The sequence below is a fragment of the Candidatus Clostridium eludens genome (assembly GCF_045310515.1).
In the GTDB taxonomy this organism is placed as follows: Bacteria; Bacillota; Clostridia; order Clostridiales; family Clostridiaceae; genus Clostridium_B; species Clostridium_B eludens.
This window is the reverse complement of the sequence record NZ_JBJHZX010000033.1, coordinates 1-49,284: the sequence shown is the minus strand read 5'-3', so window position 1 is coordinate 49,284 and position 49,284 is coordinate 1. Positions and strand designations below refer to the sequence as shown.

Sequence of the window (49,284 nt, the reverse complement as noted above, 5' to 3'; positions counted from 1 at the left end):
TATTATAAAAAAATAAGTGCAAATGTTAAATCACTAATGATGTGTTTAACAATTACACTTTTATGGTACTAAAAACAACCCATAAAAAAAATTATATATTTATTTAAATTACTATAGTCCTCTTTCAATTCAGGCAACAAATCTATGTTCAAATTATCCTTATAATCATAACTACTAAGTATTCCTCTTCCAAATTCAACATCTTTCTGGCTGCTGCCTTTTGTTATTATAGGTACTACTTCATCTTTTAGTTCAGGATGAATCCTTACTATTTTTCCTAATAAAGCAGCATTGCTATTTATATAATCTTTTTTTACCCTTTCATAACCCCTATTGAGAATAAAAAAGTTTATTACCATAAACAGTATGGCCAAAATCAATATAATACATGAACTCCTCTTAAGTTCTGGATTTTCATAATACGAAGTCATATTATTCACTCCCTTTCAACTTTTATATCCCATTCATACCCGAAACCTCTTTTAGTTTTTATATACTCAGGATTTGAGGAATCCTCTTCTATCTTTTCTCTTATTCTTTTTATATACACTGAAAGAGTATTGGTGTCAAAGTAATCTCCGCTTCCTTCAGTAAGCTCATCCAATATCTGTTCTCTATTCATAACTTTTCTGGCATTAGTCATAAAAAGTAAAAGCAATTTATATTCCTGCATGGAAAGTGCTATATCACGTCCTTTTTTATAAACTTCCAATGTTTCTGTATTTAAAACTATATCCTTGCATTTCAATATTTTGGAATTATAATTTTTAATTTCTGTTCTCCTTAAAATAGCTTTAATTCTAGATACAAACTCTTTTACCCTAAATGGTTTTGTTATATAATCATCCGCTCCTATATCCAGTCCCAAAACCACATTTACTTCTTCATCACAGGCAGTCAGAAATATAATGGGGATCTGACTTTTTTTACGTACATATTTACACACATCATATCCATTTCCATCTGGAAGCATTATGTCTAATATTAAAATATCAAAAATTTCACTATTAAAAACCTCTACTGCTTCCTTGACATATGAACATTTCACAACATCATATTCTTCGTCTAAAAGTGTAAATTCAATGCCAAGAGCCAGAGCTTTATCATCCTCCAGAAGCAATATTTTACTCAAATTAGTCTTCACCTCCACTAAAAATTATGTTTTAAAATATGTGTTGACAGATTTGATTTTACATTCAAAACTATCAACACATTTTCACTTACAGGCGCTATTTATTTGATTTTTTATCTTTTATAACCATAATAGCTATGGCCGCACAAACAATTCCGCCAACAAGTAAAAAATCAGAAATCATATACTATCTTCTCCATGATTAATTTATATATATTATAACTAATCTTCTTCTCTTATGACATCTATTATATTTTCTTTTTTAATTCTGGATAAAGGTCTGATTACGGATATGATTCCAATAAATATTGCAGCTGCTGCACTGGTAAATATGAGATTCCATGGAATGGCCCATTTAAAATCCATAATTTTTCTCATGGAAGAAGACAATCCATAAGATAGTAAGCTTCCAACAATTCCTCCGTAAAAAGCACCATACACTCCATATAAAATTCCTTCTGTTAAAATCATAAGCCTTATATTTTTATAAGTCATGCCAAGTGCACTTAAAGATGCTATTTCTTTTCTTCTCAAAATCAAATTTGTAGTTATAGTATTTATTATATTAACTGCCCCTATTAAAGATATTACAGCTATAAACCCATACATAAGAACTAAAAGCTGAAGAGAGCTTGCCCTGCTTGACTGATTCATTTTAACTATATCCATTAATTTTACCCCATTACTATCACATAAGGGTTGCAGAAATTCATTAAATTTATCCTCATCTTTCTCATTCTTTAATCTTATATCCGCTATTTTAATTGGGAGCTTATCTATATCTTTTCCTGTTATATTCTTCATAACATCTTTTGTCATTATTATATGGAAAGCCCTATTATCACCATTATAAAAATAATAAGGTGCATTTTCCACTACAGCCGCCACTTTAATTTTAACCATATTGTAATTTGTTAAATTGGAGTCATTACTCTCTTCTATATAATCTTCATCAGCCATACCCTTATAGATCATATTTTTATTTATATAAAAACTATCCCCAACTTTTAAATTGTTAATGGCACCATTATAATATTTTTTATTTAAAGTTATTACATTGTTTTTAACTATAATAACTCCATTTTCTTGTTTCATATAATCAGTATCTATTTTACCATTTTTCACATAGCTTTTAATGCTTGATATTTTATCCCCATCATATATATCAATAATTGTATCCATAGAATTCATAACCTGATTTCGAAAACTTACTTTTTTATACATCTCAGGTGCATTTTTAACTATATAGCTGTTTCTTTTGTCATTATGAATGAAGATATTTGATGAATAGGTTCCATAAGATACATATACTTTATTGACAAAATTATTTTTCTTTATTTTATCTATAATATCAGTTTTAAGAGAGCTATCACCACTTTTATCAATTATACCAATAACCTGAAAATGTATTTTGTCACTTTCTGATTGATTTCCTGTAAAATTTTGTGTCATAATAACAAAGGAGGAAAAGAATATAAATAATGCTATACTTATTACCATGGAAAAAACAGTAACCCGGAACTTTTTCCTATTCCTCTTTATATTTTTAAATGCCATAATACTTTCCACATTTAAGAACTTCTTGAGTACTCTTCCCCTGTTTCTATTTATCTTTTCCTTTGATATATAAGCCCTACTGCTTATAGCAGCTAAAGGTGTCACTTTCCCTGCAGAGCTTGCAGGAATAAATGCAGATATATATACAGCTGCTAATCCCACTAGAGCACTTATAATAAGTACATAGTATGGAATTACTATTTTTAAATTTCCAAATAATGTATTTGACATTATACTAAATACTTTACTTACCACAAACATTGCAAATATTCCCCCCAGAAGTCCAAGTGGAATTCCTACTGCACTTATTATAGAAGCTTCTCTTAAAACTATTTTTCTTATCTGCGGGGGTGTGGCTCCCACAGCCCTTAAAAGTCCAAACTGCTTCATTCTCTCCATTACACTTATTTGGAATGAATTATATATGACTGCTATAGTAGCCATTATAATTATAATTATTACTATTGCTGCCGTAGAATAAAGGCTTTTATTCAAATCATTACTGCCTTCACCTGAATAATCTAACAGATGTTTATTACTTATGTATTTTCCCTTAAATTTGTTACTTAGCTCGTCTACAGTATTACGTATCCCTCCACTTTTATATATAGTAATATATATTGTTGATTTTTCTATATTAAATTCATTTGAATAGGTCATGCCTAAAGCAACGCTGCTGTACTGAGTTTGAATTTGATTAGAAATAACTCCTGTAATCTTAAAATTTTTTATCTGTCCATAAACTGTTTTTAATTTTATAGTATCACCTATTTTAGGAGAACTGTCCATGTATTTAAATATCCAATTTTCAAGTGCTATTTCTCCCTCTTTCTGTGGAAGCCTTCCTTTAATAGCTTTATAATAGTCTGGTAAAAGTTCCAGAGAATTTTTATCAAACTTATCAATTTCTATCTTCTTGCCGCCATTTACATCACATTCCAGCCAGTTTTCCTGAATACCTATGCTGTGAATTTTAGTATTGTTTTTTAACTCATTATAATCTTTATTACTTATATTTGAAATTTTAACATGGAACCCGCCTTCCGATTTTATGGTACTTTCAATAAATGAATTTTGTAGACTCTTTATAAAAAGTCCTACGGAAGTTATTAGAGCCACGGATAGTATTATCCCCAAAATAGTAAGCATTGTTCTCTTTTTATTGTGTTTTAAATATTTATCTGTTATTTCTTTATAGCTTTTCATATATTTATCCCCCTGTTTACATTTACTCATCCCACCTTATTTCCCCGTCACCTATGGTAATTATCCTTTCAGCCTCACCAGCCACATTCATATCATGAGTTATGATAATTAAAGTTTGATTATACTTTTTAGATGACAGTTTTAAAAGTTCTATAACTTCTTTACCATTTTTGCTGTCCAAATTTCCAGTAGGTTCATCTGCCAGGATCAGGGCCGGTTTATTTATGAGAGCTCTGCCAATGGATACTCTCTGCTGCTGACCTCCCGAAAGTTCAGAAGGAAGGTGCTTTATTCTATCTTTTAATCCCAGCATATCTATTACTTCATTCAAATAATTTTTATCTACTTTTTCTTTATCTAAAAGTGAAGGAAGGGATATATTTTCTTCTACATCCAACACCGGTATGAGATTGAAGAATTGAAATACAAATCCTATATTTCGCCTTCTGAATATAGCTAATCTTTGTTCGTTTAACTTATATATATCCTCATTATCAACATACACTTTTCCAGATGTAGGCCTGTCAAGTCCTCCCATCATGTGGAGAAGCGTACTTTTTCCAGAACCAGAAGCCCCCATTATTGCTATAAATTCTCCTCTATTTACACTAAAAGATACATTTTTTAATGCCTCTACCTTATTCTCTCCTTCACCATAAATTTTTGATAAATTTTCAACTTTCAATATCTCACCCATATTTTTACCCCTTTACTTATAATTTGTGGTAGGTAATCATACTTATTACCTTTTTTAGTTCATTATATTTTTTCCACTGCATTATAACAATGACTGTACACTTACAACTTAAATATAAATCTTACATTTTTGTAAGCAAAAAATCTTTTTCAATATTATGGATCAATCCATTGTATGCTGCATATATATTTTGTAATATTTTCAACTTTACTGTTATATTTTATTAAAATGCACAAGTTTATCACATATAATGGTATAATTTTCATATGAGTTACTTTACATTGATTCAAATATTACGTAAATCATATTAATAATGGATATAATTTATAATCGGAGATGATATTTTATGAAAAAAAAGAAATATTCTAATATTACAAGGTATACTGCTATTACAGTAATTATGCTAATCCTTTTTTCAGCTATGGTTATAAAACTTTTTTTTCTTCAGGTAGTAAATAGTAAAGAATATAAGGAGCAGTCAAACAATAGATCTATAAAAGAAGTTCCTACCTTGGCTCCTAGAGGAGATATTTTAGACAGTAAGGGAAATAAATTAGCTACAAGTACCCTAAATTATGTATTAGTATATAACCAGACAGATGAAAGTAACAAGACATTTTTTTCTACTATGGATAAAGTATTTAAACTACTGGATGAAAATGGAGAAATCCAACAGGATGATTTTGAACTTAAAATAAATCCTTTTAGATTTGAATTTATGAGCGATGACGAAAACACCCGAAAAGCCCTTGAAATCAGATTCAAAAGAGATAGCCATTTAAATGACCCAATAGAGAAAGAAATTAAGAAAAAAAATAAAGACATTTCCGAAGCTTCTTTAAAAAGTCAAGTTAATAAAAAACTTTTAGAGATGTCTGCAGAAACTACTTTTAAAACACTTCTCAAGAAATATAAAATTCCTAGTGGATATTCACTGGAAGAGCAGAGAAAGTTTATGATTATTAAAAATACTTTAAACATGCAAAGTTTTTCAGGGTATAAGCCAGTGACAATTGCCAACATAGCTAACAGGAATACTGCCTTTAAATTTTTGCAAATTTTAAATCAACTTCCCGGAATAAATGTAGATACCCAACCTGAAAGATATTATCCTAATGGAGAACTAGGCTCTGCTTTCCTGGGTTACATATCAAAAATAGCTTCTAATTATGAAAAATATGAAGACGATGGCTATGATATAAATACTGATTATGTGGGCCAGGCAGGTATTGAAGCAGCATTTGAAGATAGATTAAGAGGCACAAAGGGAGGAAAAGTAGCAAGACTGGATAAAAACGGCAGAATACTTGAAGAATTAGGGAACAGGGATTCATATCCGGGACAAACTCTTCAGCTCACAATAGACAAAGATGTTCAGGCAGCAGCAGAAAAATCTCTGGATGAGAGAATGACAGAACTGAGGCAGAATCCTTACGGACAATCAGGATCTGATACCACAAATGCAACTAGAGGTGCAGCAGTTGTAATTGATGTACATACAGGAGGTATAATAGCTTTAGCCAGCAGACCTGGATACAATCCCAATGATTTTGCACAACCGGGCAAGCTTTCATCGGATTTGTACAATCAATATTTTAATCCTGATTTAGAGGAATGGGGAAGAGCGTATGTTAGGAAAAGAAACATTACCGGCAACTTTCCAGGAAGAACTGAAGATGACGTATTAAACATACTTTTTCCCATTGATAAAAGTATACAAAATAATACTACCATAAGACAGGATGCTTATGACATATGCGCAAAACCATTTTATAATTATGCAACCCAGTCTCTAATACCACCAGGATCTACTTTTAAACCTATGACTGCCATTGCAGGACTGGAAAGTGGAGTTATAACACCAGGATATACTTTTGATGATGAAGCAATGTTTGACCAAGGAGGTAGAATAGCAAAATTTGATTCCGATGGTCCAAATGGAATAGTAAACCTAACAAGCGCCATAGAAAAATCTAGTAACCCTTATTTTATGAATGTGGGAAAAATGCTTAGAAATGCTTTTGGAGATAACATGCTTGCTAAATATGCATGGAAGTTTGGATTAGGAATACCTTCAAATAGTGATGTAAAACCGGCTACAGGTATAGAGATTCCAGAAAACTTCGGTCAGGTATATAATACTGTATATAATGAAACTACTTTTGCCAATACTTATCTTTGGAAGTCTATGTCGGTACTTAAACGTGGAATAGATGACAATGGGCATAGTGTTGTTAAAATAGACTTATATGATAATTTTAATGATTCTAGCAAAGTTAAAACACTGAAAAAACATATTAAGGATTTAATACAAAATTCTATAAAAGGTGGAAGTAAAGCTTTTGATAAAGCAAAATATAAAGAGCTATTTTCTGAATTGACACAAGAAGATCCTAATAATAAAAAAAATATTAGTGATAAAGAAATGAACGGTTTAATTGATACTATATATTCCATAACTGTTTCAGATGCCAATGCCCAATTAGATATACCTGCAAATATAGAAAATGCTTCTATAGGACAAGGATTAAATCAGTTTACCCCACTTCAAGTAGCAAATTATGTTGCTACCATCGCCAATGGAGGAACCAGGTACAAAGTTCATCTGGTAGATAAATTTTTAGATTCTGACGGAAATGTTATTGAACAGGTTAAACCGGAAGTTCTTGAGAATACAGGAGTTAAAGCTGAAAATATAGAAGCAGTTAAAGCAGGAATGGAGGCAGTTAATGAAAAAGGTACTGCAGCACAAGCTTTTGCAAATTTCCCTATAAAAACTGCAGGAAAAACAGGTACTGCAAGTTTAGGTAACCAGGATCAAATTGGAAGAACGGACTATGCAGAATATGTAGGATATGCACCACTAGATAATCCTCAAATAGCTGTATGTGTTGTTGTATTTGATGGAGGCAAGGGAGCAGGTTCTGCAAATATAGCCAGAGATATTTATTCTGCATACTTCAGCAATGAATTAAATGGAAGTACTCCTCAACAGACTGGCTCAAATACCCATGGCAATACCCATTAAATTTGTAAAAATATTATTTTAATGTACATGAATTTACACGGCCCTAAATTCATGTACATTGTACTTTCACCGCATTAATTTGGCTATTGGTCCAGCAGGATTTATAATATTAGCTATTTTGTTATATGGAATTTGTATTTTGAATAACCCGTAATAATAAGGTGTATACTCATAAATTTGATAATAAACCACCAAACTATCAGGCGTCAAATAAAATTTCTGATTCTCAGTAATTCCATTATACTCATTAATTAAATCGATATTATTTTCTTTAATATACTGCTTTATTATAGGATCTAAAAATCCTTTATAATATACCTTGCTATTGAAAAGATCACTAAAACTATAAATTTCACCAGTTGCTACATTGGCCGTCATGGAAGAATACAAAGTAAAACCGTGAGCTGCCCTATTTACATAAATATACATGCTAAACAATATGCTTAAAATCCCATTCTTATTTAACATTATTTCATAATTTCCAAGCACTTCACTAAAGTCTACAACTCCAATTTGGAGCACCTGCTTTTTAAAAAGTTCACTTACCTGATTTACAATTTCATTATTAACCTTATCCACACCACTTCCTTTATACGTTAAAGGATCTATAAATGGATACTGTATACTAAAATTAGCAGGGGCAAGCTTTTGTTCTTGCAATTTCACAGGCTCTCTGAATTCTTCTTTATAAGTACTATTACGATAATAAGGACATTTAACTACAAAGGGATATTTATACTTATGAGGATACCTAAAGTAAATCATTCCAGATTCCTTTCATATACACACTTTCATCCTTTATTATATTCTTCTACTTTAAATAATATGTCACATAGCATTATCTTCCAGGGTCTTTGATTTTTTAGTTTTAAGTTTAATTTTATCTTTTTTGTTACCATAAAACCTTAACGCTGTAATTGCAACTCCTACTAAACATAGAATTCCAGCAGACATATATACCCATCTCATTCCATAGATAAATATATCATCCCTGCCCTTAACATAGTCTATTACTCTATAACCAATTTTGTAACTCATTCTGTTATACAACAGCAAAGTAGCAACAGAAGTACCTAAGACTAATCCCAGATTTCTGATAAGCGCATTTACACTTCCAGCTATACCAAGCTTGTTCTTTCCCACAGTGGACATAACCAGTGAATTATTAGGGGATTGAAACATTCCATTTCCTATAGTCATAACCACTATATATACTACTAAAATAATCAGGGAAGACTTTTCATTTAAACTAGATATTAAAAACAGTCCCGCACTTGTAAGCAAAAGACCAATTAATGTGAGTATTTCCGAACCAATTTTATCTGACACATATCCGCTAATAGGTGCTACTATGGATAAAACCACAGGAGATACCATCATAAATAATCCCGTTGCAGCAGGTGAAAGTTTTAATACATCCTGAAAATAAAAGGGTAATATTATATTAGAGGCACTAATTGCAATAAATGAAATAAATCCACATATTATACTTATTGAGAATAAACTATTTTTAAAAATTTCCAACTGGAGTAATGGTACTTTTATCTTATTTTCTACAATAATAAATGCTATAAAAGATATAACTGAAATAATGAAAGCAGAAATCATGATTGGATTGTTATATCCGCTGCTCTGTCCTTGAACCAATGCTCCAAATAATAGTACAATAGATACTGTAAATAATAAAGCTCCTTTTCCATCAAGCTTTTCTTTAACTACATCATGAGACTTTGGAAATACTTTAATTGACATTATAAATACAATTATTCCTATTGGTACATTAATTAAAAATATGTATTCCCAGCTCACTGCGGAAACAATTATACCGCCCAGCGGAGGACCAGTCATAGAGCCTAGTGCAACAAAAGTTCCCACTAGTCCAAGTGCTCTTCCCCTTTCATGTGCTGGGAAAACCTGAGTTATAATTCCCTGACTATTAGCCATTGTAGCGGCTGCTCCTATAGCCTGTATAACTCTTGCTGCTACAAGTACTGGTAATGAACTTGTCATTCCACATAAAAACGAACCTAATGTAAAAATAACAATTCCAAATCTAAATATTCTTGTCTTTCCTTTTATATCTCCAAGCCTTCCAAATATTAAAATGGTAGCTGCAACAGTTATAAAAAAACTGGTAACAACCCATTCAATACCTGCCATACTGACATTAAGTTTATCAGACATATTAGGCAGGGCTACATTTACAATACTTCCATCTAATGTTGCCATAAAAGTAGCTGAAATAACAGTGAATAAAATTATCCACCTCTTCGCATATACTTCATTTCCAGTCTTATTCAACTCTTTTTCACCCTTTCACAGTATTTAAGCATCTTCAAATAAAGTGATTCTTAGGTTCAGGTGGAGTTTGCTTATGATAAATACTTTTCTCCATCTGAACCTTAGAAGAACTTATCCAGGCGCGTAGCAGTGCTTATCCCCCCACTTTGAAGAAGATGGGGGTGTTAGCAATGGTAGCGTTCGGATAAATATACCGATTATTTATCTTCAGATACCTTATCTCTATATTTTTTTCCATTTTGTAAAACTTTTTCTAAAAATTCTATAGACTTTTTAATTTCTTTTTCATTATTTCCTTCTATTAAAATGTCAATCCAATTATGGATAGTTTGTATAATCTCAGGAATTATACTCTTTGCTTTATCCGTTATATAAAGCCTGTATGCCCTTATATCTTCTTTATTTTCTTCTTTTCTTACATAGCCAAGTGCTATTAATTTTTTAATGGTCCTTGCAGACATAGCTTTATCTACATTAAGCTCTCTGCTTATCTCACTTTGGTTTATACCCTCCTTTTTATTTAATACAAGTAAATATGGATATGTACCTGTAGTAAGATTATATCTTTTAAGCTCTTTATCAATATAAGCTTGAGTACATCTATATATACTGGTAGTTAATTTTATTAAAGTTGGTGCTTTATCATTCAATATTACTTTGCCCCTTTCATTAAACAAAATAACATAATATAGTTGATTAGTCAACCATATTATAAACTATAGAATTGCCTTGTGTATACTGCAACTTTAATCTATACTATAAATAAAATATACCATGAAATCATGTGTGTTTAGGAGAAGATTATATTATGGACTTAAAAGAAAAAATTAAAAAACTTCCTTCTTCTCCTGGCGTATATCTCATGAAGGATTCCCTTAATAGTGTTATATATGTAGGAAAATCAAAGAATCTAAAAAGCAGAGTTGCATCATATTTTCAAAATTCAAAATCACATACTCCAAAAGTTCTAAAGTTAGTTAAAAACCTAAGAGATTTTGACTATATACTTACAGATACAGAATTCGAAGCATTTATGCTGGAATGTAAATTAATAAAGCAAATGAAGCCTATATATAACAGACAAATGAAAAATCCAAAATCTTATTGCTATATAAGAATTAATGAGAAACATCCTGATATTCAGATTTCCAGTGAATATATAAAAAGTGATGGAAATCTTTATTTTGGACCATATACAAGTAAAAACACAGTAGAACGAGGTATTCAGGGTATAAAGGAATGTTGTAAAATATTTTGCAGTAATAATTTCCAAAAGCCTTCCTGCTGTTTAAATTATTCTTTAGGCTTATGTTTAGGTATGTGCTTAGGTAGTACTGAAAAAAAACAGTACTCCGCTATTTTTCATAAAATAATAAATCTGCTTAACGGCATCGATAAAAGTATCATTAAAGAAATGGAATACAACATGAATAAAGCATCAGAAAAATTTAACTTTGAAAGTGCCGCTAAATATAGAGATTATATAAGTGCAGTAAATTATCTGCTAAATAAAGCCCAAGTCTCTAAGTTCACAAAAAAGAATAAGAATATTGCTTTGCTTGAACATTTAGAATGTAATAGTGTGAAATTTTTTCTCATTAAAGGAAATGAAATTATTTTTAGTAAAAAATATCATCTAAAAAACTTTGGTTTTGAAAAATTAAAATCTTCCTTAAAAAGTAATATTTTATTTCACTTTGATAATAAAATCCCAAAAAAGTCCATAGAACTCCATAAGGAAAAAATGGACGAATATCAAATAATTTACTCCTATTTAAAAAGTAAATCCGTCAACCGTACATATGTTGTGATTTCTGCCAAATGGCTTAATACTCCAAATGATACAGATATAGATAATGCCATTAATAAATTATTATTTCCTATATACCATTAGATTTTTCATTAAGTCATTATCCTAGTATTTATTAACAATACAATTTTTGTATTTATTGACAATACAATTTTTATTAAGTATTATATATACATGCAAACTATTTGCAATAACATATTTTCGGAGGAAATAAAAGTGTTTAAAAAATACAATCTATTTAAAATATTACTAGGAGCCTTTCTCATCAGTTCCACCATACTTATGTTCACTGGTTGTAATGATGCTAAAACAAAAACTACTAGTTCAAAATCCTCATCTAAAATAAAAGTGGTAGTGTCATTTAATGCCATGGCTGAACTTGCTTCAGCTATTGGAAAGGATAAAATTGATATTACAGAAATAGTTCCTCAGGGTACAGAACCTCATGATTTTGAACCAACTATAGAAAGCATGAAGAACTTAAGTACTGCCAGGGTGTTTATATACAACGGACTGGGCATGGAATCCTGGACGGATAAAATTTTAAAATCCATTGACAATAAAAATCTAATTGTAGTAAATGCCTCTAATGGTTCATCTCCAATTAAAAATACTAATAGTGGTGACATAAAAGAACATGGAGAGTATGATCCCCACCTTTGGATTAGTTTAAAAGGTGCTGAAATCCAGTGCAAAAATATTAAAGATGCCTTAATTAAGGCAGATCCCTCAAATAAAAAATTCTATGAAGAAAATTATAATGAATTTTCAAAACAACTTAACTCTCTTCATAATGAATATGTAGAAAAATTTAACACAGTAAAAAATAAAAATTTTGTAACAGGTCACGCTGCCTTTGCATATCTTTGCAGGGACTACGGACTAAAGCAAAATAGCGTAGAAGATGTATTTGCAGAGGGCGAACCTTCCGCAAAGAAACTAAAAGAATTGGTAGACTACTGCAGACAAAATAAAATAACTACCATATTTATGGAAGATACAGTAAGTGCCAAAGTATCTACTACCCTAGCCAATGAAATAGGTGCTAAGGTGGAAAAAATATATACAATTGAAAGTAAAGAGGATAACAAAAATTATATTGAAAGCATGGAAAATAATCTAAAAATAATTTATAATAGCCTAAAATAAAAAAGGTCTGCCCACAACCAAACTATTCAGTTAGTTGTGCAGCAGATCTTTTAAGTTAATTTCATGTCACTTGATATCCTAAGCTCAATACCACTTTTCTTTTCCTGCATCATCAAATCTACCAAATATACAATTTGTGCCCCTGCTTCTACTGGAGGAGTACCACTTCTATGTATATTTGAAATCACAGTTCTTTGAGATTCAGGCTTTTTAGTACTTGATTCATAAGCCATATAGCTGCTCATACTTTCACCTGTTGCAAGTCCCGGTCTTTCGCCTATAAGGATAATGGTAACTTTCGCATTTAATGCCTCGCTTATTTTATCCATGGTAGCTACCCTGGCATATTTTACAAATATGGGAATTCCTATTTTATATCCTTTTGCTTTAAGTCCGTCAATTATTATACCGTATATATCTTCTAAATTGACTGTAATAGCCGGAGAACTTAATCCATCTCCAGCTATTATTTGAACATCTGGATTTTTTATACAGTTATCCTTTATATACTCTATAGTTTCTTTGGAGAATTTTCTTCCAAGGTCAGGTCTTTGTATATACTGTTCCTTATCTTTTACCATAGTTTGAACCTTTAAAAAATTAAGCTTATCTATAATGCTTTCATCTACATGTGACCAAACTGCATCCATTGCCACTGCATGATCTGCTCTCAATTTTAGAAGAGTTTCAGTTTTATACCTGGTTCCTGACCTGCCCACACAAATTCTTGCATTTGTTGATTTTTTCATACGCTTATATATTTCATAATTGCTATCCACAATCTCACCTCACTAGACCATTGATTTTTTTAAAAACAATGACGCATCTCCAGCTATATCTGTAAGCTTTCCATTTTGTAAAATACCTAGCTGTTCCAGTCTTCTTTCAAATTCTTTAATGGGAGTTTTACCTGTAATTTCTCTAAGAGTTGCAATATCATGATAGCTTGTGGATTGGTACATAAGCATTACATCATCAGCACAGGGAATTCCCATAAAGTAAGCACAATTAGCATTTGTCAAAAGCATTGCTAGATTATCCATGTCATTTTGTTCTGCCTTCATATGGTTTGTGTAGCATACATCAACTCCCATAGGCAATCCCGTAAGTTTACCCATAAAGTGATCTTCAAGTCCCGCCCTTATAACCTGGCTTCCATCATACAAATATTCAGGACCTATAAATCCTACCACTGTATTTACTAAAAATGGATTGTACCTTTTTGCAAAACCATAGCACCTGGCTTCCATGGTAAGTTGATCTGCACCATTATTTCCATCCGAGGAAAGTTCTGAACCCTGTCCCGTTTCAAAATACATATAATTTGCTCCCTTTGAATATTTGTTTTCTCCCATAAGGAAGTAGGCCTCATCCATAAGGTCAGTATTTATGCCAAAACTCCTGTTAGATATTTCTGAGCCCGCTATGCTTTGAAACATCAAGTCCATAGGTGCTCCCCTCTTTAAAACTTCCATCTGGGTGGTTACATGGGAAAGTACACAATTTTGAGTTGGAATATGCCATTCAGAAGTAAACTCCTTAAATTTACACAAAATTCTGTATACACTATCTATGCTGTCATTTACAGGATTCAATCCAATTACGGCATCACCTATACCATAACTTAGTCCTTCCATAACCGATGCCATTATTCCCTCTATATCATCCGTTGGATGGTTTGGCTGAAGTCTTGAGGAAAGAGTTCCTCTTTCCCCAATTTTAGTATTACAGCATGCGATATTACAAATTTTCTGCGCAGCATATATAAGATCCATATTGTTCATAAGTTTTGTCACTGCGGAAATCATTTCAGCAGTCAATCCATCTCTTATTAATTTTATATCCCTTTCTTTGGCACTTAATATAAACTCTCTAAGTTCTCCCACTGTCATATGCTTTATTTTATTATAGGCAAACTTATCTATGGAATCTTGTATAATTCTTGTTACTTCATCTTTTTCATAGGGAACAACGGGATTATTTCTAAGATCTTCTAAAGTTATATCTGCCAATACAATTTTTGCCGCAATTCTCTCTGCAGTACTGCAGGCTGCAATTCCTGCAAGGGCATCTCCAGATTTTTTTTCATTGGCCTTAGCCAGTAAATCTTTTATATCCTTAAATTTGTATACTTTATTAAATAAAATAGTCTTTAAATTCATAGAAATCACCTGTCTTAAACATATTTAAATTGCCCTATCCTGTTCTGTAATTTTTTGTGATGCCTCCTTTTCTGATGATACTTCAGTAAATCTTGAATATACAAAATAATATATGATGGCAAGTATATAAGCACCTATTACAAAAGATACAGTTGATATATTTGAATAACCAACAGTCACAAGTAAAATTACATCAAGTACAAGGGATATTATAGGAAGTGTAATTGAAACTTTATATGGTCTTTCTAAATCAGGTTCTTTTTTTCTTAAAATTAACAGTGCTGCCATACTTACTGCATGAAGCGCAATAGCTCCAAAACTTGAAATTACTATAATTACTGAAGTACTATTTAAAAGTACAAATAGCATTCCTATAAGACTTGGTATAATTGTTGCCGCTACAGGTGAGGCTTTCGAATTCACTTTTGATAAAAATTTAGGTAGATATCTTGACCTGGACATTGCAAATATCTGCCTTGAATATCCAATTATTATTCCATGAAGACTAGCTATAAGCCCAAAAAGTCCTATAAAACTCATCAATTTAGAAAATGCATTCCCTTTTCCATATATTACATCAAGTGCATCAGGAAGAGGTGAATCAGTTGAGCCAAGTGCCTTAGCATCCATTACTCCTGCAGTACATACAAAAGTAACAAGTGCCAGCACTACAAGAGTAAGTATGGCAAGTATAAAGCCCTTAGGTACATCTTTCTTTGGATTTTTACATTCTTCTGCAGACATTGCCCCGCCTTCTGCAGCTAAATAGAACCATATGGCAAATGGTATAGCATTAAATACGCCTCCAACCCCTCCACGGAAAGCGCCCTGTCCCACTATCCTTGTAATATCAATATGAGTAAAACTAGCACCTACAAATATTACAAGTCCTACAATGGCAACAATAGTAATTATAGTTTCAATTATAGCTGCAGTTTTAACTCCCCCACAATTTATAATTACAAAAATTCCATAGAATACAAGAGCAGCCGCAGTTATTGGTATAGCCGGTATTATAAAATGAACATAGGCACCAATAGATATGGCTATAGCTGGCGTAGCAAATAAAAATTCAACTACAGAAGAAAAGCCTGCCAAAAAACCTCCAAATCTTCCCATAGCTCTAGTTGCATATTCTGCTGATCCTCCTGCATCAGGTATGGCAGTGGAAAGTTCTGCATAACTGAACATAAAAGCAGTATAAAAAATAGTTACAATTACTATTGCTATTATAAACCCCACCGGTCCTGCAAATGCCAATGCATTATTCCATCCAAAATACATACCTGATATAACCATACCAACTATAATAGCCCAAAGTTGAAATGGTGATAATGTCTTCTTTAATTCACTTTGCATTAAAAACCCTCCCAAAACTATTTATAATTTCCATCAATGAATTAATTGTTAAATATTAAAGTTTTCACAGCAACAGGTATAATTCCCCCAACAGCTTTTCCAATATCTATATAATCTCCATTATCAGTGGAAATTCCGTCTATACATATTACTTTTCTAGAAAAATTACACCCAGCTTTTATTGTCTGTCCAAGTGCCTTTGCAAAATCATTTTCTACCACAACTATAATTGGGTAATACTTTATAATTTTAAAACATTTTATTATTCCTCCGGATATTAGCTGTATTTGCCTATAAGAAGGACTTAATGGTCCCTTAAAAGAAATGGCCACCATAGAATCACCATACATCTTGATTTTTTCTGATACATATTCATACATCACATCTTGGTCTTCTAACAAATCATCCTTTATCTTTATAATAGGTATATTTTTTATTGGCAGTATGTCTTCATCAAAAATTATGGTACTTCCGCTTATTCTTATAGAATGACTTCCTGCCCCTATTACTGTGGCCCTTATTTTTTCCTCTGGCTCCAAAAATTTATATTTGCCTTCTTTTAAAATGCCTCTTATATACACTCCTAGAAGTGGTCCTATATCTTGGTACTTTAAAGTATCCTTCAGTGTATTTACCTCATAATCACTATATACAAATTCCGCAACCCCTCCTGAAAACATAAATAGTGGTGCCGTCAATTCTTTATTTTTATGCTGGATAAAAAGCTCCATTTCTTCTGAAGATAAATTTATGTTACTTCCAATTTTGAAAATAATATCTGCAAATTTACTTACAAGCGTATTTAAATCACAAAATTTAGGCTTGCTGCCAATATTGATATTTAAATTTAAGCTTTCTAGCAGCCTTTCTATCTTTTCAGATATGTAAATTACATTACCGCTATCATCAAATCCTATTAACTTTCCTCCTATATGTAGGGCAAAGGAATCCACTATTTTTCCTTCACTAAACACACATGCATTAGTTGTACCACCTCCTATATCGAAATTTACAACTTTTCCGGAAATATTTTTAGAAACCTTATAAGCTCCAGCCCCATATGCTGCAAGTATTGATTCCAAATCAGCCCCGGCAGTTGCCACTACAAAATCCCCTGCAAAGTCTGAAAGAATATTTAAAACCTGCTGTGCATTTTCTTTCCTTGCAGTTTCTCCGGTTATTATTATTGCCCCAGTAGAAATGTGTTCTTTTTTCACATTGGCTCTATTATATTCCTGCTGTATTATGGATTTTAGTTTTTCTAAATTTATGCTTTTTCTGGATACCAGTGGGGTAAAGTATATTTTACCTTTATAAATTATTCTTTTATCTACAATTTTAACTTTTGGTACAAAAAAAGAACCTGCTGTATTTTGTATTGTGATTTCACTAAATATAACTTGTGTAGTGGTGGTACCAATGTCAATTCCTACACTCAATATTTTGTCATTTACTATTTTGGTACACCTCCCTTTAAAGGTCACTAAATGAAAAAAGAGCCTAAAATACCTAAAATATTTTAAGCTCCGTTGCTCTCTAACTATTTATAAATTTTTAAACAAAAATTATAAATTTTGAATGAAATGCTCCATTGCATTTCATTTATAATTTATACACAGTTTATCATATTAATTTATCAATGTAAAGAGTGTTTTTATAAAAAATTAATAAAACAACCCACAATAATTTAATTTATTTTCAATGCACTTTATTATACTAATTCTTAAAGCAAAAAACTGCTTTTGTCCCGCTTTTACTTGACTCGATATTTATATCTCCATTTAATTTGTCCTTTACTATACTTTTTACGATGTCTAGTCCCAAACTTTCATTTTTAACTAGATTTATATCAAACCCTTTTCCACTGTCAATAACTGATATATTGGAATACATAATACCTTTTTTTATAATTATCCCTATGAACCCCTCCTCTTTATCTACAAAAGCGTGTTGAAGGGAATTTTGAAGTAATTCATTTAACACTATAGCTATAGATGTAGCCTTGTCCGAGTCCACATAAAAACTATCTCCAATAAATTTTATATCTATTTGTTTATTGCATTGAATAAAGTTTCTAATGGCATTATCTTTAATTTTGGATAGTATATTTTTTATATCCACATCATCAATTCCATTTTGTGCCAGCACCTCATGGGTTGCAGCTATACTAAGTATTCTACCTATGCTCTCTTTAAAGGCCTTTTTAGCTTCTTCGTTATTTATCCTCCTTGATTGCAGCCTTAAAATACTTGCTATAGTTTGAAGATTATTCTTAACTCTATGATGTATTTCTCTTATTGCCACAGCTTTTAAAATAAGCTGCTTTTCTTTTTCTTTTATATCTGTTATGTCCTTAATTAGCATAACAACACCACATAATATACTATTATTTTTTTTAAGAACAGCATACTTTATCTGCAGTGAAAAAGTTCCTATTGAAACTTCAGATAATATAGAATTATTCTCCTTTAATATTTTGGAAAAGCTAGTTTTACTTAAAACAAGGTTATCAAATTTCATTCCCACAATCTTATCTTTATAACCAAGTTTTATGTAAATATCCTCTGCAATATGGTTAGCATAAATAGAAATTCCACACTGGTTAAATATAATAATAGCATCATTAATCAGATTAAAATCTACAGTATCAGATAGTTCTGGACTCTTTAAATTCATAAGTGTCTGACTTAACTGCTCTGTGGTTTCAGACAATATTTCCATATTTCTATTTTTACTTAAATCCTCAGTTATGTCTTTTTCCATTATAAGCACACCTATTACTTTATCCTCACTATTTTTAATAGGTACTGTATTTTGTTTTACTACCTTATTTTCTTGGGTAATTGCCTTTAAATCTGAAGTTCCCATGCCTATCTGAAGCGTTCTAAGTGCAGCTGGTTCATTTTCCATTAAAGCAAGTTCACCCACTACTGTTCCCCTATATAAAGATATGGAATTTGAAGGCTTAGCTTCCGAAACTACAATGGCAGTTCCTGATTCTCTGGTTAGGCAGTCAATAAAAATATCCGCTTTAACTAGATTGGATACACTTTGAAGATACTTTTCCATATTTTCTAAAATTTTTATATCTTCCTGGGATAAGTTTGTGTATGTCCTGCACAATTTTCTAAGCATGTTAATCTACCTTTCATATCCTCTTATTAAACTTCTTGAAGTCTGTAAAATAGAGCACTGCCTATCCATGCTGAGCTTTCTTATTCTCTTATAGGCATCTTCTTCTTTTATAGAATACCTGTCCATTAACATCTCTTTAGCTCTATATATTACCTTCATATCTTCAATTTTTTGCTTGACGCAAGCTGCCTCATTTTTAATGTTTTTTATTTCCTTACTTTTTGATATGGCAATTTCAATTTGTGGAATTAAATTTCTTTCATCTATAGGTTTTACAACATACCCTATAGCCCCCACTTCTTTTACCTTATCCATAAATTCTTTTCCGCTATAAGCTGTAAGCATAACTATAGCATCTGCCAAATTTTCCTTTGCTATAATTTTAGCAGCCTGTATGCCGTCCAGGTTTGGCATCTTTATATCCATAATGACTAGATTTGGCCTATTTATCCTGCACAATTCAACAGCTTCAAGTCCATCAGAGGCTTTTCCAACCACATTATATCCACAACATGTAAGTATTTCAAAAATATCCATTCTAGTAATGGGTTCATCTTCCGCAAGCACTATCTTGTCTTGCATATACTCCGCCTCCCCTGCAATGAAATTATGAATTAATCAACATATTAATTATCATTTTATCATAAAATACTTATAAATTACTATGATTTAATAAAATTTCGCAAAAAAATAAAAATAGACGCAGTTAGATCTGTGTAAATCAATTCCAACTGCGTCTATTACAATCTTTTTATATTAAAACAACTCTTCTACAGCTACAGTAAATCCACTAAAAATACTAGATCTTATACTACCATTATTTTTAACAACATCAAGTTGATCATATAATCCAGCATCATTAAGACTATATATTTGCACCATATTAATTATCTGATACACAATCATTTCCACTGACAATCTGCACAATTCCATGTCCACCATCAACTATGACTCTATCTCCCGTATTAAGTCTTGCAGTGGCATTACCACATCCAACTACCGCTGGAATACCAAGTTCTCTGGCAACTATGGCAGCATGAGATAATGGTGCACCAATATCTGTAATTATAGCTGCGGCCCGGGGAAAAAGAGGCGTCCAACCTACATTAGTAGTAGCTGCTACTAAAATCTCACCTGTCTTAAGATTTTCTCCATCTTCAGGATTTATAATAACTCTCACAATTCCTTCTACTTTCCCTGCTGCTCCTGCAAATCCCTTTAGTGTGTCAGAATCAGATTCAGCTGCAGCTGCATTAGAGTCATAATAGTCACTTCTTCTATTTGGGTTTTGCAACCAATTAAAGGCATTGAAAGCCCCACGGATAATGGATGGCAGGGGAGGCAATTTTTTATACTTATTATAATTATCTTTTCTTGCAGCAATATGTCCTACCGCAGAATCATCTCCTAAAAGCAGCCTTAAAACTTCATCAATGTATAAAAAAAATATATTATCTTCTATGCCTGTAAGTTCTCCTGCCTTAAGGGCAAAAGCACGATTCACTCTAAATGCCCTGGTCCACTCTGAACGCACTGATTCCCTGAGACGTGCTGCTTTATTTGCCTTTATTATTTTTTTCTCAATGCTTCGTACTTTCCTAGGAAAGCGCTTTTTCAATTCCTTTAAAGCATTTTCATATTCTGTCTTCTGCCTATCTAGCAAACTTTCTACATTTGTATTTGATTTTTTAAATTCTTCTATTTGGTTATTAAGCCAGGTTTCATCCTCCAGAGAATCTGGTATGGATAGTTCAAATTCATGGGGTCCCCTATGGCCGTACTGCATTTTGTATTCATCCCTGTTCATTTCTCCCCTTATAATCTTTGATATTCCTACAATGGGACCAAGACTTTCAAGAGATGAATTGCCCCTGAAATTTGACATTAGTATCCTCAATTTCCACCAGGTTTACAAGTTCATTTTTCAGTTTATTGGCAAGTACCATTTTACGGCCGCCTGCAAGCGCAATCCATAAAGCTTTAAAATTATAAGGCAAAAGTTCTTTTTTCCATAAGTTATAAAGCTCTTCTCTGCTTTTTATTTGGCCAATCCTTTTTCTCATATTTATACACCATGTAGGTGAATCTTTTAAATGGTCTGGTATTTTACTGGAACTTTCAATAATTTTCTTTAAACGATGCCCCACTGTGGGAATCATTTGTTTCATTAAACCTAACTTGGAAAATGGATAAATAGGTATTTCTGCCCCCTCTGGCATTTGTCCAAACACTTCACTCATTATTCCCATAAGAGATTTTATACTCTTACCAAAAGCAGGATATATGGACAATGCATAACTTATATTTGTGTATGCTCTTCCATATACATTACCAGAAAACAGATAATATCCGGGGATTGGAGTTTGTTCTTCATCTAAATCTCTTATAATAGACCAACTCAGCGGGGTAAATACATCAGACATTGCCTCTCCCACATTGTTATTGGTCCAAATATAATCTCCATTAAGAGAATCATTCCATTCATAGGTATCTGGATTACCTGTCCTCAAAGTTGTAATAGGCCTGGCCTGAAGTATATATAATTTTCCATCCTCTACAGCCCACTCAATATCCTGGGGAGCATTGTATTTTATATGAAGGCTGGATGAATACTTATATAATTTTGAGGCATATTTTTTTAAGTCTGCAGGTCCCTCATACTTTCCTTTAGGCCTCTTAAGTGTAAAGGTATGTGCATTTGACTCTCCTGATACAAGTTTTTCTCCTAATCCATATACAAAATTCCCCACCATATTTACATGACTTCCCGTAATTGGATCAGCAGTAAACAGTACTCCGGAAATCTCAGACTGTACCATAAGCTGCACCACCACGGCAATCTGATGAGATCTGTCTATACCCTGAGCAGAACTGTAGGCCCTTACCCTTTCTGTTTGTGTGGATTTAAAAACTATATCTATAGCATTTTTAATCTCTTCATATGTTTTGGCATTAAGGACTGTTTCAAACTCTCCTGCAAAAGAAGCCTTTGCAGAATCTTCACTTAAAGCAGAGGATCTGACTGCAAAAGAAGCCTTTTCCCTTTTATCTTTAATTAAATTTACGTGGTACTGTATTTTATTCCAGGCTTCACTTTTAAGCTCTCCTTCTTGAAAAGCTGCAGGTAAAATTACAAATCCCTCCGGTACAGGATAGCCATCCCGAAACATCCTAGAAAGTATATATCCCTTACCTCCTGCAAATTTTTCAAGTTCGGGAGTAAGCTCTTCAAAACTTTTAACCATATCCAGCATATCAAACACCTTCTTCCTTTATGGATTAACTATTTTAAAAAATATTATTTATAAAAACAATTTTCAAGCATCTTTTTATATATATCCATTTCAGCAATGGCTTTTTCATAATCAATTTGCTTTGAAGGTGATAACCTGGCCTCCTCCAGCACTCTGGCATTAAATCCCTGAAAAGTCCATATAACTATATTTATTGCTTTTTTTACATCTACATTTTCTCTAAATTTAGAAACATCCATATTTTCAAATACTTTATGAGAAGCACTGTCCATGGCTTCTTTGTTTCTAACCTCCAAGTCATTTTTCACATCACTTGATTCTTCCACATTTGCAACTTCTATAAACTTAAGTATTTCTGGATATTTATTTAATAATTCTAACTTAATCAGCTGAATTTGTCTCAATTTAACAAAAAAATCCTTTTCATCTAAATTGATTTTTTTATAAAATTCCTCCATACTAAGTTCTATACAGTAATCATATAAAAATAAAAATAACTGCTTTTTGTTTTTAAAATAGTGAAATAACAGTCCTTTTGATATATCAGCATCTTGAACAATCTGGTTTGTAGATGCATTTTTATAGCCCTTTTGTGCAAATTCCTTTAATGCCGCATTTAAAATACGCTGCTGTTTTTCCTCACTTAAGCTCAAAAATTTTGAAAAAATAATATCACCTTCTTCTAAATGAATTAAAATAAATTGACCACGCTAGTCGATAATAAGATTATATCATCATTGACTAGCGTGGTCAATATCTGTTATTCCCAATTTTTCCATACTTCAGAATCATATCCAACAGTAGCCTGCTTGCCGTTGCGAACTATAGGAGTTTCATATAATCTAGGATTATTTAAGAGCATTTCTTCTCTTACACTGCTGCTTCTTATCTTGTCCATATTTAGTGTCTTGTATTCTTTCGTCTTCACATTGATTAAGTTATTTAAACCTACAGAAGCTTTAACACTTTCAAGTTCCCCCTTGCTAAGTCCTTTTTGGTTTAAATCTATAAATTGATACTTTATTTTTCTCTCTTTAAAATACCTTTCTGCCTTCTTAGTATCAAAGCATTTTTTAGTACCAAATATTTGAATATTCATAGTTTTTCCCCCTATTATTCATTTCTCAGTGAATCCACAGGATTTAGTTTAGAAGCTCTCCTAGCTGGAACCATACCTGCAGCTACAGATACCAGTATAGTAAATAGCAAGGTAAATACAAAAACTGAAATATTTACATCTATTATTTTCATACCGGACTGTATGCCTCCTATATTATACATTACCACAATTTTATTTATAACAATACCTAATACAAGAGCTGTTATACCTCCAAAAAGACCCCCTATAAATCCCAGGCTTCCAGCTTGAACTGTAAACATTCTGCTTATATTCTTTCTTGATGCGCCCTGTGCCTTCATTATACCTATGGATTTGGTCTTTTCATATACTGCCATGGTCATGGTATTTATTACTCCTATGGATGCCACCAGAAGCACTACTATACCTGCGGCAGTTAAAAGTACCTTTATTATAGTCATCATGGTTTTTAAAGTTTTAGTACTTTCAATTTGTGAATTTGTAACATATCCCATTTTCTTAATACTGCTGTCCACACCTTCTACACCCTCTGTGGTATTTACCTCCACACTTATGTTGTTATATCCCTTTTCCTCCATGTAATTTTGTTCCTCGGTATAATATTGTTGAATTTTTGCCGCTATTTTACTGGAAGCTGTTATTACATTTTTTCCATTATCATAATTTTTATTTACCACCCCTGAAACTTTTGCATTTATTATAAGGGGATCTTTTAGGGGAAGTCCTGGAATAGAAGGTAGATAAACTCTCATTTCTATATTCTTTCCGATAATACTTTTATAGTCCTTTATACCTGCTTTATTTACAAGGCTTTGACCCAAGAGTACAGAATCCTCATCTCCCTGTTTTATAATCTTCCCTGCAATAATGGGATTATATCCATATTTTTTGGTCTTCTTTTTATCTGTCTTTATTTCATTTTGCTGTGAGTTCAAAAATATGGGGAGTTCCAGATTGCTTCCTTTAACATTCACCTTAGAAATTTCCTTTCCATTTATAAAAGCCTCTTGTATCTGGGTGTCAATAGAAGCACTGACTTCCTCTACATTCTTTATACTCTTAAATTTATCAAGCACCGTATTGTCTATCTTTTTAAATTCACTTTTATTTTCCTGTGAATTTTTACTGCTGTTTTGTTCAGGTTTTACTTCAATTATTCTCATGGTATCCATCTGTTTTATTTGATCCATGGCTATTTTTTGAATTCCCTGTCCAAAACCTGCCATTAAAACCACCAACATTGCCCCTATAGCTATGCCAAAGGATGTAAGTACAGTACGAATTTTTCTCCTGCCAAGATCTGAAAATGCCATTTTTAAACAATCTGAAAATTTCATGTAAATCTCCTCCTTATGAATTTAAAGCATCTACAGGATTCATCTTTGAAGCCTTTCTGGATGGATAAATCCCTGATATTATGGAAATGGCAATTGAAAAGGCCAAAGTAGCTAGTGGAAGCCAAAGAGGCATATTCAAATTAACAGGTTGTGTTATATTCCTGCTTTTCATATACATGTTCAGGGCAAACTGGATTATGCTTAAATTTATACTACTAAATACAATTCCCATTATACCCCCTATAAATCCTATTACCCCTGACTGGGTGATAAATATGTTGTGGATATTATTTCTATTTGCACCTAATGCCTTCATTATACCTATAGATCTAGTTCTTTCATATATAACCATAGTCATGGTATTTACAATACCCACGCTGGCAACAAACAAAACTATTAATCCAAGGAGGGCAAGTATTACTTTTATTACCTTAAATGAATTCTGTATTTTTTCTATCATATCCTGATAGCTGACGTATAAATACCCCATTTTTTTTATTGAATTTGTTATATCAGAAACATTTTTTGAATCCTTTGTATATACAATTACACTGTCATATCCCAAATTTTTTATGTAATCCTGCTGAAGCGAAGTATAACTGCTGATTTCTGAAGCAATATCCAGCGATGATATTATTTTTTCATCCTCATGGAACTTATCCCCTATTATTCCAACTATTTTTCCCTTAATTTGAAAAGGCTGCAGAGTAATATTGGAATTATTGGTTCTAGACTGTGTAATCAGTACATCCTTTCCCAGAACTTCATTGTAATTTTTTATACCCATGGAGTCCAGATATTTTTTGCTTACAAGTAATGCTTCCTTATCTGATTTTACTAAATTTCTCCCTGCAATTATAGGTTTTAAGCTGCTGTCTTTATTTTTATCTCTAACAGATGCAATTTTTTCATCTGTAAAGTAATTATCGTTATTGTAAAGTGCCGTTATTTTAGTTCCTTGATTATCTTCCTTATTTTCTATTTTTATATTTTCTGCAGATGTATTCACAAATGCCTGTACATTTTCTACATTCTTTATATTTTTAAACTTCTCAACGGTATCTCCATCAATCTTTTTAAACATATCATCCATGTCAATATCACCAGAGTCTGTTTCATACATATCATAATATTTAAAGTTCATTACCTGAATTTGCTTTAACTGTAAAACATCCACCTCTTTTAAAATTAACTTCTCACCTGAGGTTCCAATGCTCACAAGAGTCACTATCAGCATAGTTCCAATGGCAACTGCCAGAGAAGTAAGAAAGGTTCTTCCTTTTCTGCTCCCAAGGCCATTTAAAGCCACTTTTAATATGTCTTTAAATTTCATCCTGTTTTACCTCCTGAACTTTACCATCTTTTATACTTATAATTCTCCTTGCCCTTTTTGCCTCTTCCATATTATGGGTAACCATAATAACTGTATACCCTCTCTCATTCAAATCACTTAAAAGATTCATTATAAGTTGTCCATTTTTTGAATCCAAATTTCCCGTGGGCTCATCTGCAAAAATTATTCTAGGTTCATTTACAAGGGCTCTCGCTATACTCACCCTCTGACGCTGTCCTCCCGAAAGCTCTGTGGGCTTATTTTTTATTTTATCTTTAAGTCCCACCATTTCAAGAGCCTTTTCTGCCTTTACTTTCCTCTTTCTTTTATCAATACCAGAAAATATTAAGGGCATCATCACATTTTCAAGGGCAGTTTGTGTATTTTCAAGATTAAAGGATTGAAATACAAAGCCTACAGATTTATTTCTGTACTTTGACATATCCTTATCCTTAAGCTTGCTTATATCCTTTCCATCTATAAAAATACTTCCTGAGGTAGGTGTATCAAGCCCTCCCACGAGATGCATCAAAGTAGATTTACCTGAACCTGAAGGGCCTACTATAGCTGTAAATTCACCTTCTTTAATAGTTAAATTCACATTATCCAGTGCAATTACCTTTTCCTTGCCCATATTATAAATCTTTGAGACATTTTTTATTTCTATCATATAATTTTCCTCCATTTTCAAGATAATAATATTCAGATATTTCCCTAGTGTACTATAATTATAATACACTAGGGAAATATCTGTTGTCAATACATCCTTATTCTAAGGATGTGATTAATCAAATCCCCCAGCTTTTTCAAGATAGGGGGATACATACTTTATTTTTTTAGGAATTTTAAAATTTTTTTATAAATAATTCTAAAAATAGTAGAATCTTTACTTTCATCTGCCAAAGGTTCTGTAGAAATTTCCTGAGGTGATTTTTCATTATCTATACACTTTTTTTCTTCACTTTTTTCATGGGGGGAGTCTTTAAACAATCCATCATATTTATAAATATCCAACCTATCTTCTAAAAGAACACTATCCGCCCTGTAAAAAAAATTTTTCAACTTCTCTGTATTTTCAATGTTGTTCATAACAAAATCAATAAATTCATGTTTTTTCTGGTCGATATCCTCCAAATAAAAATCTCCTTTTGAAAGATCAAACACACAGCCTGACTTTATTTCTGTAGAAAGCCTTCTTATACTTCCTCTGCCCAAAAATATAATATTTATTAAATTTTTTATTTTGGGCTCTTTCATATAGGTTATAAACCCCAAATTTCTCCTTACTTCAAAAGGAAGTGCCCTATATAAATATTTAAGTATTCCTTTTGCAGTGGAATTCATATCACTATACTCACAGTCCAATACAATATATATTTTTTTATGGTACTTAACTGATTGGAAACAGGCCTTAATTAAATCTGCAAATATTTCTCTGTCAATATTAGCTGCAGAAAACATGTCTTCTATAGAGTTAAAATAATCATCATCCCTACTTAGTTTAATTTCTGAAATTTCAGGTATAGTGGTTCCCTTTTCTATGTCATAATCCCGTACGAATCCTGCAGAATATATTATTTTTTCAGGATTTTCTATGTACTTATATTTTTCTTCTTCTGGAATTATGTAACTATGGGTAAAATATCGATTTCTTCCACCTGTATAATCTTTTCCTGCAAAAGCAGATTGTCCAATTACCATCTTATTATCCTCTGTATCTACATAAAACAGTGCTGGAGGATATTTTAATATATTTTCTTCTCCGACAAGACTGGCAGGAGCTTCATAAAAGCACAGATTACTTAAGGTGTTTGTTATAAATTCATTTTCCAGGCCCTCACTTTTAGCTACTGTGTCATAGCCTGGGGTTTTACTGAAGACTCCCCTTCTTTCCCTTGTATAATAATGTTGCTCAATCATTTTATTCCCTTCCCCCATCTAAGTAATTCATACAATAAAGCAACCATAAAAATGGTTCATCCACCCTTGAAGGGTTTATGCTGGTACTACTATCTATTTGGAGATTCTGTGGATTACAGCCTAGAGATGATACTGCAAAATATCCTGTAGTTTTAAAATAAGTATCCATGGCTCCTTTAAAAGGACTGTCTACCTTAGCTAAAAACTTTCTCACTTCCCCATCAATATTTTCAAACTCATTTAAATTAAAAAATTTTTGGTGATTGTAGTTTCTAAATATATTACTGTTTTTACTTATGTACTGTTCATCATTTAAGTTTTTCAACATATCACTTTTGGTAAGCACTACTGCCGTGGGTATATGGGTCTTTTCCCGGGACTGTTTTGATATAAAATTCTCAAACAAATACACAATTATGTCTTTAGACTCCTGGTATTTTTCTGTAAAATCACCCTTCAATTCTTTATTTGCAATATTTATCTTCTTTCTTAAAGCTCTCATCTGCAGTGGATCCACAAGAAATATTATTCCATCAGAGTTTTTTATATGTTCTCCATGTTTTTCTATATATCCTCTGTCAGTCATACCTTCCCCTGGTACATCATAAAAAATAAGGGTAATAGGTGGTATTTTATCATCTTTAAATTTAAAATTTTCTATTATGGGGTCTATATGCTGCTTAGGTGTTGGATCTGGCATTATATTTTTATCAAAAATTCTTTCCTGATTTTCTCTTATTTCATCATTATATGCAGAACTTCCTGCAATCATGGAAGAAGCTATTCTTTCACAGGTATACCTTTCCAGTACATATAAAAGAGTAGTCATGTATACAGATTTTCCTGCCTGTGAAGCACCTACAACTGAAATAATTTTAGAAGGTCCCCTTCCAGAAGTTATGGGCAATTCATTATGGCAGTGGGGACATAGTCTTTCACTAGTACTTATATCATACTTATCCCTAACTTCTATAAGTACCCTGTCTACTCTGGTTTTATTGCTTTCCGGAAGGCCTTCTACCCTGACTATAGGATTTATTTCTCCTAAAATTCCCTTGCCAACTTTTTTGTTATATTGATTAAGCAGTTCATCTACCCCTTTTTCATACTCAGGATCTCCTTTTTCCCAGTGGGAAGCTCTAAAAACCACCTGATCGGTTTTGAATTTTTTAAAGCAAAAAGGACATTTTATCATAAAAGGCCCCTTTTCATAAGTTGCTTTTATATAATCATTATTTTGCTTTTTCTTACTTCCAGAAAAAATTTTTAAAAAACCCATAAATATTTACTCCTTTCCTATAAGGTATCTTTGACTTGTTATCTACCCGATCGCTACCATTGCTAGCACCCCCATCGCACTCTGTGAAAGCGATTCACACAAAATTAAAAATTTTGGTTCTCTGCTTTTCTATCAAAGTGGGGGATAAGCACTGCTACGCGCCTGGATAAGTTCTTCTAATGTTCAGCTGGAGAGAGTCATCCCTATAAGCAAACTCCATCTGAACCTAAGAATCACTTGATTTTCAGATACCTAAAGGGAACTAAATGTACTGCGTCCTAACAGATTATTGCTGTTTTAGAGTATAAACATTTCCATACTTAGTTACATCTTTTATAAAAACTTTTACATATTCATTTTTCTCCACAGTTATTTCCGGCATAATATTTATTCCTGCACATATATCATCAATAAAATCAAAACTTATTCCATCCTCTTTGTTTATAGGATAAGAATCCTTTTTTTTTACATAACATAAAACATCTTTATTCAAATCTGCCTCTGAATCTATAATAATTTGTAGTATTTTTTCCTTAGAAAAGAACCTTTTTAAGGACTTTAGCTCTTTAATTTTATAAAAGATTTCAGGCTTTCCTGTATTTACTACTATCCGGTTTTTCCCATTATTTTGATTTACCAGCAAAACATCATCATCTACTTCAACGGCAGGAAAAATATAATATGTATATTGATTTATCTCTTTTATGGGCTCACAGTATCCATTAAATTCTCTATATTCTTCTCTAGTGTAAAGTTTAACATTATTTTCATCTATATTATCCAGTGGAAAATCATCAGCACTATTTGTTTTTAATATATACACTATATCTATATCCTTAGGCCATCTCCACCTTATGGTAAACTTATCTTTATCCAGCTCCCAATTTACATTGTATATTTCATTACTGTTATCTAGAAATTCAGCCATCTTCATTATATCACCATCCTTAGCTTATATCAGGTAGTAGAGTTATATCAATTCCATGAAGTGAATATTCCTTTTCTAAACAATAATTATAAAATTCAATTGCAGTTCTTATATATATAATATCTTTTGCCCCGAATCCTCCCATTAGATTTAACTTTTCAATACCGCTGCTTTTTATTTCATGTATATATCCTATTTTATAATTTCTGGTTTTCCTGTCAAAATCAAAGGCATATTTTATAAAATCGCTGCTGTAGTCCCCAAAAAAATATTTTTCCTGATATACTTTTACATCATAGTTCATCAAATAACTTTTAAGTACAGAATTATCCTCAAGTATATTATAAAGTTTGCGATAAAGCTCTTCTTTAGAAACAACCTTCAAATTCCAGTCAGAAGGATTAACATTAGCCCTTTCATTAAATTCTTCTTCGAAAGATTTATTAAAGTGTTCTTCTCTTAAAATGTACTTGTTGCAAAACATTATGATTTCTTCAAGTACTTTTTCTTTTCCTTTTTTTATATTCTCTGAAAGATTCCCTATGTACTTATTCTCAAGATAAAAAGCCTCACCATAATTTCTTTCAAGCTTATCCAAAATATTATCTACCACATTTGTATAATAAACTTTTACATTTTGCGCTGCATATTCATCTTCATGTTTTATTATTTCATTTTCATATTTACTGATTATTTCACCAATATAATTAAACTGTTCTACCTCAGTAGAAATCTGGTGGTGAATTTTCAATAAAATAAGTTCATACTGACTGAAAATCTTTTTTGAAATATTCAATTTCAAAACTTCAAGCTTTCTATGGTATATATCCACAAATATTTTTTTTCTTGCCTCTTTCACGCCCCTACTCCTGCTTAAGAAATTCTTAAAGCTAAAACCTTCTATAAACTTAGATTCATACAAGTTATTAATTTCATTATTTATACTATTTATAAGAAGCTCAATGGAATTTATTTTATCTCTCAAATATCTTACAGCTTCTCCTTCTTCACTTGTCCATTGTAAGGCACAATATAATCCCAATTTAGTATTATTTATTATACTCTGTACTAGAGTTCTAGTCTGCCTTTCCAAATTCACAGCGGAAAAGTTGTTTTCTGAAGGCATTATAAAATTTTCACAGAAGAAATTTTCACATCTATTTCCATATAAATTTTCTTCCACCTGTTTTAGGGTAAGTTTTCCCAATGATTTTTCCACTGACAAAATATTTGACATCATAATTCCGTTCATATCCATTATAGTTACATACTGTGGTAAAATGGCTTCCATCTTTGAATTCACACTTGTTTCGTCTATTTTTAAAACTCCAGTTATAAATTCCATGTTTTTCATGGAAAATTCATTCAGTTTCTTTATAATCCTTTCATAGAAGGCTCTAAGTACTGCTATAGAAATGGCGCCACTAGGTCTTTTGACTTTAGAAAGTCCCGCTGTAATATATCTATTTATAGAGCTTTCTCTAGTTATATTTGCTTTAAACCTTATATTATCATAATATTGATTTTCAGTATGAGTATAGGTTTCAATACTTACATTTCTATTCTTTACGAGGGTAATATAGGATATTATTTCATAATTATTATCCATAGAATTATCAGGTATTATCCCTTTTTCATTTTTCTCTTCTAAAACATAGGTCATATAAAATACAGGACCTGTACAGACTACAGAAAGCTCCCTATCTTCTCCATAGACATCTATATTTTCATTAAACTGAAAATCATCCTTTTGTATATATTCTATTTCTCTAAAAAAACTTACCGAAACTGCTTTAGAAAAAAATTCATCCTCTACATTTTTTTCTCTTATAAGAATATAAGCATCACAAGTACCCATCTTAAATACTTCCATCATTTTTTTTCTTATAAGTATAGCTATTTCAGGAACTATTATATTTAAAGCATCATCTGAAGTGGTTACTACACAAATACTTATATTTTCAAAAGAATTGAACAATTCTCCGCTGGACAATATTTTATCTCTGGCCATTGTTATTTTTCTATTTAAGTGTTCCAAATTTTTCTTGTCACTATAAAACTTTTCCCTGATACTTTTTCTTAAGTGCTTTTTATCTTTAAGATCAAAGCTAAATTGAAAATTAAAAGAATTATCCTTATCTTCAATATTATCTGTAGTGACATTTATAAATGCTATGCCCTTCCCATTATCCCATTTTTCCCTTATGCCGCCGCTAATATGCTCATATGCATCTTTAACACTATTTCCCACAAACACAAAAAGTATAGGATTATTTGCACTTCTTTGAATGTCACCTTCATAAATTCTCTTATCAATTTTTAAATTATATTCTTCCGCAAATTTCTCCAACATATGTTCCATAAAAATTCATCCCCCAATCTCCTGAGAAAATGGAAGGCAAGGTTAAAACCTTACCTTAGGCAGTTTGAAACTATTCTTCCAACTGCTTTCTTACCTCTTGCAATCTTAAAAGTATATCACTGTAAAAAGAAAAAAGTTCGTCTCCATCTACCAGTTGATATTTTCTGATATCTAATTCCTGAATGCATTCTTTAACAGTTTGCAGAAGAGTATCTATGTTTAAAATAAGAGTTTTAGTATCCTCTTCCATTGAAAGAGTTTGAAGCCTTTTATCAGCTGTTACATCTATAATTACCCGGTCTCTTTCATCTAGTGAAACATACTTTTTAAATATGGCTTCATGCTGATATTCCTTTTGTTTCAAAGTATTTATAAAAGGTTCTATACTTACCTTACTGCCATCTCCTCCATTGTAAACATAAAATACCCCCTTTTTCACTATGGTATCCGTATATAATGCCCTTAAAAAATTATCTGTATCTGCTTGAATTTTACTAAAGTTTTCTATTATATTTTCCAGTTCATCCTTTTTAGCTAGGATTATTTCATATTTTTCTACTTCTTCTCTCAAAAGTTTAGTAAGCTCAGGTGTTCTTATGAGGTTGTTTTGTGCCTTTTCCCCATTACTGCTTTCAAATATATAATATTTCTGCATATCATGGTTTTCCACAGGGGTAAGTCCACTATCCAAAAGTTTTTCAATATCTGCTATTGCTCTTTTTATTTCACTTATATTAGGGGTATCTTCCTGCATATCAATTTTATAACTTTTCATAAATTCATCAATATTAAACTGCTCTGTAATAATACATTTATATCTTTCATTGCTTCCCTTCTCCGTATCCACTATACATCCAAATTCCACTGCCCTTTGAAAAATACTCCTTACCTCTTCATTATATTTTTTTACCCTTTCATTTACATAAGTTGTGCCCCAGGATTGTTCCGGAATAGGCGAAGGAAGATATATCCAGTTTTTATTTTCACTTTGATACAAGTGCCTTCCTATTCCATCCCTTTCAAATAGGGTTTTTTCATAGATTTCTTCATAATGCTTTATAGGGGCATAAGAATACAGTGGAACTCCATTTTTAGTATTCAGCCAAAATATCCTATTGGTTACCATACTTTCCTTGATATTAATAGCATCTCCTCTGTGAGAATTTTTCTTGTACTCTTTAATCCCTTCAAGAATCTTTTTTGCATTTCTAGGAACCGAAACCATGCTCCATGTAGGAAAATTCAATGCCTCCATGTTGTTTATATGGAAAATAGGAACTGCATCCTTATCAAGCTTTGGTCCAATTTTATCCTTCACTATGCTTATAATAGATTTATCCTCCCCATATTCAAGGGATAAAAATTCCTCCATTGATTGAGTTATTACATTTCCATATTCTTCTGAAACAAAATTTGAAATTGAGCCCACTACATCTATACGAACCTCATCAAGCCATTTTTGAGACTCCTCCAAAAGCCTGTAGGAAAATCTCCTTACAAGTTCGTCGGCAGTTTCCTTATCTACAACTCTTTCTATATAGTCTTTTAAATCCGGTACTCTAACTACAGTCCAGGAATAAGTTCTTCCAAGTGCTCCCTCTATTTCCTCTCCTTTTGCAAGTATATCTCCGTCTTCTTTAAATATTTTATTTAATTCATTGAGTATGTCAGTATACACCTTATATATTTTATTATTTAATTCGCTTAAATTTTGAATTACCTTGTGGTAAAATTCTACCATTCTTATTATTCTTTCTTCTTCAGCTCTCAGCATATACTCTTCACTTTTTGCTTCTATGTAGTCATTTTTTTTGCTTTCTTTCATAAATAAAATTGCTTTTTTAGCCTGTATAAATTTATCCTCAGCCAGTTCCTTTTTAAGTTTTATTTCCCTTGATATATTAGTTAATCTCTCCTTAAGAGATGTAATTTCTACTTCTAAGGTTTTTACCACACAAAAGCTCTGAAAAAATAAAATTCTAGATGCATAAAAAGGTCCCCTCTTTGGATCTTTAAAAATTTCATCTACCAATTCCCGTACATCCTTTTGGATCTCCCCTGGATATTGAGTCTTTACTTTATTATATTCATTTGTGCAATCCCTTAAATATTCTTTCATTTCTTCATCAATATCCACTGACTGCTTTTTTATAACATTGTTATAATTGTATTTTTCTCTGTTTTTGTATCCTGTTATTGGTTTTCTATTTTGAATATGTTCCTCAAATCTTTCAATTACCCCATCTTCATCTAGTTTAAGCCGTCTTATAAATTGATCTACCTCTCGTTCTTCTGGAATACTGTCAAACATATACTGCATTTTTTCAAAAAGCTTATATGCAAGATAGGTGGTTATTTCCTCAAGGGGCAATACCGCAGAAGAGGCTCCTATAATTACATACTTGTAATTTGACATATAAGGTTTTGCCATATTATCTGTGTTTTGCTTTAAATTGCTTATGTAATCCTGTATTGCAAATACCCCACCGGATTCCCTTACCTCACTGGACATAAAATTTACAATATTTTCTGCTGTAACATTCATACAGTAATCATAGGCATTACTCATAGGTCTTCCGTCTATATTGGTGGCAGAAATTAAATGACACAGATTAAATGGAGGCATTGGAGAATCTACAGTAAGTCTGTTTCTATATTTTTGTGTAAATCTTTCGTGTCTGTCTCCCATACCCATGAGATAATCCAATTCTTTAAGTGCTGCAAAACCATTTTTTATAATATAGGATTGGGCTGATTGATTGTCCGCAGACCTTGACAAATTAACATCTGGAGTAAATAAATATCCCATTATATTTACCTTGTCATCACCTTTTGAGCCATAAATATTATTCATTATACCTCTTACTATATATGCTATATCTATAAAAGTTCCGCTGCCTGTTCCCCCTGAAAGCCCCGACAATATAAATACATGAAGGGTTTCTTCTTTATCTTCTTGAAGCAGTCTTATTTTCTTTTCAATACAATCCACAATTTCATTAATTTTTGTAAACAGCAAAAGCCTACCTACCTGTCTGACCCCTCCTGCACCATCAGTACCGCTTTCAGAGGACAACTCTGGTGCAAGCCATTCCTTTATGCAGTCATCTAATATTTTACGATCCTTTAAAATAGATCTTATTTCTGCATTTGACAGCATAACTAATTCACTTTGAGGGTCAAGTCCTACTCCTCCATTTGCAGGATATCTTTTGTTCTTTTCTCCCTGATTGGTTTCGAATCCCAAAAATTCTACTTTTTTAGGTTTATCCTTTCTTGTATTTGAAATAATATCCTCTTCCAGAATAAACCTCTTGTTAATTTGATATTTCAATCTGAGCATTGCATCTATTCCAGTTCCTCCAAGCCCTATTATAAGCATGGGATTAGGTATAGTTTCTATACGTATTTTATCACTTATAATACCTCCGCCCTTGCTCACTTCAAGGTCTTGAAGATGTTCTCTAATTCTACTGTTCATATTTGTTCCTCCGTTCCTCATTTGGCATGAAATTCTATCATTATACTTTTCGGTACTTTATTTAAAAATACTTTTACCTTATTTCCATTATAAAGCCTTATTTTCAAATGATTTTCCAGCATCTTTCCTGACCTCTGCAGGGTACAGTCTGATTTGTTAATTAATTCTATACTATCATCATTTTTAAATATAAATTTAATAGATTCAGTTTCTGAGTACTCTTCTTTAAGTCCCAATACGTCAAATAAAGTAAAGCTTCCTACATATCCGTCTAAATTTCTAAATTGAGGGGATAAAACCTCACCGGTATTTTCATCTCTAACATTTAGTTCTATACGTCCAAAACCACCAATACGTTTTTTTCTCATTAAAGAAGCAATTATATAAATTGAAATAGCTGCCAGTATAAACCCAATCACACCTAAAGTTATGGGACTTTTTATAAAAGAACCTGAGTTAGATTTAGAAGCTGACTTACCTGCGTCATCTCCTATAACTATAGTGTTACTTTCTCTGTAAAAACTGTCTCCATCCACCCTTACTTTAAGCTCATATTTTCCATCTCCCAAATAAGAGTATTCTCCCTTAAATAAATTATCCTTATTACTTAAGTATATCTCCTTAATTGAGTTATCCTTTAAATTTTTAACAATAAGTTTTGCTTTTACAGTATTATACAGTTCTGTATCTTCAATCTTATCACCATTACTGCTGAAATAGGCGGAAACTTTTACCTTATCTCCTTTACCAGGATTTTCAGGTGTGAAATTTGCCTTAACTTGAAAATCATAATTAAATATATAACTTACTTTTATATTACTTCCACTTACACCCTTAACTTTAACTGTCCACTGGCCTTTCACCGGGTTAATAATTTTAAGCATTGAATATTTACTTGATGAAGTAAATAGAGTATTTTCCGAAGGTATTGCTACTTCTCCGCCAGATGGATTTAAAAGTTTCACCTCTACAGGACTATCCGAAAGCATTGATATATTTGCCTCTAATACATTTGAATTTGGAATATTCACTTTTAATTCCTGATAATCTCCGGTGGCCTTAATAGTTCCTCCATCCTGGACTTTTAGTTTCGAATTATCTGCATATATATCCGTTAGGATACCTGGAAGATCTGCAGCACTATTTGTTATGTAACTTTTACCTTTAGTGGAATTAGATATGTTACTAAGCTGTGTTTTATCTACAGTACCATCATAATTTAGACCTATAGTATATACAGGATATCCTTTACTGCTGCAAATACTTATAGCACTATTTAAATCATTTAAGGATTCCTCAGAACTTCTTTCGGGGTCATTTTTTCCATCAGATAATAAAATTATAACCGGATTATTTCCATTTTGGTGACCACTTTCCATTAATTTTACTGCTTCTAAAAGTCCAAGTCCTGTATCAGTTTTTTGCCCCAGTGGGATATCAGAAGCCATACTCTTTATTCTGTCCTTATCCTCCGATGAATTTATGCTATCCAAATTATGTTCTCTTACTATGTTATCTGAATAAGCTACAAGTCCTGCTTTATTGCCTTTAACCTGCCCCATATCGAGAAACATTTTTATGGCTTCCACTCTTATTTCTTCAGGGTCGCTTTCTTTCATAGAACCACTGGAGTCTAACACAAAAATTACATCCATACTGGCAGTGGCAGAAGTTCCTTCTGCTTTAACTGCTGAAAAAGAAATAAAAATTATCTGCATTACATATATTAAAATTATAGCTAAGGTCCATTTAGTTTTACTTTTCACAATAACGACACCCCTTACACTTCCACGTTATTCCACGTTACTTCTTTATACTTAACTTGAGCCAACTTTAAGTTCATTATTGGATTCATTTAAAATCCAACTTACAGCTTCTTTTAACCCCCACTTGTAATCCCCATCTTCCACTAAACTGCATGGAAAGAATTTATAATTTGCAAAATTATATTCAAATTTTTTTATTATGGTATCTTCCCCTATATCCCTTAAAAAATCTTCTATATCTCCATCATAGTTAAATAAATCCATTTTATTTACTATAACTGCAAGGGGTACAGGAATAAGCTTCTTAAGTTCAATTTGATTAATTTCCCTTAAACCTAATATAAAACGATCTATAAAATCATGTACATTTGCATTTACTGAATTGATCTTTATAAAGTTCTCCTTTTTTACATATTTTTCTTTATGAGCCATGCACAGCGGATCTATAATAAAAACTAATCCCTGTATGTATTTATAATGATTTTGTATTCTTATGTTAGATCTTAAATTAAAGTACTCTCCTGCAATATCATAAAGATATAAAAGTTTTTCACTGGCAAATTTATGTGAATTTATAAAAACATTATAAACATCTGTATGGTTATTAGCTGTTTTTTCTGGAGGAATACCTTTTTTAAACAAAGCCACACATCTGTGTATTTTCTCTTCTGACTCCTGATTTAAAAATCTCATATTCCATTTCTTTTCCCCGGAAATATGTTCAATTAAAGTACTTATGGCTGAGTACACAAAAGAAGTCTTTCCCGAAGACTTAGGCCCCACAACAGGTATACATATGGGAGAGGATTCTCTACTTTCAATGTCCTTGCCACATACAGGACACAAGGCCTTAAGCTTGAACCTTCCTCCCAAATTGGTGCAAGGAATTACTTTTTTGCATTTACATTTTCTTTTAATTATACCATATGGCCCTGGAGTTAACACTTTATGAACTCTTCCACAATTTGGACATACGTAATAGGGTATATTAAATTTACTAAGACAATGAGGACATACTCCCCATATTCTGCCCCTTACAAATTTTATCTTTTCAACAGACATAACCATAAAATAAAGCATATAAACAGGCAGACTTATAACAGTTATTATTAAAAAATGTATTGAGAAAAAGACTGCATTTAATAAAGCACCCACTATATATATTACCTTTTGTGCGGCTTTTACTCTATAATATGTAAAATGTGATCTTACTTCTAGCTCACCCTTTAACCTTAAAATATTACCCGTATTAATAGACTTTGCACTTTCATAGGTATTTAACAAGTCCTCATATTGCTTATTAAAAAAGTATTTCTCCTGTGAAGGTTCTCCAAATTTTGCTTTAGTTTTCAGTGAGTAATTTCTATCAAAACTATAACTAAAAGCTTTAAAATAACTTAAAGCACATTGAAAAAATCCCTGAACTACCCCTGCAATAATACCTGATATACCAAAAAAAATAAGTGAAAAAAAGTTAACCATTTGTTTGAAAAATCACCTCCCCATAGTTCAATCATAAGTTTTCAAGACTTTAAAATTATTTTTTAAAAAATTTAAACCGGCTTTTCTTTTTAGCTTTTTCCTGTACTTCAGCTTCTATATCCCGCCACTTTATAATGATCTCCCCTTCACATTTCAGTTTTTTACTTTTCTCTATAAAATAATTACTGTACTCTTTTAACTTTTTTTCAGAAACCTTTGTTAGTATTTCTGTGATTCTATAATATACAATCTCTTCTGAATATTCATCCATTTGTTCTATATTCTTAAACACAGATATAATAAAATCCAAAAATATTGTATACCCTTCTGTGCCGTAGGCTCTCAACATATCTTTATACTTTTTGCCAAGTATAATATCCTCCATAGTATCCATATATATATTATAAAAAACAGTGGAGTATTTTTCACAAAATAAAGCCTTTTTAACTTTGGCATGATCTACTGTATTTCTAAGGTATGTGCATATATTTGATAAAAACCATCTTAAATATTCTTCATACTGTTCCTCATCCATGTTAAAAAAATCAACTTTAAGATCCATAAGTAATGCAGTTCTATTTATCACTCCGGGATTTTGGATTCTTCTGCCAACATGTAATAGCTCTGTTATACCAAGAGGTGTCTTTATCTTATTCTGATTTTTTATCTCCAGCACTTTTTCTATAATAAAACTTTCTTTTTCTGCATTTTTTATATCAATTTTTTCTTCAAAACCTGTAAAGAGCTTTTTAAGCACATTCTTATAAACCAAATTCATTATAGAACCCTTAGTTATATATCTTATTATTTTCTTATACTCTTCCAGAGAAATATTTTTGTTATCCAGATATAGTTCAAGACATTGTGAAAATTTTTTATTTCTGTAATCCTGAAAAAAATAAAATACATTATCACAATAATCTACGAAAAAATTATCTCCCTCACTATTTTTCATTACTTTGGTACTATATACTGAAAATAAAAAGTTATCTGCTCCACTTAGCTTATTTATTTCAGAGTATATTTTTCTTTTCCACTCACTATTTTTATCTCCTTCATTTACAATAAAATCTGCCAGCAGCCCTTCCACCTCATTACGCCTGCTGGAATAATTATTAATGTAATAAGCCTTAAGAATTATCCTTGAAAAATACTCATATTCATTTTTAAAATAGCTGAGTATATCTAAAATATCTTCTGGGGATGTTATTAGTATTTTTAAACACCTGTTTAATAAAATTGTTATATTTTTATCTTCCTCTGACCTTGTACTAAATAGAATTTTTTTATTATGATTACCACAGTTATTATTAAACGCAATTATATCTCCCACTATAGTATTAAAATAAAACTTTGCATGTCTGATTTTACCGCCTTCAATATAAATTTGAATATTTTTTATTCTATTTGTATCAAGTGAAGCTTCCACAAATTCGTCAATAGACACCTGCTTTAATTTTCTTATTTTATTATATAAATCTATTATATCCTCTAATATAATCTCTTCAACATCCACTATGAAATAATGAATAGAATTAAAAAAGAATTCATAAGTTTTTCTTATATGATTCCTATTGCCTACTTCCAATCCTGCCTTAAATAAAAATTTTGTTATTATCTCTGAAAGTTCTACATCTACCTGAGTACTTATTTTTTCAAGTTTAGGAGTAAGCATATTAAAAAGTTCATCATAAGCTTCCACAGATTTATATTTGATTGCAAAACTTAGGGCTTTTTTAATATTTTCAACATTTGATTTTTCTATTCCTTTTTTCACCATGTTGTATAAGCTTATACTGTCATCTATATTTTTATCTAAAAAATTATATTCAAACTGATGAAGAAAATCAACAAAAGGTAAAAATACTTCTTTAGAAACTGTATACCCTACTTCTGCTAGTTTTACAAAACTACTGCTGCAATTCACTTCATAATTACATTCATTAATAAAATTAAAAACATTATATTTATATAGTTTCTGATTGTCCTTAAAATTGAATTTACTTCCTTTCTCATCTACAGCACAAATAATATAATTTAAATCCTCTGGATTATAACAGTAAGTGGTAAAACTAAATTGCTGTGCCAATTTTTTAGGCAGGCACATCTGAACCGCCCCAATCCAAAATGGTATACTATCTTTATCATCAGAATATATTATTTTTTTATTGCTGTGATTATAGCCTACAACTGACTCCATAAGCTGTATAAAACCTTTTCTTTTCTTATCCATGGCACCGCTTTTAAAAAATTGGCTTATGGTATCAAAACTTATTATATTGCTTGGAGGTATTTGTTGAAGCTCTGGAATGTACTCTATTTCTGTCCTATTCTCTTCTTCAGAAGTTAAGCATTTCTTAAACACAGGGGAACCATAAAGTTCTATAGGATAAAAGTCCCAAGGATTATCAGATATAAGTACATGGCAAAAATAATTGCCATATCTTCCTGAATAGTCCTTTCCTGTATATCTTCCGCTTGATATGCAACATTTTCCACTACTAAGCCTAAAAGAAGAAAAAGATACCGGAAATAATTTATCTATTTCTTTATGTGAAGGTAAAGTAGGAAGATTGTCCGGAGGGATATATACACAGTAACTCTCTATTTCTTTTCTTTCTTCATCAGTAATACCTTCTGACATAGAATATGTTTGAAATCCCATGCCTGAAGACATTCCTCTTTTACATGAAGTATAAAAAAGCTGCTTAATCGCCATAATTTATATCACTTCCTTTTTTCTCCCTTTATCAATTTATGTTTATACAAAAGCCATAAAAAAGGATCTTCTACTCTATGGGGTCTTAATTTAGTAATTTTACCATTTTCAGAGTTACAACCTAATGCAGTTAGTCCGAAATAACCATATTCTTTAAAATTCAGACTGAGCTGTTCTGCAAAATTTTCTCCTCCCCAACTTCTAACCAGTGACTCCATAGTTCCGTTCATATCTTCAAAATCTGCCAAATCAAAACATGCCTTATTTACATGATTGCTGGGATAATTTATACAACTAGAAGGATCTACCAGAGATTCTACTGCATCCATTTTTGAAAATGCTACCGCCACAGGTATATCTATAAGCTTATTCATCTTTATTCCATTTGCCCTTCTGATAAGATTTGCAGTTCTTGAAAGCAAATCCTCTATTTTTGTATTCTCCTCGGGCAGCGCTGTTCCTGCAGGCAGCATTTCTCTCACATTTTCCAATTGAAGCGGGTCCAGAAGAAATATTATGCCTGAAGAATTATATATGTACCTATTTTCAGTTTTCATTGTATCTTCTGAATCCAAATCCTCACCTGCAGTATCAAAAAAAGCAATGGTAACTACATTACTTATTCTTTTGCTTTTAAATAATTTTCCAATCATGCCCTGTTCCTTAAAGGTAAGGTTATAGATAAGAGGTTGTTTTACAGAAGAGTCCGCTTTAGCTGAACGGGTTACTCTTATTAATTCATTTCTTTTAAAAATGGGGTTATAAAAATCATTTCTATATCTATTTATGGTTGCATCATTTACTGCAGAAAGACTGCAGTTAAAAGCAGACCCTATTTGATTCATTATTTTATTTATTAAAACAGCAATATAATGACTTTTTCCTGCCTCTTTTGCTCCAATTACTGCAAATACCAAATCATCATATTGCCCTATAGCAAAAGGCAGTTCTGCCTGACAGGTTGGACATACCTTTATATGGGTATTTTCCCCACATTCAGTACAGTACATGGAATCCAGTATTTCATTTTTATCTTCAGCATTATCCGGCTTCATTATAGTGCCTTCCTTTGCATTTTTACATACCTCCGGATCATTCTTGCATATAAATGCCACATCATTTAAACTATGTTTTGAAAAACAATATGGACATATATAATAATCTTTCTTTTTTAAATTAAATTTCATTAATAATCCTCCTTGCATATACCTCACATCTAATGTTATCTAAAATGCAGTTTCTCCTTTGCCGGGGACACTATTCTATACATTTTACTGTTAACATCATCCAAAAAAAATAATTTTACATACATATTTCTTCCTATATTATCAATTGGTATGTTAAAAGATATTATTTCATCTTTTTTAAGAGTTTGATAATCGGTACCAATCAAACTCTCTCCATCGGATTTTTGAAGAGGCATATTTCCAGCCCTGCCAACCAAAACAAGTCCAGGCAGGTTTATCTCTTTTCTATTCGTAGATAAAATCAACTCCGCACCTTTTAATTTACCTAAAATATTTCTTTTCATCTTTATTTCATAAAATATCTCTTCAGGAAGTTTATTTGTCACAAGTCTTCTTTGACCTTCTGAAAATAGCATCTTTCCGTCATTTTCTATTAAAGTATAAATACAAAAATAATAATTTCCCTCTGTTACTTTGTCAATTATATAATCTCCTGTATAAGCATTATTTTTTCTTTCCATTAAAATCTGCAGGGCACTGGAATCTTTGGAGCCCATGGGAAATCTATCCATTCTATAGCACAGCATAGCTTTGTTTATACCATTTGGCCATCCCCAATCCAATGAAAGCTGACCATATTTGATTTCAGCTTTTATAAAGGAAACTTCCGGAATATTATTGGAATCAAATACTGCATTTTCTCCATGTGGTATCTGCTCTGTGGATTCATCTTCAAATATTTCTTGTTTTATAATTTCTTCTGAGTTATTATTATATGCCTGTAAATTTTCTTTTTCAATTCCTACATTACTTTCTACATTCCCTGCAGCTTCTACTTCATGTTTTTCTTCTGTAACTTTATCATGGAATTCTTGTGTGTATGTGATGTCCCCGGTTAACTCCTGTATTTTTTTTCTTATATCACCTTCGGACAATAAAGAAAACTTATTTACAAAATTATGTATTTCCTCCTGAGATATAGTATCTTTATAAGAAAGTATTATATCCACTTCATCACTTAATTCACTGAGTTCATGCTGCTTTTCCGGCTCCATAAATATCCCCCGTTCACATGTAATATAACCACTATATAATTAGGTATCTTCAAATTAATAGCATTTTTATTTAAAGATACCTTAAGCAAAATTCCATAGATACTTAAAACAACGTTCCGTTAAATCCCCAGTCACTTACTTCACTGAAAGTTATATATATACTGTCCTTTGGTATGTTAAGCTCCTTCTCATAAAGAGAACATATTAAATCAGTAACCTTATTTTTGTACTCTCTTTCAGTGGTTCCGAATATTTTTACTTCCACAAAAGCTGCCTTATCCATCTCTTTTCCCCTGAAATAAATAGTCTTATCATCATCAAAGCTTACCATAAGCCATTCTTCAGACTTTCCAGGAATAGCCGAAATAATTTCTCCTAATTTACTCTTTAAATCTTCCCTTTGTTTTGGTGAAAGCTCTACGGTTAATTTTGAATTTATATATGGCATAAATACCCTCCTTTTCTTTCATAAACATTGTAATTAATTTCCATTATAAATAGCCATTTTTTATCATAAAAGTGGACTTATCTTACTACTATTATACGATAAATCTAGAGCTTTTGAAGTAACTTCTACAATTTTTTTCAATTTATAGGTGGAGTATTCATATACACGAAAGATATTGATGATATTTTGACCTTAGCAAAATAGAATGGATGTTGACAACTATTAATTTACTTGTTAATATTAATTTGATAGTTATCAAAATTTCATACTATAAGAGAGGTTAATATGAAAATTTTTTATTTTACCGCTACAGGAAATAGTTTATATGTTGCTAAAAGATTTGGAGGTGAACTTTACTCCATACCAAAGGTTCTAAGAAGCAATGAACTTAGTTATGAAGATGAAAAAATAGGTATCATATTCCCTTGCTACGGATTTGCTGCGCCAAGTATTGTACGGGAATTTATGGAGAAGGTAAGTCTAAAGAGTCCCTATATCTTTGCTATTTTAACATATGGTAATAAGATATCAGACGGTGTTGGTTGGTTTACAAAATATGCTAAAAATAATAATATAACCATAAACTACGCAAACAGCTTGCTTATGGTTGATAACTACTTACCAATATTCGATATTGAACAGCAGAAATTAAAGCCCAAAAATATAGAAGAAAACTTAAATGGTTTATTAAAGGATGTTTCTGAAAATAAAAAGTATATTCATAAAGGGTCGTTGCTAGATTCCTTCGTAACTAAAGGAATCCAGGGGCTATTAAAGTTAATTCCTAACTTTAACTCAGTAAAAAACTTCTCAATTAATGATAAATGCAGCGGCTGCAGAACCTGCAGCAAGGTATGTCCTAGAAATAATCTTTCTATAAATAAAGAGCTTAAAAATAACAAGCCCATCTATGGGAATAACTGTGAATTCTGCCTTGCCTGTATTAATCTTTGTCCTCAGAAGGCTATAAAGCTGAAAAAGGAAAAGAACCCCGATGCCCGATTTAAAAATGAAAATGTAACTTTAAAAGAGATTATAGATTCTAATAGCTAATTTCTATCATTAAAGAGAGCCACTCTTATATCTAAGAATGACTCTTTCTTTACTGATAATAAATATTATTTTACAGTAATATTCAAACTAAAAGTGCTTAAAGTTGAGTTTTTCTCCCATAACCTACATTCTTGTAGATTTATAGATGTTTTACCAGTACCTATAGTTTGGATTACCCAACGTTTTTTCCTGACACCACCAGAGATGTTATAAGAAGTATTAGGCACTATAGATTCATTAATTATTTTTAATATATTACTGTCTAAGGATGATTTAAACTGCCATGAATACCCTCCGTCACTATGCTCAGGCAAAATTAATTCCAAGCTATCACCTTTTTTTAATATAATATTTTTCTTATTATAATTTTCATCAATCCTTATAGTATTTGCTGTAACAGTGGAATTTATAAGGATTGGTTTAACGGAATCTGTTATTTTTTGTACATAGGATGATGTTTCAGAAGAACTTACTTCATAAGCAAACGCGGTAGAGCACAATATAAAAAATAAGCAAAATGTGCATATTGATATTATAAAAATTGATTTACTTAACTTTATCATTCACACCACCTCCTCATATTTAATTGTGCAAATTTTATATTTTAACATTATTATATATATTTAATGTTGTATTAATACTGCTTGATTTGAAGTTATAACTCCTACTATTACTAAAATGTCTATTTGAGATTTCAAATTTTTTGTTGTTAATTCACCTTTATTGAATAGATTTAATATTGTTGTCTCTTGGTCTTGAGTTATGGTTCCTGCTGTTACTAAAGTATCTAGTTTAGTTTTAAAGTCTTCAAGAGAGAAATTTGTATTTGAACCAGTATTTGAAGTAGCACTTGAAGCAGTGTTTGAAGTAGTGCCTGAACCAGTACTTGAAGTAGCACTTGAAGTACTGCCTGAACCAGTAGTTACTACTGGAACTGGAACTGTTGGTGTTGCTGGTGCTGGTATTTTCCAGCTAGAACCCCAGTTAGTAAATAGACTTAATATTGAATATTCTTGGCTTTGAGTTATAGTTCCTACTGTTACTAAAACATCTAATTTATTCTTTAAATCTGAGTTTGCTGTTATTTGACCGTTATAATACAAATTCAGTATTGTTGTTTCTTGAGCTTGAGTTATAGTTCCTGCTGCTACTAAAGTATCTAATTTAGTCTTAAAATCCACAAAAGAATAATTAGATGAAGTATAGATTATAGTTGGTGTGTAATGATGGACAGGATATGTATCAACTCTACTAGGATATCCTGGGTTACGTGAATTATTGCTTGTACTATTCCATGCTGAATTATTATTAGAACATGCATGGACTGTTGCGGCAACTCCTGTATTTAATAATAATGGTGCTGCAATCACTAAAGTTGTAAGTAATTTGTATTTCATTTTTTGCATGACTCAATTCCTCCTTAAATTTTCTGTGTCAATTAACATTATATTTTAAAATTGTATTTTTACTGTCAATTTACAATGTGAACTTTATGTTATTTATAAGATTTATCATAAATATAATGTTAACTACGTTTCTTCAAGGAGCTCTTAAATCAACAACTTTTGTATTCCACTAAAAAAATATTCATTGTCTATTTATTAATTTGCCACCCTATTTTTGCCACCTTTTTTTGCTGTGTATAAAAGTTCATCTGCACTATTTATTAAACTATCTGCATTATCATTTTCTTTGAATGTTGCTAGTCCAAAACTACAAGTAACACTTCCTACTTTTTCAAATTTGTTATGAGATATTAATACCCTCAATCTTTCTGTAAGTTCTATGGCCTGCTGTCTATTTGTATTTGGAAACAACAATACAAACTCTTCACCTCCCCATCTTGCAAATACATCTGTCTGTCTAATTGAATTCTTTATAACATTAACAGTACCCACTATTACCTTGTCTCCAACTAAATGTCCATAGGTATCATTAATCCGTTTAAAGTTATCAAGGTCAAAAATAGCCACTGAGAATGATGCTCTATACCTCTTAGAATAATCAATCCACTTTTTGAGGTCCTCATTAAATTTCCCTCTGTTATATATACCTGTAAGCGGATCCGTAATGGACATGTCTAATAATTCTTTGCTATAGGCATATTGTTTTCTATTAAAATAGCCGTTTTGAAAAGCTGATATACTGCTAATAACTAAAACTATTAAAATGTACACTATTCCAGCAGAATATTCAGCAAATTGAGTTTGTTTACTGTAATAAACTGATAAAATGAAAAATGCAATGCTGATAAAAGAAGATGCAATTAAAGAATTCATCCATTTATTTGGTATAAGAAAAATTCCTAAAATTATAACCATGACTCCAAAGGCTTGTATAGAAAAATTTCGTGAATTACCATACTGTATAAAAATTAATAAAAATGATATACTTAATATAAATTCATAAATAGTTATCATATAGGCTAGATTTACATAATTTTTGATATTTTTTATAAAAATAAATAGAATAAGTATCAAAATAAAAAAAGTACTTCTATTTACTAATATATCTAAAAAAGTTTTCAGGTTTTTGACAAGAAAATAATCTGGAATAAGAAATAACATATTTAATGACCCAAGAATCAATAATATAGGCCTAATATATCTCATAACTCTTCCTATATAGTAATTAAAAAATTCTCTTTCAATATTTTTATCTATAAATTCACATAGAATTGAAATACTATATTCCTTATTATCTTGTCCCATAATCTTTCTAACCTCACTCTTAATTCTTTGCAACTACGCTTTTATTTTCTCAGTCATTTCCATCATTTTACATATTTGCTTTTATAATAAGATAACTAGGTGCAGCAATACCGACTCCTTCATATCATCATCGTATACAATAGCATTAAACTGTATAAATATTATATTAAAATGAATAACTATATTCAACTATATTTGGTTAAAATTTTCACAAATCTCCGAATACTCTTTTTTTAGGTGCCTTTGGATTTTCCAAGAAATCATCACCACCCGTAAAACGGGTGGTTTGCTCAGCCCTATAAGGGCATGTTACTGGCTGTGCTACTCGCACACT

At 31.5% G+C, this 49,284-nt stretch carries 39 protein-coding genes; 4 read left to right on the top strand and 35 right to left on the bottom strand.

From position 1 onward, the window contains the following. Positions 1-68: 68 nt before the first annotated feature. The 4 genes from ACJDU8_RS18820 to ACJDU8_RS18805 form a co-directional block, all read right to left on the bottom strand. The gene (locus ACJDU8_RS18820) at positions 69-431 is read right to left on the bottom strand and encodes a hypothetical protein (RefSeq protein WP_406793708.1); all 363 of its coding nucleotides are present in this window, start codon (positions 429-431) and stop codon (positions 69-71) included. 5 nt (positions 432-436) lie between these two features. Next, positions 437-1,132, bottom strand: coding sequence for a response regulator transcription factor (locus ACJDU8_RS18815; protein WP_406793707.1), 696 nt, complete (start codon positions 1,130-1,132; stop codon positions 437-439). Positions 1,133-1,354: 222 nt separating this feature from the next. Then, positions 1,355-3,895, bottom strand: coding sequence for an ABC transporter permease (locus ACJDU8_RS18810; RefSeq protein WP_406793706.1), 2,541 nt, complete (start codon positions 3,893-3,895; stop codon positions 1,355-1,357). Positions 3,896-3,917: 22 nt separating this feature from the next. Then, the gene (locus tag ACJDU8_RS18805) at positions 3,918-4,592 is read right to left on the bottom strand and encodes an ABC transporter ATP-binding protein (RefSeq protein WP_406793705.1); all 675 of its coding nucleotides are present in this window, start codon (positions 4,590-4,592) and stop codon (positions 3,918-3,920) included. A gap of 346 nt (positions 4,593-4,938) precedes the next feature. Between ACJDU8_RS18805 and ACJDU8_RS18800 the strand changes: the two genes are divergently transcribed. Further along, positions 4,939-7,620 carry a penicillin-binding transpeptidase domain-containing protein gene (locus tag ACJDU8_RS18800; RefSeq protein ID WP_406793704.1) on the top strand — a complete coding sequence of 894 codons (2,682 nt, stop codon included), beginning with the start codon at positions 4,939-4,941 and terminating at the stop codon, positions 7,618-7,620. 66 nt (positions 7,621-7,686) lie between these two features. On the opposite strand, the gene ACJDU8_RS18795 is transcribed toward ACJDU8_RS18800, so the two are convergent. The 3 genes from ACJDU8_RS18795 to ACJDU8_RS18785 all read right to left on the bottom strand — a co-directional run bounded on the left by ACJDU8_RS18795 (position 7,687) and on the right by ACJDU8_RS18785 (position 10,571). Next, on the bottom strand, positions 7,687-8,385 hold the full coding sequence (locus ACJDU8_RS18795; RefSeq protein ID WP_406793703.1) for an RsiV family protein: 699 nt from the start codon (positions 8,383-8,385) through the stop codon (positions 7,687-7,689). Positions 8,386-8,448: 63 nt separating this feature from the next. After that, positions 8,449-9,921, bottom strand: coding sequence for an MFS transporter (locus ACJDU8_RS18790; RefSeq protein ID WP_406793702.1), 1,473 nt, complete (start codon positions 9,919-9,921; stop codon positions 8,449-8,451). Positions 9,922-10,118: 197 nt separating this feature from the next. Further along, the gene (locus tag ACJDU8_RS18785) at positions 10,119-10,571 is read right to left on the bottom strand and encodes a MarR family winged helix-turn-helix transcriptional regulator (protein WP_406793701.1); all 453 of its coding nucleotides are present in this window, start codon (positions 10,569-10,571) and stop codon (positions 10,119-10,121) included. A gap of 158 nt (positions 10,572-10,729) precedes the next feature. Between ACJDU8_RS18785 and ACJDU8_RS18780 the strand changes: the two genes are divergently transcribed. Together ACJDU8_RS18780 and ACJDU8_RS18775 are read left to right on the top strand one after the other, a co-directional pair. Then, positions 10,730-11,815: a UvrB/UvrC motif-containing protein gene (locus tag ACJDU8_RS18780; RefSeq protein WP_406793700.1), complete on the top strand. Its 1,086-nt coding sequence runs from the start codon at positions 10,730-10,732 to the stop codon at positions 11,813-11,815. 132 nt (positions 11,816-11,947) lie between these two features. Then, the gene (locus tag ACJDU8_RS18775; RefSeq protein WP_406793699.1) at positions 11,948-12,880 is read left to right on the top strand and encodes a metal ABC transporter solute-binding protein, Zn/Mn family; all 933 of its coding nucleotides are present in this window, start codon (positions 11,948-11,950) and stop codon (positions 12,878-12,880) included. Positions 12,881-12,930: 50 nt separating this feature from the next. Here the strand turns inward: ACJDU8_RS18775 and eutC are convergent, their stop codons facing one another. From eutC to ACJDU8_RS18650, 25 genes are all read right to left on the bottom strand, one after another. After that, entirely contained in the window at positions 12,931-13,659 is a 729-nt protein-coding gene (gene eutC, locus ACJDU8_RS18770) for an ethanolamine ammonia-lyase subunit EutC (RefSeq protein ID WP_406793698.1), read from the bottom strand. 12 nt (positions 13,660-13,671) lie between these two features. Then, positions 13,672-15,042, bottom strand: coding sequence for an ethanolamine ammonia-lyase subunit EutB (locus ACJDU8_RS18765; RefSeq protein ID WP_406793697.1), 1,371 nt, complete (start codon positions 15,040-15,042; stop codon positions 13,672-13,674). A 24-nt stretch (positions 15,043-15,066) separates the two neighbouring features. Continuing rightward, positions 15,067-16,401, bottom strand: coding sequence for an ethanolamine permease (gene eat, locus ACJDU8_RS18760; RefSeq protein ID WP_406793696.1), 1,335 nt, complete (start codon positions 16,399-16,401; stop codon positions 15,067-15,069). Positions 16,402-16,442: 41 nt separating this feature from the next. Then, positions 16,443-17,840 (bottom strand): ethanolamine ammonia-lyase reactivating factor EutA, encoded by a 1,398-nt coding sequence (locus ACJDU8_RS18755; protein WP_406793695.1) that lies wholly within the window; start codon positions 17,838-17,840, stop codon positions 16,443-16,445. Between the two features lie 277 nt (positions 17,841-18,117). Beyond that, positions 18,118-19,536 (bottom strand): histidine kinase N-terminal domain-containing protein, encoded by a 1,419-nt coding sequence (locus ACJDU8_RS18750; protein WP_406793694.1) that lies wholly within the window; start codon positions 19,534-19,536, stop codon positions 18,118-18,120. 6 nt (positions 19,537-19,542) lie between these two features. Then, positions 19,543-20,118, bottom strand: a complete 576-nt coding sequence (locus ACJDU8_RS18745; protein WP_406793693.1) for an ANTAR domain-containing response regulator — start codon at positions 20,116-20,118, stop codon at positions 19,543-19,545. A gap of 174 nt (positions 20,119-20,292) precedes the next feature. Continuing rightward, the gene (locus tag ACJDU8_RS18740; RefSeq protein ID WP_406793692.1) at positions 20,293-20,418 is read right to left on the bottom strand and encodes a hypothetical protein; all 126 of its coding nucleotides are present in this window, start codon (positions 20,416-20,418) and stop codon (positions 20,293-20,295) included. A 1-nt stretch (position 20,419) separates the two neighbouring features. Continuing rightward, entirely contained in the window at positions 20,420-21,421 is a 1,002-nt protein-coding gene (locus tag ACJDU8_RS18735; protein ID WP_406793691.1) for a PEP-utilizing enzyme, read from the bottom strand. Next, complete coding sequence (locus tag ACJDU8_RS18730) at positions 21,390-22,790, bottom strand: PEP/pyruvate-binding domain-containing protein (protein ID WP_406793690.1); 1,401 nt, start codon at positions 22,788-22,790, stop codon at positions 21,390-21,392. Before ACJDU8_RS18730 ends, ACJDU8_RS18735 begins: the two co-directional genes overlap by 32 nt. A gap of 44 nt (positions 22,791-22,834) precedes the next feature. Then, positions 22,835-23,443 (bottom strand): TetR/AcrR family transcriptional regulator, encoded by a 609-nt coding sequence (locus tag ACJDU8_RS18725; RefSeq protein ID WP_406793689.1) that lies wholly within the window; start codon positions 23,441-23,443, stop codon positions 22,835-22,837. Between the two features lie 107 nt (positions 23,444-23,550). Next, positions 23,551-23,889 (bottom strand): arsenate reductase family protein, encoded by a 339-nt coding sequence (locus ACJDU8_RS18720; RefSeq protein WP_406793688.1) that lies wholly within the window; start codon positions 23,887-23,889, stop codon positions 23,551-23,553. A gap of 14 nt (positions 23,890-23,903) precedes the next feature. Further along, positions 23,904-25,226 (bottom strand): ABC transporter permease, encoded by a 1,323-nt coding sequence (locus ACJDU8_RS18715; protein WP_406793687.1) that lies wholly within the window; start codon positions 25,224-25,226, stop codon positions 23,904-23,906. Between the two features lie 13 nt (positions 25,227-25,239). Beyond that, positions 25,240-26,559, bottom strand: a complete 1,320-nt coding sequence (locus ACJDU8_RS18710; protein ID WP_406793686.1) for an ABC transporter permease — start codon at positions 26,557-26,559, stop codon at positions 25,240-25,242. Then, entirely contained in the window at positions 26,549-27,229 is a 681-nt protein-coding gene (locus ACJDU8_RS18705; RefSeq protein ID WP_368491040.1) for an ABC transporter ATP-binding protein, read from the bottom strand. The genes ACJDU8_RS18710 and ACJDU8_RS18705 overlap by 11 nt, the downstream gene beginning before the upstream one ends. 158 nt (positions 27,230-27,387) lie before the next feature. Continuing rightward, positions 27,388-28,479, bottom strand: coding sequence for a GAP1-N2 domain-containing protein (locus ACJDU8_RS18700; protein WP_406793685.1), 1,092 nt, complete (start codon positions 28,477-28,479; stop codon positions 27,388-27,390). A 1-nt stretch (position 28,480) separates the two neighbouring features. Beyond that, on the bottom strand, positions 28,481-29,758 hold the full coding sequence (locus ACJDU8_RS18695; protein ID WP_406793684.1) for a TRAFAC clade GTPase domain-containing protein: 1,278 nt from the start codon (positions 29,756-29,758) through the stop codon (positions 28,481-28,483). Between the two features lie 286 nt (positions 29,759-30,044). Beyond that, the gene (locus ACJDU8_RS18690) at positions 30,045-30,692 is read right to left on the bottom strand and encodes a hypothetical protein (protein WP_406793683.1); all 648 of its coding nucleotides are present in this window, start codon (positions 30,690-30,692) and stop codon (positions 30,045-30,047) included. A 13-nt stretch (positions 30,693-30,705) separates the two neighbouring features. Then, on the bottom strand, positions 30,706-33,048 hold the full coding sequence (locus ACJDU8_RS18685; protein ID WP_406793682.1) for a hypothetical protein: 2,343 nt from the start codon (positions 33,046-33,048) through the stop codon (positions 30,706-30,708). 70 nt (positions 33,049-33,118) lie between these two features. Then, positions 33,119-36,529, bottom strand: coding sequence for a tubulin-like doman-containing protein (locus ACJDU8_RS18680; RefSeq protein ID WP_406793681.1), 3,411 nt, complete (start codon positions 36,527-36,529; stop codon positions 33,119-33,121). A 17-nt stretch (positions 36,530-36,546) separates the two neighbouring features. Next, positions 36,547-38,295 carry a vWA domain-containing protein gene (locus ACJDU8_RS18675; RefSeq protein ID WP_406793680.1) on the bottom strand — a complete coding sequence of 583 codons (1,749 nt, stop codon included), beginning with the start codon at positions 38,293-38,295 and terminating at the stop codon, positions 36,547-36,549. A 51-nt stretch (positions 38,296-38,346) separates the two neighbouring features. Continuing rightward, the gene (locus tag ACJDU8_RS18670; RefSeq protein ID WP_406793679.1) at positions 38,347-39,777 is read right to left on the bottom strand and encodes a TRAFAC clade GTPase domain-containing protein; all 1,431 of its coding nucleotides are present in this window, start codon (positions 39,775-39,777) and stop codon (positions 38,347-38,349) included. 55 nt (positions 39,778-39,832) lie between these two features. Further along, positions 39,833-42,496, bottom strand: a complete 2,664-nt coding sequence (locus tag ACJDU8_RS18665) for a GAP1-N2 domain-containing protein (RefSeq protein ID WP_406793678.1) — start codon at positions 42,494-42,496, stop codon at positions 39,833-39,835. A gap of 8 nt (positions 42,497-42,504) precedes the next feature. Next, positions 42,505-43,683: a hypothetical protein gene (locus ACJDU8_RS18660; protein ID WP_406793677.1), complete on the bottom strand. Its 1,179-nt coding sequence runs from the start codon at positions 43,681-43,683 to the stop codon at positions 42,505-42,507. Between the two features lie 35 nt (positions 43,684-43,718). After that, positions 43,719-44,738 (bottom strand): hypothetical protein, encoded by a 1,020-nt coding sequence (locus ACJDU8_RS18655; protein WP_406793676.1) that lies wholly within the window; start codon positions 44,736-44,738, stop codon positions 43,719-43,721. A gap of 103 nt (positions 44,739-44,841) precedes the next feature. Then, the gene (locus ACJDU8_RS18650; protein ID WP_406793675.1) at positions 44,842-45,186 is read right to left on the bottom strand and encodes a phenylpyruvate tautomerase MIF-related protein; all 345 of its coding nucleotides are present in this window, start codon (positions 45,184-45,186) and stop codon (positions 44,842-44,844) included. A 285-nt stretch (positions 45,187-45,471) separates the two neighbouring features. Between ACJDU8_RS18650 and ACJDU8_RS18645 the strand changes: the two genes are divergently transcribed. Beyond that, a complete protein-coding gene (locus ACJDU8_RS18645; protein WP_406793674.1) occupies positions 45,472-46,239 on the top strand; it encodes an EFR1 family ferrodoxin in 768 nt (255 codons plus the stop codon). A 65-nt stretch (positions 46,240-46,304) separates the two neighbouring features. On the opposite strand, the gene ACJDU8_RS18640 is transcribed toward ACJDU8_RS18645, so the two are convergent. The 3 genes from ACJDU8_RS18640 to ACJDU8_RS18630 all read right to left on the bottom strand — a co-directional run bounded on the left by ACJDU8_RS18640 (position 46,305) and on the right by ACJDU8_RS18630 (position 48,950). After that, positions 46,305-46,802 carry a protease inhibitor I42 family protein gene (locus ACJDU8_RS18640; RefSeq protein WP_406793673.1) on the bottom strand — a complete coding sequence of 166 codons (498 nt, stop codon included), beginning with the start codon at positions 46,800-46,802 and terminating at the stop codon, positions 46,305-46,307. A 60-nt stretch (positions 46,803-46,862) separates the two neighbouring features. Further along, positions 46,863-47,645 carry a hypothetical protein gene (locus tag ACJDU8_RS18635; protein WP_406793672.1) on the bottom strand — a complete coding sequence of 261 codons (783 nt, stop codon included), beginning with the start codon at positions 47,643-47,645 and terminating at the stop codon, positions 46,863-46,865. 195 nt (positions 47,646-47,840) lie between these two features. Beyond that, positions 47,841-48,950 carry a GGDEF domain-containing protein gene (locus ACJDU8_RS18630; RefSeq protein ID WP_406793671.1) on the bottom strand — a complete coding sequence of 370 codons (1,110 nt, stop codon included), beginning with the start codon at positions 48,948-48,950 and terminating at the stop codon, positions 47,841-47,843. Positions 48,951-49,284 lie beyond the last annotated feature (334 nt).

What these genes read in the sequence shown, in the direction of transcription:
- ACJDU8_RS18820 (WP_406793708.1), bottom strand. Translation starts at nt 431, where the DNA reads ATGACTTCGTATTATGAAAATCCAGAACTTAAGAGGAGTTCATGTATT.
- ACJDU8_RS18810 (WP_406793706.1), bottom strand. Translation starts at nt 3,895, where the DNA reads ATGAAAAGCTATAAAGAAATAACAGATAAATATTTAAAACACAATAAA.
- ACJDU8_RS18805 (WP_406793705.1), bottom strand. Translation starts at nt 4,592, where the DNA reads ATGGGTGAGATATTGAAAGTTGAAAATTTATCAAAAATTTATGGTGAA.
- ACJDU8_RS18800 (WP_406793704.1), top strand. Translation starts at nt 4,939, where the DNA reads ATGAAAAAAAAGAAATATTCTAATATTACAAGGTATACTGCTATTACA.
- ACJDU8_RS18795 (WP_406793703.1), bottom strand. Translation starts at nt 8,385, where the DNA reads ATGATTTACTTTAGGTATCCTCATAAGTATAAATATCCCTTTGTAGTT.
- ACJDU8_RS18780 (WP_406793700.1), top strand. Translation starts at nt 10,730, where the DNA reads ATGGACTTAAAAGAAAAAATTAAAAAACTTCCTTCTTCTCCTGGCGTA.
- ACJDU8_RS18765 (WP_406793697.1), bottom strand. Translation starts at nt 15,042, where the DNA reads ATGAATTTAAAGACTATTTTATTTAATAAAGTATACAAATTTAAGGAT.
- eat (WP_406793696.1), bottom strand. Translation starts at nt 16,401, where the DNA reads ATGCAAAGTGAATTAAAGAAGACATTATCACCATTTCAACTTTGGGCT.
- ACJDU8_RS18750 (WP_406793694.1), bottom strand. Translation starts at nt 19,536, where the DNA reads ATGCTTAGAAAATTGTGCAGGACATACACAAACTTATCCCAGGAAGAT.
- ACJDU8_RS18745 (WP_406793693.1), bottom strand. Translation starts at nt 20,118, where the DNA reads ATGCAAGACAAGATAGTGCTTGCGGAAGATGAACCCATTACTAGAATG.
- ACJDU8_RS18740 (WP_406793692.1), bottom strand. Translation starts at nt 20,418, where the DNA reads ATGGTGCAAATATATAGTCTTAATGATGCTGGATTATATGATCAACTT.
- ACJDU8_RS18735 (WP_406793691.1), bottom strand. Translation starts at nt 21,421, where the DNA reads ATGTCAAATTTCAGGGGCAATTCATCTCTTGAAAGTCTTGGTCCCATT.
- ACJDU8_RS18730 (WP_406793690.1), bottom strand. Translation starts at nt 22,790, where the DNA reads ATGCTGGATATGGTTAAAAGTTTTGAAGAGCTTACTCCCGAACTTGAA.
- ACJDU8_RS18720 (WP_406793688.1), bottom strand. Translation starts at nt 23,889, where the DNA reads ATGAATATTCAAATATTTGGTACTAAAAAATGCTTTGATACTAAGAAG.
- ACJDU8_RS18715 (WP_406793687.1), bottom strand. Translation starts at nt 25,226, where the DNA reads ATGAAATTTTCAGATTGTTTAAAAATGGCATTTTCAGATCTTGGCAGG.
- ACJDU8_RS18710 (WP_406793686.1), bottom strand. Translation starts at nt 26,559, where the DNA reads ATGAAATTTAAAGACATATTAAAAGTGGCTTTAAATGGCCTTGGGAGC.
- ACJDU8_RS18705 (WP_368491040.1), bottom strand. Translation starts at nt 27,229, where the DNA reads ATGATAGAAATAAAAAATGTCTCAAAGATTTATAATATGGGCAAGGAA.
- ACJDU8_RS18700 (WP_406793685.1), bottom strand. Translation starts at nt 28,479, where the DNA reads ATGATTGAGCAACATTATTATACAAGGGAAAGAAGGGGAGTCTTCAGT.
- ACJDU8_RS18695 (WP_406793684.1), bottom strand. Translation starts at nt 29,758, where the DNA reads ATGGGTTTTTTAAAAATTTTTTCTGGAAGTAAGAAAAAGCAAAATAAT.
- ACJDU8_RS18690 (WP_406793683.1), bottom strand. Translation starts at nt 30,692, where the DNA reads ATGAAGATGGCTGAATTTCTAGATAACAGTAATGAAATATACAATGTA.
- ACJDU8_RS18685 (WP_406793682.1), bottom strand. Translation starts at nt 33,048, where the DNA reads ATGGAACATATGTTGGAGAAATTTGCGGAAGAATATAATTTAAAAATT.
- ACJDU8_RS18680 (WP_406793681.1), bottom strand. Translation starts at nt 36,529, where the DNA reads ATGAACAGTAGAATTAGAGAACATCTTCAAGACCTTGAAGTGAGCAAG.
- ACJDU8_RS18670 (WP_406793679.1), bottom strand. Translation starts at nt 39,777, where the DNA reads ATGGTTAACTTTTTTTCACTTATTTTTTTTGGTATATCAGGTATTATT.
- ACJDU8_RS18665 (WP_406793678.1), bottom strand. Translation starts at nt 42,496, where the DNA reads ATGGCGATTAAGCAGCTTTTTTATACTTCATGTAAAAGAGGAATGTCT.
- ACJDU8_RS18660 (WP_406793677.1), bottom strand. Translation starts at nt 43,683, where the DNA reads ATGAAATTTAATTTAAAAAAGAAAGATTATTATATATGTCCATATTGT.
- ACJDU8_RS18655 (WP_406793676.1), bottom strand. Translation starts at nt 44,738, where the DNA reads ATGGAGCCGGAAAAGCAGCATGAACTCAGTGAATTAAGTGATGAAGTG.
- ACJDU8_RS18650 (WP_406793675.1), bottom strand. Translation starts at nt 45,186, where the DNA reads ATGCCATATATAAATTCAAAATTAACCGTAGAGCTTTCACCAAAACAA.
- ACJDU8_RS18645 (WP_406793674.1), top strand. Translation starts at nt 45,472, where the DNA reads ATGAAAATTTTTTATTTTACCGCTACAGGAAATAGTTTATATGTTGCT.
- ACJDU8_RS18640 (WP_406793673.1), bottom strand. Translation starts at nt 46,802, where the DNA reads ATGATAAAGTTAAGTAAATCAATTTTTATAATATCAATATGCACATTT.
- ACJDU8_RS18635 (WP_406793672.1), bottom strand. Translation starts at nt 47,645, where the DNA reads ATGCAAAAAATGAAATACAAATTACTTACAACTTTAGTGATTGCAGCA.
- ACJDU8_RS18630 (WP_406793671.1), bottom strand. Translation starts at nt 48,950, where the DNA reads ATGGGACAAGATAATAAGGAATATAGTATTTCAATTCTATGTGAATTT.